This window comes from Pseudopedobacter beijingensis (assembly GCF_042678145.1).
Classification (GTDB): Bacteria; Bacteroidota; Bacteroidia; order Sphingobacteriales; family Sphingobacteriaceae; genus Pseudopedobacter; species Pseudopedobacter beijingensis.
Window position 1 is genome coordinate 1 of record NZ_JBHUDG010000014.1, and the last position, 57,671, is coordinate 57,671.

Sequence of the window (57,671 nt, forward strand, 5' to 3'; positions counted from 1 at the left end):
GCTGACTTCTCTTTATGGCTAAACTCGTAACCTAAGAGATATCCCTCGGTAAGGTAAATACCCTTCAATCTACACCTGCTGAATCTACATGTTTGAGCTTGGGGTTATCGTAGGACTTCGATGTGCTGTGCCATCTCATCCACTCAAACATGCCTCTTATCCAGTTTTTGTTCGTCAGGGCAGATCTTTGCAGTCTCGCTTACTTCAGTGCTTCGCTCACGCAAATCCACCTTGCGGCTTGCTAATTCTTCCAGGCGTGACCCCAGCGAATAAGGGACTTGCACCCTCTGGGCTGTTCTTCAACTTATTGAAAAACTTTTATTTATATTTACCATTCAAGGCGCACACACAGGCTTCAAGCTATAGCGGCTGAACTACTGTTTGCAATGCAGGTGCTTTCTACATATTTTAGTGCTAAGGCAGGTGACGTGGAAGTAATCCGCTACAGCTCAAAGCCCTAAACGTTATGTGATATTTTACGACAACAATTCGTCAAAAAAAGAAAGAATTAAAACTTAACAAACAATTGATAATGATTGACAAGAATATTCTTGCTACAAAAGTTATAGAATCAGGAGGAAAACTTTCTGTTAAAAGTGCTTTGAATCCGATTCTTTGGCTATGTGCTATTATTTCGATTCCAAGCTTAGTAATTGCAGTTTGGGGATTTAATGAACCTCCAACCTGGCTAATTGGATTAATTATTGGTCCTGTATTCATTGCTTTACTAGGTTTTTTATTTCTTCTATTTTTCGATAGAGATAAATTGCAATCTGAAGAATATCAGCTAAAAAAGCGTTCGTTGGAATTAATTCAGGAAAAGGGACAATCAGAACCCAATTTGATTGACACTCAATTTGATGATTTAGATTTAACAGAAAACAACGAATTTATACAAATAAAAGAAAACAAAAACAAGCAATGAGAAAGGCATATTTATTTGTTTATTCAAATGACTTAGGTACTAGAGAAAACGTAAAAAATGCTGTTGACTCTATTGAAGATATATTGTTATGGAGATATGATTTACCTAATACATTCTATATAATTTCTGAAAGTTCTGCAAATGAAATTTCGAAGCAAATACGGGAAAAATTAGGAGACAAAAGGTTTATTATTACTGAAATATCAACAAATAAGCAAGGATGGTTACCCAGAAAAAGTTGGGATTTAATTAATAATAAAAATAGAGAATAAAAAACATCACATAATAAGCGTTTGGCTCAATGGCCCCCATTTGGCGCAAGAATGAAGAAAGGATTAAAGCGGGCAAATGCTTCTTGTGCCATTTGAAACAATATCAACAGATGAGCAGGAATAGAGGCAATTAAAATAGATCCAATAGTATGTTAGGAGAAAGAACAAAGGCATAAGTAGCCATAGCACAGGCTTCATACTTGCACCAAACAAGGGAGATATATTCAAATAAATGGAAAAAATAACCGTACATAACAGCAAATTTGCACAAAAATGGCAAAACCAGGCAGGCCAAATAAATCAAATCCACGAGTTGACAACCTTTCATATGACATTCGAGACGGCAACAACGAAAATGTAAAAAAACTTTTATCTGAAGTTGGTATTGACGCATTGGATGGTTATCAAAGGACATCGTTAATTTGGACAGCATTTTATAATAATATGGTACTTTTAAAGTGGCTTATAGACAACGGTGCAAACATAAATCACCAAGACAGGAACGGGTTTTCGGCACTACATTTTGCAGTGAAAGAACAACGTTTTGACGCAATAGAAATATTGATAAAAAATAAAGCAGATCTCGAACTAAAGGACAGTAACGGAAACACACCGCTTATGGACGCTATCTTTAATTCAAAAGGTGACTACAAAATTGTTGCATTATTCATTGACTCTGGAGCAAATCCGGACAACGTAAATAATCACGAAATAACACCAAGACTTTTAGCAGAATCAATGGCAGGATTTGACTATAATTTACCGAAAGAAAAATGACAAGACAACTCGTTATCGACATTATTTTCAAGGATAGCTTGAGAAGCTGCAAACTATTACCGGACGGAGTCCTCTGTTTCATAAAAACATTTAAGTCATCCGTTGGAAGACCTTAAACGCGGAAGAAATGACTCAAGTAGAACTTGAAAATATAAAAAGAAAAAACATGAGCAAAATAATCTTTGATAGCGGAATTTCACTTGATGGTTTTTTCGCAGGCGACAATAGAAGTCCTAAAAACCCTATGGGTGGGGTTTCAGGACAAATTCATTCTTGGATGTTAAATCAAAAAGCATTTTGGGATTACTTAGGGTTTGATGGCGGTAAAGAAGACGGCCCTGATGGTAAATACATCAGAGAGACTATTAACAGGACTGGTGCCTTCATTATGGGAAAAAGAATGTTTGAAGAAGGAGAAGTCAGTTGGCCAAATGACCTATACAAAGCAGACGTTTATGTATTAACACACGAAATAAGAGAACCTTGGATTCAAGAAGGCACAACAACTTTTTACTTCATCAATGACGGAATTAAAAGTGCATTAGAGAAAGCAAGACAATCGGCACAAGGAAAAGACATAAGAATACAAGGTGGTGCAAACACAATCCAACAATTTTTGAATGCAGGTCTGGTAGACGAGTTTTTCATTCATATTGCTCCTGTTTTTTTAGGTAGTGGTATCCGTCTGTTTGACGGCATTGACAAAGACAAATATGATTTACAAATTGTCGAAGTCATACCATCAAACCTAACAACCCATTTAAGATATAAACTGACCAAAAAATAAAATAACAAACCACTATATGCTATTTACAACCTGTTGACTGAAATATAGGCTCAACAGTAATACTACTTACTAAATTGATTTCAAGGAACTCTAAACCCTGAGTTCCATCCAGAAACTACCCCGCTCCGATACAATATTTTAAACATTAGGCTTTCCTATTGTCAGAACCAAGGATTATATCAGGATTAGCAGAGTACATCGATTTTGGTTTTATAGAACAAAAGGTTCAGTGAAATCTTTCAATCTTTTAAATCAGTGGTTCAGACAAGTATAAGCAAAGCTTTGTCAATGTATATTTGCCATGCCAGCGGCTTCTTCCTATTACCGATCCGAATTTGCCAAGCACATTGCCAAGACTCCTTTTCTGTAAACTCCCATAACATTTATTTTTAGTTTAACAATGCGGACTCCTTCGGTGGTGTCCATTTAAACCAAACATAGCCCCTACTGCCCTGCAACTAAAATTTTGACCTCTTTTAGGCTGTTTTGGACTACTTTGACCTCTTTAGAGCTAATTAACTTCGGTTAATAATGGAAAATAAATATACAAATGCTGGCACAAGGAACTCATCTGGATAATATGAGATAAGGGCTTGCCTAAGTATTTCTATACTATGGCTATACTATTTGTATACTGTTTCTTTACTAAAACAGAGATAAATGCCTATACAATGGGTATAAAAAGAGTACAGGATAGGTATAGCAGGTGTATAGCAATAGTATTGCAATACTATCCCTCATATAAACAATAGNGTAGGTATACAAACAGTATAGGATAAGTATACAATAGGTAAAGGATGGGTAAACAATAAGTATAGAAAAAACAGGGTATTGATGGTAAAAAACACTCAATTCGCCCTATTTCATAGAAAAGTAAAGGGAGTATACTTGTTGTGATTTATTCTTTAACGTATTTTATCCTGTGAGATAAAACGAAATTTTAATATAATATCCTAAACACCCGCACACCACAACAACAATTATTCTATTTAAGAAGGTACAAAAGTTTGCAAAATACAACAGTACTTTTTGATGATTGATAAAAATTATATATTTAATAAATATGTCTGGGTTTATGAGACATACACAACCTGATGGGGTTATGTATGGGCAAGTATGTGAGACATATAAATAAGTTATGCGTCACTTTAAGAAACATCCAGCGTAAATGAACTACCAAACTTTTGAGCCACATACAGACTTGAAGTCAATCGTAAAGTACTATTGGACTTTGGAAGTTTCTGCCGACTATACACCAAAACGGCAACAAATTATTCCCGATGGTTGTATTGAAATGGCTTTTAACATTGGAGACGATATTAAACGGATTGTTTCAGAAAATGAATTTATCATACATCCTTGTGCAATGGTCTTAGGACAACGAACCAAGTCGTTTGACATTGAGCCAACAGGCTATGTAAACTCTTTTGCTATTTGCTTTTTCCCTTACGGCTTTGCCAACTTTATAGACACGCCAATAAAAAGCCTGACAGACAAAGAAACACCAATCGAATTCCTTTTTGGGAAAAGTACGGCTGACAACTTAGAACAAAAGATGAGACAAGCAACAGACACGAAAGAGAGGATTGAAGTCATTGAAAATTTTCTGCTGAGTAAACTAAATGAACAAAGAACAATCGAAAATATTGTAAAATCTACCATTGAAACACTCATTGAAACGAACGGAAATACTTCCATAAAGGGTATGTTGAATAACGATTTAGCAAAAAGAAGACAACTTGAGCGAACCTTTTCTAAACAAATTGGTCTTAGCCCAAAGCAGTTGGGAAAGGTAATCCGATTGCAAGCTGCGTTGAATTTGCTTTTAAACCAAGAAGAAGATAATTTAACGCATATTGCTTACGAAAGCGGTTATTATGACCAAGCCCATTTTATAAGGGACTTCAAGGAATTTATCGGAACAAACCCAAACGTCTTTTTGAAAAACGAAAAAATGGCTCTTTCAACTTTATTTTATAGCTGATTTCTGTTGTCGCATTTGTACAATTTTTCGGAGTTGATTAAAATTATTTTTGCCTGAAACTTAATCCTATGAAGAATGGCAATGAACAATATTCTAATATCAACACTGTTTTGGGGATTTTCCTTTACCTCTTGCATAAATCCCAACAAACAAACTCAAGAAACCTCTACAAAAGACACAATCACAAATTCAAAATCAGTCAATATGAACAGTTACATTTCAATGTTTGAAATCCCGGCAGCGGATATTACGAGAGCAATAAATTTTTATCAAACCCTATTAGACATTAAAATTGAAAAAATGGATATAGAGGAAATGAAAATGGGAATTTTGCCCTACGAGGGGCAAATGGTAACGGGAGTTATCATTCAAGCAGACGGATACAAACCTTCTGCCAATGGTGTTACAATATATTTGAACGCAGGAGACAACCTACAAACGACACTTGACAAAGTAGAGAACAATGGCGGAAAAATTCTTGTTCAAAAAACCGCCCATGCAGACGAGAGTGGTTTTTTCGCCATATTTCTTGATACCGAAGGAAACAAAATGGCTCTCAACTCACCAAACTAAAGAAGAAACATAGAAGAGCGAACGCATAACAAGGGTAACTGTTGCACAACTCCTATTTTTTTTAAAAAACACAAAATATAGCCCTCGTTTAAGCCTTTTTAAGCGAGGTTTCTTTTTTAGAAGTGCATCTTATCATAAAGTGGCTTATGGATGCTATCATCCAGCTTCTTGAAACGGCAGACCTTGCCACAACATTCTTCTCGCAATGGGCAATGCCTACAATCCTTTTCACTACTACGATAAATATGCTTGGAATAGCCCTTACTATCGGTTTTAGTCCCTTTAAACAGAAGGATTGCTCGATTCCCGCCCTCTTTATGACATTCATATTGATTAAGAACAGTATTATAACTAAAACCTGGTCTTTCGGGTTTATACTGATCAAAATTAGGGATCCAGGCATCTATGTTTTTGTCTTCCAGATATTGTAAAGCCTCATCGCTACTGTAACCTGCATCGGCAATAACTTCGTACAAAGCCATTTCATGATCTTGAAAATTACTAATTGTTTGGTCTAATATCTCATGTAGGATAGCGCTGTCCTTACTACCCGCTGTGCTCGCACAAGCTCCGGTGATGACATGATGGGAATCGTCTACAGATAATTGACCTGCATAGTTCAACTGACGGGGTTTTCCGGACTTGGTAGAAATTTTAGAATCGGGATCCGTGGGTGAATAATGCGTGTGGTTGCTCAGGTATTTGGGACGGATTTCCTCTCCCTCCTCATCTTTGCGCTGGCTTTTAGTATTGCCGGGCATATCTTTATAGACTTCCTGTTTCCATTCATGGTGACGCTCTACTAACTTTTTCCTTTCGCTCGTTACTTTATATTCGCTGTTTTCCTCCAGTTCGTCCACAAAGGCAGAGGCGTCTTCCAAAACCTCTTTTTCCAACAGGCTGTCCATGCTCGCATTGGCTTTGATAAAAGCTGAATCTACCGCCTGACGCTTACCACGAACCATTCCCTTTTCGAGACAAAGAGATAGAACTTTGCGGAAAAGACTCAAGAAAACAACTTCGCCATATAGTTTCCTCGTTCTGGAAATCGTAGAATGCCAAGGCAACTCCTCATTCAGATCATAACCTAAGAACAAGCGGACATCCAAACAATTGTTGCAATAACGTAGCAAGGCCCTATCGCTGTTGATATTGTTCAGGTAACCTACCAATAAAATCTTGAAAAACACGATAGGATCTATACTTTCCTGACCTTCTTTACCGTAATAGGTGGTTGTGGCTTTATAGAGAAAATTCAAGTTCAATTGATCGTTTATCTGTCGATAAAAATTATCCAATGGAACCAAACGATCTAAGCTTAATTCATAAAAAAGTTGGGGAGAAAAAACTTTGCAACCTTGCATACAGAAAGATACACTTTTTATGCTATTTTAGAGTTGTGCAACAGCCACAGGGGTTTTGCAAAAGAGCGGGCCGACAGTTATGTCCTCAACATTTTTTCATTAATTTAGCTGTGTGCAGAGGCTCAACTGAAGTGCATAAATTTCCCGCCACTTCGCAAAACCCCGAACCGTCACCTATAATTTAACGAACTCCGGATGAAACCATTACTGTTTTTTATTATTCTGCTTGTTACATCGACAAAAGTAAAGAGTCAAGCAACCAGGGACTTTACTTGCAATTCAATTCAAGAAAAAAACTTTATTTGACAGTGTAGTCAATTTAACGCCAGAATACAATCCCAAAGGATTTTTTTTGGTTAATAATGGTGTTTACGACTTTGTTATTGACGGCAAAAAATATTTCCAATCCATTTTGCTAAAGATAGAAAAAGACAAGTTTTACATTTCAAGGAATTGGGAGTCTGGAAAAGAAGAAGAAAAAATCATTGATACGCTAAGGTTTTCTGTCGACCAAAAAATACAAGTTAGGTTGGTTTCTATTAACAACGGTGTTGGCGGGATTCCGTTTCGGACTAAAACTGAAGATTATATTGTTTCAACCGTTTTAGCTGACCAATACTGCAAGTTGAAACACGTTAAGATTAACAGTAAAGAAAGTATTTATTTGGGACACTTTTATTTTACAGCTTATGGACTTAAGGAAATTAAGATGGTAAAAGGAAAACCTTACTTTGTTGAACCTAGAGGAGAATATCTAATGCGTAGAAATTAGATAAGAAAACTATAAAAGCCATAAAACCGACCTATGAGAGAATTTAGTCAAGAAGAAATTGTAAAATACTTCATTATAGCATATTACTTGTTTCTCTTGTCAGGTCGTGAAATAATGGATATAGAAACTCCTCATACCACTAACAGAAAATGTAAATCCTCAACTCTCCGGTAAATAGAATGACTAAAATAAATTTTCAGGTATTACTACCGAACGACCAGACGAACTTCGAACTTATTGCCGACTGGTATTTAAGCGAATGGCAAATTCCTAGGGACAAAACAATTCAACGACTGCAAACCATTACAGCAGATCCTTCGCAATTCCAAATTTTACTAACCCTTAACGGCTCTCCTGTTTCTACAGGTGGACTTTACGATTACGTTGGATTGCTTGACAAAGAACCGAGACTTAAAATCCACAAACATTGGTTAGCTCTTGTTTATACTATCCCAGACAAAAGACATCAAGGCTATGGGGCATTAATTTGTAAGCATATCCAGGATATATCAAAAAAATCAGGGATTGAAACAATCTATTTATTCACCGACACAGCAGAACAACTATACAAACGGCTTGGCTGGTCTGAAATGGAACGGATAAATATAGGCGAACGAAATGTGGTAATCATGAAAAAAGTCTTACTAAATGACAACAGAGAATAAAACACGATATCGGCTTTAAAGCAATTAAACATATCCATTTGCAAGGAAGACTTTATGTATATTAGCAAAGCTGAATATTTCCATTCTGGCAAGTTTGAGAACCAGAGATAAGGCTAAAGCCAGACTTGTGCTGTATTATTATACTAGCCCAAAGATTCCCCCGCCCTACCCTTTTTCAAATGACTTGAACCGGCAGAGCAATTCAACAAACCAAAACGAAATAACAAAAAAATGAAAACATTAGTACAAGTTTTAGCCAGTAGCCAATCCTTATTTTTTAATATAGCCAGAATATCCATTTTGATAGTAATGGTATGGATAGGCGGACTCAAAGCTTTTCAATATGAAGCAGATGGAATTGTTCCATTTGTAGCCAATAGTCCCTTAATGTCTTTTTTCTATGGAAAAGAAACACCTGAATATAAAGAATATAAAAATCCAGAAGGAAAAACTATTCAGAAAAACATTGATTGGCATCAACAAAACAGAACTTACACTTTTGCCTATGGTCTGGGGGTTGTAATCGTAATCATAGGGGTATTAACATTTTTAGGAATTTGGTTTCCTAAAACAGGATTATTAGGAGGGCTACTTACTTTTGTAATGTCATTAGTAACATTATCATTTTTAATAACCACTCCCGAAGTGTATGTTCCAAACCTGGGAGGAGATTTTCCTACGCCACAATATGGTTTTCCGTATTTATCAGGAGCAGGAAGATTAGTTCTGAAAGATGTTATAATGATGGCCACCGGATTAATCTGTGCTTCTGATTGTGCCAAAAGAATACTAAGAGCAAGTATGCATGAAAACTAGCAAAATAAGCGCTTTATAACGGTCCTGAAAGTTTTGTAGAAGTCATCACTTAATTGTATCATACAAGCTCAGGCATTCCTTTCTCAAAAAATCTGAGCCTGTAGAGTTATATTCTCTACCCGAAAATTCATTTTAAACAAGCAACTAAACCAAGATCTGTTTAAGTTTTTTTATTCATTTTTCATTTTGTTAGGATAACTAACTATATTTGATATAGCAATAATGCTAAATAACGATTAAACATTTTAAGCAAATGACAAAATCAGTTTTTTATCACGCAGGTTGCCCTGTTTGCGTAAGCGCAGAACAAGACATTATTAACCTTATTGGTGCAGACAATGTGGAAGTGGTTCATGTTGGTAAAACACGGGACAGAATTGAAGAAGCGGAAAAAGCAGGTGTACAATCTGTTCCCGCATTGGTTACACCAAATGGTAATGTACTACACATCAACTTTGGGGCATCTATGGCGGATGTAAAGGGTTAAAAATTTGCCCCATATTGTTAGGAATACTAACTTTATGGGACAATTTTCACCATTAAAATGATTAAAAGGTATTAGTTAATTTTTGTTTTGCGATGTTGTTGATTAACACAATACGCATATAAACCAATAAAATTACAAGGAAATGCAAGTAGCAGTTTGGGACACGTATGTAACAAAAAAAGACGGAACAATAATGCATTTTGACATTATTGCACCAACAGAAATAAGAGACGCTGCTGTAATTTATAATTACGGAAAGGAGTATCTTAAAACAAAAGGATTGGAAAACACCTCTCTGACATCAAAAGAGTGTCTGTTTTGTCACATTGAAACAGCAAAACCGCAGTGGGAAAAGGACATCAGGCAAAAAGGATATTTCATCTATGAAATGGAAAACTGTGAATGATGTTATCTAAAATTCAAACAATATGAAATCAGATTTTGACTTAGCGCATCAAAACCAAAGTACCGAAAGTAAAATAGTTGCGTCACTTGAACGGATAGCACAGGCCTTCCGTGTATTACTTTGGCAGGAAAGTAAGGAGTATTTGCTTACTCCAATTCAAGTTCAGGTATTGATTTTTTTACTTCACCATAGCGAAGTAAAAAGAAAAGTGAGCTATTTGGCTGATGAATTTAATATGACTAAAGCCACAATTAGCGACACCATTAAAACATTGGAACAAAAAAAGCTGATAAGCAAAGAATACGAACAACATGATACACGGAGTTATGTTATTAATCTAACAAAAAAGGGAAAAGACATCGCTCATAAAACATCGTTTTTTACTCAAGAAATACGAACGCCTATTGACAAATTACATCAAGACGATAAAGAAAGTTTGCTCTTGAGTTTACTTAATATTATACGGCATCTAAATAAGTCAGAAGTAATCACTATTCAAAGAATGTGTATGTCTTGTGCTTACTATCAAACATCAGACAAAACACAAAAACATTTCTGCAAATTACTGAATCAAGACTTACATGTTACAGATTTGCGAATTGACTGTCCTGAACACGAGTTGAAAACATAAATAAATTTCACATAATTGTACGCTCACTAAAGAACAGATAAATAGCAATCAACCTACACCTGTTGTTGTTATTTACCTTCATAATGGAAAGTTTCTTCCGGTCGACATAACGAAAAAGCCCTACAATATCAGTATAAAGAAATCGTAAGTATTACTCGTACAGACTTACACCATTTACATCTGTGGTTAATACAGCAGACATATAGTCAAAAAAAGGCCGCATAGCCAAAAAAGTACCTACCACTTCTTCTAAAAAGTTAGCTTGCAAAGCTTCTTTATTGGTAAAGGTGCGCATAACCAAAAATTGTTTCTTACGCAGTAAATCAATTGCCGGATGCTCTTTATCAAAGCCTTTTGGTGCGGTTTGCAACTCTTCTCCTTTTAATTCACCAAAGTATTGTTTAAACCTCTCGTGATTAACTATTCCTCTCAGTTCGCTGTCGTCCATCTCTATTTCTTTTCTGATACGCAACAAATCTTCTTTATTGGGTGCCCAGAAACCGCCGCCCACAAAACATTGTCCAGGCTCTATACTAAGGTAATATCCGCCTCTTAACAAAGGCTTTTGTCTACCTAAATGCAGTCCAAAGTAATTTTTATAGGGCGTTTTGTCTTTTGAAAACCGCACATCCCGGTATATTCTATGTACGTGAAACTTGTCTACATTATCATATTGCTGCATCGTATCATATATTTCTTTGAAGAAGGTTTTAATCTCCGCAAAAGTCTGATCGAAACGGGTTTTATTCTCTGTAAACCAAGGTTTATTATTGTTTTGACTGAGGTCTGTTAAAAAATCAAGATGTTTTTTACTTATTGTTTCCATACTTTTTTCTTTATCGGGCTTTTCTTTATTACTTTTTAGGAACAGTACTATCTGCTGTTGCACTATCTGTACAAAGGCTCATTACAAAAATAATAATAACTGCTTTTCAAATATGTTTCTGCTTATATGCACCCCAAAAGCCCTGATTGCAATATCTGCATAATCTGTGATTTCACGAGCAAATTATAATAATTTATAACGTGAGCAGGGTTATTTTCGCTATTTTATGACTCTTTTTTTCTTAGATATAATTTGATAGAAGAATATTTTAAATAATCTATCTTCGTATTTAGATTACGGAATATTCCATGAAGTTATTATTAAGGTTCTTCGGACTGCTGGACCTGGTTTCTTTCTTTTTGTTATACAACCAGGCTTCTGCACAAATTCTTTCTTTTACCACCAATACGGCCATTACTCCGGTAGAGTTTTTCTCCCGACTTTTGTTTGTCTGTGGCTGGCTTTCTATCATGGCATCTTCAATTTTGCTATTTATACCCAGAAAAGCTGGAATTATTGTTTATTATTGCCAAATACCGGTGAGGTTTATATATTTTATGTTTTCCTTTGGTTTTTTATCTTCATTAACCTACGTAACGGGTTGGGATCCATTGGTAAAGCTGTTATTTCCTGTTATTGTTTTTGGCGAGTTTCTAAGGATTTACTTTTCGTACAGAGCTTATTCTACAACAAATTAACAGGCAGGTTTTGATAAGGTTTCATGTGAAACACTTTGTTTTAATAATACATTAAAATCTCAGAAAGAGATTTTTGAGGTTATATTTTAGACACGATATATGAGTAATATCTTTTTTAAGGAAGAGCGAAGTTTTTTAGAGGGGCCCAGAGCCCGATGGAAAGAGCTTAAATATGTGGGCGGTGTAATGATGCAGTTTTTAAAGGGGTTTAGATCTATGCACTTTATAGGTCCATGTATTACGGTTTTTGGTTCGGCTCGTTTTGGCGAAGACCACCAATATTATATACAGGCCAGGGAAATATCCAAAACTCTGGCACAGAAAGGCTATGCTATTATGACAGGCGGCGGACCGGGTATAATGGAGGCGGCTAACCGTGGTGCAAAAGATGCAGATGGGCTTTCTTTGGGCTGTAATATTGTGCTCCCTCATGAGCAAAAGCACAATCCTTACCTTGACAAGTTTGTTACCCTGGGATATTTCTTTGTAAGGAAAGAGCTTTTAAGAAAATATTCGTTTGCTTTTGTTATCTGTCCGGGCGGCTTTGGTACTTTGGACGAGTTTTTTGAAACGGTTACTTTAATACAAACGGGAAAAATAGAGCGTTTTCCTATTGTGGTTCTGGATAGGGAATTCCACAAAAGTATTGAGGAACATATTGCTTTGATGGCAGAACAAAAAACGATTAGCCCTGAAGACATGAACCTGATATTGTTTACGGATTCTATAGACGAAGCGGTTGAACATATACATTCTTTTGCGAAACAGGACAAGAGCATTAAGCTTCAGCCTTCGCGCAAAACCAGCTGGGTATTGGGCGAGAAGAAACTGAAAAGGGCTTAGTTTTTAGAGAGCAGATCTGCTCTCTAAGCTTATGAATAAATAAGTATGTATTTTATTTTGATAAAAATAACAACTATTTAAGTCAAAGAAGAGGGTGTCCAAAAAGATATAAATCAACATTATTGTCATTTCGGCCTGAGGAGATATTTTTTTTCTTACAGAAATTTCTCTCGTTGGTAGAAATAACAAGAAGATTTTTTAGACAACCTCTTCTTATATAAGGTTTAGATACCAGAACACACTTCTTAAATAAAGCCCAAAGAAGAGAAATTCTTATTCAGCACATTTCCATTATCTACACTCAACCATTTATCTAATACGGTTGCATAAACTTGTCTGAAATCCACATTATATTTAAGGTCTCCATTATCCAGGTTTCGTAAATCGGGAGCCGCGTTAATAATTCCCTGCTGTTTTAAACTACCTCCAAACAGGAAAATATTATTGGCTGTGCCATGGTCTGTACCATCACTTGCATTCTGTTGCACGCGTCGTCCAAATTCAGAAAATGTCATAATCAGGGTATCATCAAAATTCCCTGCACTTTTAAGGTCTTTAATAAAGGCTTGTACAGATTCGCTGTATTGTTTCAGCAGTCGCCCTTGCTGCCCCACCTGGTTAACGTGGGTATCAAAACCACTTAACGACACATAGTAAACCCGGGTTGCCAGTCCCGAATTAATAAAACGGGCGACCGTTTTTAGCTGACCAGCAAAAGCATTATTGGGGTATTCTGATGTATTGTTATAGGTTTTTGATCTTTCCAGAATATACTTTGCTGATGACGATGTTTCTATCATTGTTTTATACAGGTATCCCAGATTATCTTCATCCAGCATTTCTTTGCTGTCGTTAATTACTTCTTTAAAAAAGGGTTCTCTGGTATTTCTGTAAAGTTGTTGCGGATCTTTTACGGCAATGCCTTTTATTTTATTGCCTTTCATGGCTAAAGACAACGTATCGTCTACTTCTATAGCGGCATAGGGGTGACTACACTCCTGACAATTAGAGTCAAGATACCTGCCTATCCAACCTGTTGAAAGGTACTGATCTGAGTCACTAGCGGTTTGCCAGATATCCATAGACCTGAAATGGGATCTGTCTGGATTGGGATAGCCTACGCTGTTGAGTATACCCATTACGCCATCATCATAAAGAGGGCGCAAAGCTTCCATATTGGGGTTAAGACCTTGCACATCGTTCAACTTTATTACCTGGTTAGGCGAAATGGCTATTGTTTTACGGCCTTTATAGTACTCGTCTAAGCCATAAGGGACTACTGTGTTTAAACCATCGTTACCACCTGATAACTGAATAACCACCAAGTTTTTATGTCCGCTTAGTTTTTCAAAGGCCAATGCTTCCAATGGCTTTAAAAATGAGGGGATCAAAAATGCCCCTGTTGCTAAGCTTGTCTGTCTGAAAAAATCTCTCCTTTTCATTTTAGTGGTTTTTGGTTAACAAATCTGGTATTCTGGTGTGCTTAATATTTGAACTACTTTGGTTTTCAGATCATTGGAATCTGAAATATTCTGTAAGATATTATCTTTTATTTCTGCCCGCAACAAAAATGCCGCAAGGTCTTTTTTATTGATATCTGAGGGTATTCCGGCTGTAAACTTATCCCAATCTATTGTTGCTTTTATCCGTTGGGCTACTTTTTTGCTTTCTTTTCTTGCCAGGGCAATCAGCGCTTCATCATCGGGGTCGGTTTTACCTTGTATTTCCAATATTCCGTTGTTAATAATGGTTGATGGCATTTTTAACCGCAGCATTAAGGAAGAGCTGTCTATCAGGTCTTTTCCCTGTGGCCACCCAGACACGTTAGGCGGATAAAACAACGTTTGCCCCAAGGCTTGTTGAAAGCGTAGCAAAACGGCTTTATTTTCATAGTTGATATAGAACTGCCTGTTTAATCCTGCTATAAACTCTATAGGTGTTTTTATCTTATTGCCTTTGTTTACATCGTCATAAAACCAACTGGAGGTAAACATAAACTTAAGTAAAGGTTTTATTTCATAGTTTTTCTTGTAGAAAAGATCAGCCATTTGTTGTATATGGCGTTCATTGGGTGTTTCGTTTACAAAGAAACGGTACATTTTTTTGGAGAGAAAATAAGCGGCTTCTTTACGGGCAAATATCATATCCATAATATCATCGCCATTAAAACTCCCTTCTTTTCCAAAAAACTTTTTCACACCATCGTCATGTACTTTGGGACGAAATTCAAACTCTCCTTCTTTATTATACATCCATCCGGTAAAAGCTCTTGCTGCTGCTTTTACATCGTTTTCGGTATAGTTTCCTACGCCTAAGGTAAAAAGCTCCATCAGTTCCCGGGCAAAGTTTTCATTGGGTTTTCCTTTGCGGTTTTGTTGATTATTCAGAAAAGAAAGCATGGCTCTTGACTGCGAGACTTCAATGGTTAGGGTTTTGAAATTTCCCAACGCATTCTTTCTTTGGATATTGTTAAGCTGCTGGATAGTATATGGTGCATTTTGCTGTCTGCATGCAAAATGTCCATGCAGAAAAAGAGTCATTTTCTCCCGTAAAAACGCTTCGTCTGTTGCCATTTTATTTAAAAAGGCAATATTGAGCTCACGGGTTTGCTCATTGGCCATTCGTTGACGTTCACGTCTTTCTTCGGCAGAAAGGGTTGAATATTGGGGCTGGTCTTTGGGTTTTTCTATAAAGTCTATGGGCTTATATTTGGATGAGTCATGGAATATTTTGTCTACAACTTTGTTCAATGACATTTTTTTTACTTGCTGTAATTCTTTATAATGAATACCAAAACCAGCTCTGGCATACAAATGTTTTACATTTTCAATATCTTTAGTGTTCATAATCCCGGTTTTCTCCTATGACTTATTGGTTTTCAGAAGGTTTAATTTACAAAAATATTTTTTGGTTTGTCTGTTACTAATAACGTTTATTTTTGCATAAATGATATTTGAACTGGATCATAATTTAATTTTTCCGCCTTTACATTTAGCTGAAGAGGATGGATTATTGGCTATTGGCGGCGACCTTTCTACCGCCCGACTGATCCTGGCTTATTCTAATGGGGTTTTCCCTTGGTTTTCTGATGATACTCCTATCCTTTGGTACGCTCCTCGTGAAAGATTTGTTTTGTTTCCGGAAAAACTAAAGGTAAGCAAAAGCATGAGGCAAATTCTCCGCTCCGGAAAATTCTCCATTACTTTTGATAAGGCTTTTACAGAAGTAATCAAAGCATGCGCACTTATAGAAAGGAAAGATCAGGATGGAACCTGGATTACACAGGATATGCAACAGGCTTATACCAAACTATATGAAGCTGGTTTTGCTCACTCTATTGAGGTATGGCAAGGACAAGTATTGGTTGGGGGACTGTATGGCGTGTATATTAATGGGGTGTTTTGCGGAGAATCTATGTTTTCGAAAGTAAGCAATGCTTCTAAAATTGCTTTAATCTGGTTAATTGAAAATCTGGAGATTAAGATGGTAGATTGTCAGATTCATTCTGAGCACCTTGCAAGCATGGGTGCCGAAATGGTAAGCATGGCGACTTATCTGGGTATTCTGAAAAACACAAAATCTTCTTTATAAAATAACCTTACAAAGTCTTGTTTTATAAAACTCTGTAAGGTTGTGAATAGGATTTGTTTATTGTTTTATCAATTTCTGAACGGACTGTTCTTTTCCTGACAAACGAATAAAGTAAATACCTGAAGACAGATTGGTTGTTTCTATACTGATATTCTGCTGATTTACAGTAATAGCGGTTGTACTGATTGTGCGTCCCTGAAGATCTGTTATTGTTCCTTGTGTATAAACACCTGCCGGAAAACTAACTGTTGCCGTTGTACTGGAACTAACCGGATTTGGAGACACTGTTACTGCTGCTGCCTGCATCTCAAAGTTTACGAATTTTACTCCATGGTCTGTAGCTATTCCATTTTTATCGTATTGGGTTAAGCGATAATAGTTAAGCCCGTTAACAGGTTTTTTATCATAAACCAGATAAGTCCCGGGACCTTTTGCTTCTTGTCTCTCTAAATAACTAAAATGGATACCATCAGCGCTTTTTTCTATAATAAAATGACTATTGTTGGTCTCGGTTGCCGTTTGCCAGTTTATCTGGACCAGACCTCCTTCTGTTTTAGCCACATAGGTTAATATGGTTACCGGAAGCGCTCCTCCGTCTGTTATAGTCCATCCTTTACCTCCTTCTGCTACTGGCTTTGTTAATAGGTCCCAATATTGCTGACTGGCTACATCATATTTTAATCCCACAGCCCCCAAAGTTATTCCTGTTGGTGTATTGGGGTTTTCCGCCCATCCTTTTAAAGTAAGGCCATAATTTTCGGCACTTAATCCGGAGTTGTTTAACATATCTGTTAAGTCTACATTATCTGCCAATGTCCAACTACCCAGATTTTGATTAAATGCTTTTGCTCCACTAAACATACGGGACATATTGGTTACCTTACTTACGTCCCAGTTACTGATATCCTGATTAAAGCTTTCTGCTCCTGTAAACATTACGGACATATCTGTTACATAGCTAACGTCCCAATGGCTAATGTCCTGATTAAAAAGTTTTGCTCCGCCAAACATAAAAGAAAGGTCAGTTATCTGGCTTAAATCCGGTGCTTCTGCTGGTAAAGAGGTTAAGTTTTCACAGGCTAAAAATGCCCCTTTCAAATTAGTCCATGTCACACCACCCCAGCTTTCTACCGCTATTAGTCCTGCCGCCTGCCCCGCATGTCCGTAGGTTTGAAAACCGGTAAATGTTCCACTCCCTGCTTTAATATAAAGACGATATATTCCTGTACCTGAAACAAAATCGTTCTGAAGTACCAGACTTTGGGAATTATTATTGACCTGATATGTCCCGGAATTTGTATTTTGTTCTTCCCCTACTTTCTCCCAGTAATACTCATAATTGCTTCCCTGTGTATTAAAAGAGACATAATAATTATCTGGTAATTTATCGGTATCCCAAATGGTAATAAATGCTCCGGTATGGTCTATGGTATTTAAAACACAGCTTGCATCAACCACATCGTCTGTTATTGTCCACCCTTTATTATTCTTTAATAAATCTCGGTAGGCTGTCGCATTACTAGCATACTTTAAGCCATTTACCGGCCAATACACATAGGTGACAGTATTAGGGTTTTCTGACAATGATTTTAACAGTTTACTATAGTTTGTACAGCTTAAACCAGCATATTCAAGCATAGAGTTATAAGATCCTCCTGCTTTAAACGGCCATTTACTTAAATCCTGATTAAAAGTTGTAGCTTCGGAAAACATCTTAGACATATTGGTTACACTTCCTACATTCCATCCAGATATATCCTGATTAAAGGTGCTGGCTTTAGAAAACATCCAGGACATATCTGTCACTTTCCCTGTTTTCCAATTTCCAATATTTTGATTAAAGGAGCTTGCGCCTGAAAACAAAGCACTCATATTGGTTACATTTTTAGTATCCCACCCCCCGATATTTTTATTAAAAGCAGTTGCTCCGCTAAACATACTGGACATATTATCTACCTTACTTACATCCCAACTACTGATATCCTGATTAAATGCGGTGGCTCTTGAGAATAATTGTGTCATATTGGTAATGTGCCCCACTTTCCAACCACCAATATTCTGATTAAAAGCAGCTGCCCCACTAAACATACTGGTTATATTAGTTACTTGGGAAATATCCCATTTGCCTACATTTTGGTTAAAGGCTTTTGCCTCGCTAAACATATAAGACATATTGGTTACACTAGAAATATCCCACTCACTAATATCTTGGTTAAAAGCTTCTGCCCCATTAAACAGACTGGACATGTTAGATACCTGACCTACTTTCCATTTGCTAATATCCCGATTAAATGCTTTGGCATAACCAAACATATTTTGCATGTTGGTAATGTTTTCTGTATTCCATGCTCTTATATCTCCATTAAATGCATTCGCCTGATAAAACATACTTTCGAGACTAGTGCCTCCAATTTTCCAGTTACTGAGATTTCCATTAAAGACTTTCGCACCATAAAATACCCTTGCCATTTGTGTTACCTTATCCAGTTGCCAGTTATTCAAGTCCTGATTAAAAGATTCTGCATCGGTAAACATCCCTGTAATATTGGTGACATTTTTCATGTCCCAGTTATTGATACTGCTATTGAATTTTTTAGCTCCGGAAAACATATACTGCATATCTTTAACCAAGCTCAGATCAGGTGCTATTTGCGGAAGCTTAACCAGGTTCTCGCATCCATAAAAAGTATAGCTCATATTGCTCCAACTTATATTTCCCCAGTCCTCTACTTCTAGCAATGCTTTTGCTGTCCCTGTTACGGGCGCCATATTTGAAAAATACATCCATTTAAAGGGCTTTTTGATATATAAGCGATATTGGCCCGTCCCTGCCGATATCTCGGGAATTTTTAAAGTGTAGCTCCCAGATGAAAGGGTGGTTTCTAAATAGACACCCGAGTTAACGGTAGATTCTTCTCCAACCTTTTCCCAATAATATGCATATTTTGAATCCTGCTCTGTATAAAGAGAGAAACTCTCTCCAGTACCCATTTTATTAGTATCCCAAATGGTAATGAAAGCACCTGTATGGTCTAGCATAAAACAGGAGTTATCTTTTGAGTCACCGTTCAAAATCCAGCCTTTCCCTCCTTGATTTGTTGGTTTCGTTAATATATCACGATATTGCTGTGCATCAACAGCATACTTTAACCCTGTTACTGCTCCCAGATTAACCGTATTTGGAAGGGTCGAATTTTGCGCCCATGCTTTTAGCGTTTTACTGTAATTAGAACAGCTTAATCCGGCTCCATCCAGCATTCCATCATAAGGAGATCCAAAAAATGCTGTTTTCAGCTTCCAGTCTCCCAGATACTGGTTAAAAGAAGTGGCTCCTTTAAACATATAGGTCATATAACCCACACTGGTTAAATCCCAACTACTTAAATCCTGATTAAAAGCGACCGCCTCATTGAACATAGTAAGCATACTGCCCACTTTGCTTACATTCCATTTACTAATATTCTGATTAAAAGCACTGGCTCTGCTAAACATACCAGACATATTGGTTACACTGCTTACGTTCCAATTACTTATGTTTCGATTAAAAGAACTAGCTCCGTTAAACATATCCTGCATAGTATTCACTTTACCTACGTTCCATCCGTCAATATTTCCATTAAAAGCGCTGGCACCATAAAACATATAACTCATGTCCGTAACATTTTTTATATCCCAGCCGACCATATCACAGTTGAAGTTTTTAGCACCATAAAACATATAACTCATACTGGTTACTGCGCTTGTATTGGGTGGAGACGCAGGAAATACAGTTAAGTTTTCACAAGACTGGAACATAGACGCCATACTTGCCCAATTGATATTTCCCCAGCTTTCTACCTTTGTCAATGCTATTGCTGTTTGGTATTTTCCCCCTAAGCCAAATGCATTAAAATACGGGCTCTTAGTTCCGGTTTTTATATACAATCTATAGATTCCGGATTTTGCTTTTACGGCTGTCAAATTAAGGTTCCCCGGAGAAGCGAAAGCGGCATAACTTGTCCCAGAATTTGTACCCGTTGCAACACCTGAAGCATTTATTTTCTCCCAATAATACTGGGCACTCCCTCCTAATAAAGCAGCCCAAAATGTCTGTCCTGCTTCCATTTTATCAGTATCCCATACCGTAATAAATGCCCCCGTATGGTCGGGTGCCGCTTTGCTTATAACGCCTGTAAACAAACATAAGCTGATAAGTAGTAGTTTTAATTTCATGATGTTTTTAATTGTTGAGCGAATTTGTGTTTAGGCCAATTTACGGTGGTAAACCTGCTTAGGTTTTGTTTTTAGGGAGGGAACTTGTCCGAAAAACAGTAATTCGGACAACTAAATTGAACCGAAAAACAGATATTATCAGCGGGTTAAATACGACAAAACATCAAAACTGGAATAATATCAGAAAAGAGGAAAAATATTCTAACAAAGTGAAACCAGAAGGCGAAAATGATTAGTATAGACCTCCTCGTGATCAGGAATTTTCAATAAAAAATAGCTGAATAACTAATTTGAGGGATTAAAAGATTACACTGAAACTTAGGCAACGGAGCATGGACTATAAACAATGAATGATAATAAACCAAGATTGTCCTTTTATATTACGGTTCCTTTTTCAATATACTCTACGGGAGTTGTACCTGTACTTTTTTTAAAGGCGGCATAGAAAGTACTTCGGGACGAAAAGCCTGCTTCTTCTGCCAGTGCTTCAATGGTCAGGTTTTTCCATTCTCCTTTTTCAATCTTATCTTTAACAAAAGCTATACGGTAGTTATTGATAAAATCATTAAACTTCAAATTATAGTGCTGTTTTAGCAGAGTTGTTAAGTGTCTTTGAGGGATGTTGATTTTAGCTGCCAGCAACGACACTGTTATTCCTTTTTCTTTAAAGTATTCCCGGGAGATTATCTTTTTTTCAAGCTTTTGGGTATAGTCTGCTATTTGTTCGGGGTTTAATTTTAGAGGATCCTCTTTCCTTTCATGGTGTATGGTTAAAATTCCTCCGTTAGCAGAAGACAGGCCTGTTTGCGTTTCTTTATCTTCGATAAAAGCTGTTCCATAAATCTGTTCGGGCTTAAAAAAGAAAAGTATACAAAAAATTAAAATACCTACACTAGCAAATAGGGGTAAAAAACCAACTCTTAATGCTTCGGCAGAAAACAGCAATGTTCTCACTAAAACAGTTATTGTACTTATAGTTAGGACTGAAAAGAAAGCGTTATAGGTAAATAGCCAGTATTTTTGTTTTTTATCTATAATCTCGTTCCTGAATTTGATCAGAAGCTGCGTTTGAAAAACAATATAGATAATCTGCTGTATAGCTCTGATGATATTATGTGTCCCATGGGTTAAAAAGGCATACTTGTATTGGAAGTTCCATTTGGGATCCTGCGCCACCAGGTCTACGATATACTGTCTTTCTTCAGGGCTTTTAAGCATGTAGGGAACCAGATCGATTATGGATAATGCCGCCGGAATAAAATGCAACCAATCGTATTTATGTAACTTCTTATTTTTTGAAAGCGACAACTTAATATACAAATAGCTACAGGGTGCAAATAAATAATACAGAGGGTTTCCTTTGTTGTATAAGTTTGGAAAATTACACACCTCTCCGCTAATCATCAGGTAAATCATTAAAGAATACCATGCTATTGCAGCAAGCACAATCCCTAACATGAGGTTTACCCAGAGCTTTCTTCGCAAATAATATAGCAGGATTAAAAATAATAATCCGTTGACGAAAAAAACGCCTAGTAATGAGATATGCTGTAATTGGGTCAAAACAAAATCTGTCAACTACAAAAATAATTGTTTCTGTGATAAAATAACGCTTTCGAATAAGGTATTTTATACCAAAACTAGGGTAATAGTCTTTTTGCCATCTTCCCTATAGTAAGCCCCTGCACAAGAATAGAGAACACAACCACAAAATAGGTTATAGATATAATCATCTGCTTGTAAGGGCCTTCATTAATGGATAATGCTAAAGCTATTGAAACGCCTCCTCTTAATCCTCCCCAAACTAATATTTTAATGGTAGCCATATCAAATTTTTCCTTAAAAGGGACTGTCCTGGCAGGAATATAAATGGATAAAAACCTGGCAAGTAATACCACAACGATCGTAATTACTCCCGCCACCCAGAAATCAAGAACGCTAGGGATAAGCAAAATTTCAAATCCGATTAAAAGGAACAATATGGCATTTAAAATTTCGTCTGTGAGGTCCCAAAACTTTTCGAGATAATCTTTGGTTAATGCACTCATGTGATCGGTATACTTCCCAAAAGTGCCCAAAACTAACCCCGCAGCCACCATAGTGAGGGGACTGGATATTCCTAAACTTCTTGCCAGCAGATGCCCACCCATAACAACAGACAGGGTTATCAGTACAGAAACTTTGTAATCATCAATTTTCTTTAACGCTCGGGCTGCCGCTATACCCAACAATACTCCTATTAAAATTCCGCCCACAGCTTCTCTTAGAAACAGCATAGAGATTCTTTCAAATGAAATCTCTGTCTCCGACCCATTTGCCAATTGTAAGATGACCACAAAAACCACTACTGCGACCCCATCATTAAAAAGAGATTCGCCTGCAACTTTTGTTTCCAGTGCTTTAGGTACTTTTGCTGCTTTCAAAGCTCCTAACACCGCTACCGGATCTGTTGGGGAAATTAATGCTCCAAATAACAAACAATAAATTAAAGGTAAATCGACAGAAAAATACGGAAGAATATAGTATAACAATGCCCCTACGGCAAAGGTTGATATAACTACACTCACCGTGGAAAAGACCATAACGGGCACTTTCTGTTCTTTCAGATCAGAAAAGTTAATGCTTACCCCACCCGCAAATAAAAGAAAGTTAAGCATAGCACCCATTAAAAGCTGCGTAAAGTCTAAATCTCTTAAAAGCTCCGAGAAATTATTAAGCAGGCTAGGATAAGTATTACCCAAAATAACCAATGCCACCGAGCTTAACATGGCAATAAGCATCACTCCTATTGAGGAAGGTAACTTAAGATACCTGATATTCAAATAAGAAAATATGGATGCCAGAACAATAAGAATTGACAAAGAATAATAAAGTTCCATAGATCTTGCTTTTATACTAAAACAACATAAAGTTGCAAAAAGTTCTGGTTTTTTAATTAGCTCTTTTTGCTGATCGTAAAAAAATATATCTTTATCAGCTATATTTTTGGTTATGAAAAACTTACTATTTACCCTACTTTTTATTACTTCTAATATTACGGCACAAGAAGTAGTTCAGCAGAAAACAATAAAAACAACAACAGGAAAAAGCTATGTAAGAACCATAACAACAACATCCAGTCCCGACCGATTTGAGTTTACAGAAGTTTATGAAGATGGCTTCTTAAGCAGAAAAGGTTATCTTTCTTCTTACAATCCATTCAAACAAGTCGGAGAAGAAGTTTCTTTTTATAGAAGTGGAAATATCAAACTCAAACAATATAAAAACGGAAAGGAATCCGTTGGTAAGCGGACAGCATATTATGACAATGGAACGATAAGAGAGGAAGGCGAGTATCTTAAACCTTCGAACAGTGAATTTCTTGATTATCCGGAGTATCTTGTTTCTCAAATTTCAGATTCTTTGGGCAATAATTTATTAGACAAATCTGGTTCAGGAAAAGTAAACCTAACTTTTGCCAACGGAGACATTTTACGAGGCGAATATAAAAACGGCAAAAAAGAGGGCGAGTTTTATGAGTTATACAAAGAAAAAGAAGAGACTTATATAGAAAACTATCTGGATGGCATTTTTATTTCCGGAGTTTTTACTGATAAAGCAGGCAAAAAAAACAGTTATGAAAAAAAAGCTGTCTTCCCTTCATTTAAAGGAGGAAATACAGCCTTTTATAGTTGGTTATCGTCTCAGCTCTCTTATCCTACCAATATGAGAAGACAGAATATACAGGGTAAAGTTTTGGTTTCTTTTTACATAGATAAAGACGGGAAACTGCAATCTCCAACGATAAGAAAAGGTATAGTAAATGGTGATGAACTTGAACAAGAGGCACTCAGGGTAATGGAAAAAAGCCCTAAGTGGAATCCGGGCCTTTTCAGAGGAAAAGCAGTTAGAGTCAATTATTCGGTTCCCATCATATTTAAACTTTAATAAAATAAAAGGTTTAAAAACGTGTAGAAAATCATTATTTATATTCCCCTTTAGTTGAGAGAGAAGCGTGTATCCTAAACAGGTCTGTTTTCGTCCTTAGTATATTTGGTTCTCTTTATTACTGGAATGTCTTGTTTATTATCAGTTGACCCGATATAAAAACTTAATGCTCATACTTTTGCTTGTTTTTACAAAAAGGAAGGAGTTGTCTGATCTGGGTTAGGATTTCTGAATCCTGAGGGCTTAGTGTATTTTTCTGGCTAAAAACCGTTATTTCACACCCTGTTTAAACGCTGTAAAGGCTGTTTTTAAATGCAGGTTTCTGGAGCATAGCTATAGTGTAGCTCCAACTAAGCTATAGTCGGGCTATAAGCAAAAAGACTTAGTGTATTTTCAGACATTGGGCTCTCAACCTAAAAGGCTCTAAGGTTTCTGTCTTTATTTAGGAAACTTCGAATGTTACGAATTTAAAATCCACCTTATTTGTAGATTCAGGAGAACCCTTCGGATTACTTTTAAAATGGAACCCTGCCTTCAAGTAGCTCTGAAATAAGCTCAGAGCATCTCCATAAAATTATTATAGCTATAAGACACTGAATCAAGTTCAGCATAACGGCCACCTCCTAAATAAATACACAAACTTTTTGCAAACAGCAAAATAAACATCGTACTTCGTAAGTCTAAAATCTAAGATCAATTGGCTAAAGTAAAATCAGCATATTTTTGTCAGAGTTGTGGGTACGAATCACCAAAATGGTTGGGAAAATGCCCTGCATGCCAGCAATGGAATACTTTTGTTGAGGAGATAACCGAGAAAAAAAGCTCTGGTGTGCCAGACTGGAAAAGTGATACTTCTTCTATTAAACCCAGGGTTAATAAGCCACAAAAAGTACAGGAAATAACCTATACAGAAGAACAAAGACTGATTACCCCGGACAAAGAACTGAACCGGGTTTTAGGCGGGGGAATTGTCAGCGGCTCCCTTATTTTAATTGGAGGAGAACCGGGCATCGGGAAATCAACCCTGATGCTACAGCTGGCACTTACACTCCCCAAAATAAAAGTATTATACGTTTCCGGAGAAGAAAGCGAGCAACAGATTAAATTACGAGCAGAACGGATTACACCACACCCTTTGTCAGAATGTTTTATTTTAACCGAGACTTCTACGCAGAATATATTTAAACAAATTGAGGTTCTAGAGCCCAATATTGTGGTGGTAGACTCTATTCAAACCTTACATTCTGCACATATCGAGTCTACACCCGGTAGCGTTTCGCAGGTAAGAGAATGTACAGCCGAACTGATGCGATTTGCTAAAGAATCTAATACTCCTGTTTTCTTAATCGGTCATATCACCAAAGACGGCATGATTGCCGGGCCTAAAATCTTGGAACACATGGTAGACACGGTACTGCAATTTGAAGGCGACCGCCATCACGTTTATCGTATTTTAAGGGCTATCAAAAACAGGTTCGGATCTTCTGCCGAACTGGGCATTTACGAAATGCAGGGAAACGGATTACGTGAAGTTTCCAATCCTTCAGAAATATTACTCTCTTTAAGAGAAGAAGCTTTAAGCGGGGTAACCGTATCTGCTACTATGGAAGGAATGCGGCCTATATTAATAGAAACACAGGCTTTGGTAAGCAACTCTCCCTACGGTACGCCCCAACGGTCTTCTACCGGTTTTGACACGAAGCGGATGAACATGTTGCTGGCCGTATTAGAAAAAAGATGTGGTTTTAAACTAGGAGCAAAAGACGTTTTTTTAAATATTGCCGGGGGCATAAGAATAGAAGATCCCAGTATAGATCTGGGCTTAATTGCCGCAATTATATCCTCTCATGAAGATATGCCTATTTCTCATAAAATTTGTTTCGCTGCCGAGGTCGGATTATCAGGAGAAATACGTGCTGTTACACGTATTGAGCAAAGAATTGCAGAAGCGGAGAAATTAGGCTTCGAACAGATCTTTATTTCCAAGTACAATAAAAAAGGGATAGATTTTGGCAAATACTCGATAAATATTCAACCCGTTTCTAAAGTAGAAGAGGTTTTTGAATTGCTATTTGGGTAAAGCAATATTTATACCTCAAAAAGATGGATGGTTAATCTTTAAGGAAAACCCCGTTAAGAATTAACCATCCAATACTAAAAGATTATTATGGTTCTAATTTAGATGTTCTTTCTATTTCGCCAAAAGTACCTCCAATATTGTTTCCCTGTGGGTCAACCAAAGATATTTTAACATTTAAATCACCAGCCGGAGCACCTTTTATCAAATAAGGAGTCCATGAGTCAACCGTGAAAGTAGTGTCTGCTGCCTGTACATTTACTTTATAGTCCTGTGGAGAAATTTTCAGGTTTTTGACATAAAAATCAAGCAACACATTATCTACATCAGCCCCTTTGTATTCTCCTTTAGGGCGACTGTAAAACAACATCGGCTCTGTTGGCTCCTCCAGTTTTACGTAGTTTCCGTTTTCATCAATCTTAAATTTCACAAGCACAGATGCATCGGGTGATTTTACAGATAGGTGATAAGAACGAGAAAGGAAGCATAAAAGCACATGCTCAGAATTCTTGGCTAAGGTAACCGTATTGGTAGGTTTATAAAGTGCTGCATAAGGCTTGTTGTCCATAATAAAATGGATGTGCTGCCCTTCCTTAGAGTTAGCACAATGTTCGGCATGGCCGTCTTCCGTCTGCTTGGTTAACTCGTAATTTTCAACTCCAAAATTAAAAGTAAGTCTCGTTGAGTCTCCTACAACCTCGGTTTTCACATCTCCCAGCGTTAGCTTTGCATTAGGAAAATCGTCAGATTCATTCAACGCTTCAATAGTTATTTTTTTTGTCGAGTCGGCGGTATTTTCTTCCGTATGCTTTGTGTTGTTGTTACAGGCGGCAAATGTGCCCATTACAAATACACCGGCAAACAAGAAAACCCCTTTAGTTAAATTTTTCATTGATTTTGTTTTAGAGATTATTGATGTTTGTAACAAAAGTACGCATTTTTATTTTTCTGATATTCTTAAGTCCCTTATAATGTGGATGAAAATACTTTTTAGAAAAATTCCTTTCACACAGATTGTATATAAGAACTGCTATCATCAAAATAAAACTGCTTATATCGTTATTCAGTATAAAACCATAAAAATTATGCCCATCTTTGTATAATATTTATGGGATTAATTACTCCAAAACAGAAATTGATTAAAAACCCAAAAGTTTTAAGATCAGATTTCAACAAAATACACCACTACAAATCAAGCTATTACACGTTTGTATCAACAATGTTGAAAACTAAATTCTTTTTTTTAAACATTAATATTATAATTTGAATGTAAATCTTTTCACAGAAAGATTGGTGGTCAAATTTTTTGTTGGGAAATACGTTCACATTTAGAGCAGACGAATATGGAAGAAGACGATTTTGAGTTTGAATTTTCTGAAGACCCGAAACAATCGGTTGAACGTTTTGAAGAGATGGTTCGCAATAAGGATCAGTACTTCTTTGATGCCCACGTTTTCGAAAATATCATTGATTATTACATTGAAAAAAACGATCCGGTAAAGGCTTTACAGGTTATAGATTATGCTGTAGCCCAGCACCCTTTTGTGGTTGCTTTTTTGTTAAAAGAGGCTCAGCTTTATCTGGTTACAAACAATTTACCTGCGGCCTTTGAGTCGTTGGAAAAGGCAGAACTGTTAGAGCCTTCTGAAGCGGACATTTTTGTATTAAGGGCCAGTATTTACGAAGTCTTAGAACGCCATGATGACGCCTTGGAATGCTTATTTAAGGCTCTGGAAATGGCAGACGAGGCAGATGAGATTTTAATGCAGATAGCCTACGCTTATCAGGGGATGGGTGATTATGAAGAAGCTATTTCTTATCTGAAACGCTGTCTGGAAAGTAATATGGAAAATCAGGACGCTTTATACGAACTGGCTTTTTGTTATGACGTTTTAGACAGACAGGAAGAAAGTATACAGTTTTACGAACAGTATATAGATAGCGACCCTTATTCTTTTGCCGCATGGTATAACCTGGGCAATGCTTACCATAAAATAGAACTTCACGAAAAAGCCATAGACGCTTATGACTATGCTATTCTGATTAAAGAAAACTTTTCATCGGCATATTTCAATAAGGGCAATTCTTTGGTACAGTTAGAAAAGTACGAAGAAGCCATTGAGGCCTATAAACAAACATTTGAGTTTGAACCACCTCATGCACAAACTTATTGTGCCATTGGAGAATGTTACGAAAAGCTCGAAAAAATGGACGAGGCTCGCTCCTATTACAAAAAATCTGTAAAACTGGATAGCGACCTTGCCGATGCATGGTACGGAATAGGTGTAACCCTTGATTTTGAAGGGCGCTACTTCGAATCGTTGCATTACTATAAAAAAGCACTAAAATTTGATAGCGAAAACCCGGATTACTGGTTTGCCATGGCAGACGCCTATTATAAGCTGAAAAAGTTGGACGAGTCTGAAAAAGCGTATGAAAAGGTAGTAGAACTTAATCCGCTGGACATTGAGGCCTGGTTAGACTTCTCTTCCGTTGCCTTTGAGCAGGAAAACCTTAAAAAATGTATAGAGATTATTGCCGAAGGCATAAAAAACAATCCCGAATCTGCAGAGCTATATTATCGCTTTGTAGCTTATTTGTTTGCCGATGGCCAATACAACGAAGCATTATTGCAGTTACAAAAAGCGCTGAATACAGATATAGACAAGCATTACCTGCTTTTCGAATACCTGCCCCAGCTCCAAAACAATAAAGTAATAGTAGACATTATCAATAGATTCCGCAGCTAAAACTTCTTAAAAAGAATCAAAATCAATGTTATGATTGAGTTTTGGTTTTTTTTTTGAACTTTTGCAAAAGTTATGAGTTTAAATTACATACTACAGGATATACCCGAGCGTACATTAAAACCAAGAACCAACGGTTTAACCATGGTGATGGACAAAGGCCTCAGCCTTCGTCAGGTAGAAGACTTCTTAGAAGTAGCGGGCATTCACACAGATATCGTAAAATTAGGATGGGCAACTTCATACGTTACACCAAACCTGAAAGAAAAGTTAAAACTTTATAAAGAGGCCGGCATTCCTGTATACTTTGGAGGAACGCTATTCGAAGCTTTTGTCATAAGAAATCAGTTTGATGATTACAGAAGAACTTTGGACACCTTTGGAATGGAATACGCAGAAGTTTCTGATGGTTCTATTGAAATACCTCACGAGGAAAAATGTGAGTTCATCAGTAAATTGAGCAAACAGGTAACTGTTATTTCCGAAGTAGGCTCTAAAGATGCTACCAAAATATTTGCGCCATACAAATGGATCAAATTAATGCAGGCAGAAATTGATGCCGGGTCATGGAAAGTAATTGCAGAAGCCAGAGAAGGTGGAAATGTGGGAATATACAGAGATTCAGGAGAAGTGAGACAAGGCCTGGTTGACGAAATACTAACCCAAATCCCTGAAGAAAAAATTATCTGGGAAGCGCCGCAAAAAGCACAACAAGTGTGGTTTATAGAGTTAATAGGCACAAATGTAAATCTTGGAAATATAGCTCCGGCAGAAGTTATCCCGTTAGAAACCATTAGATTGGGATTAAGGGGCGACACTTTTAACCATTTCCTGAATAAGAAATAAAATAAGCTTTAGCTTACGCAGTATCTGATGAAAGAGTTTGGATTAATAGGGTTTCCGTTAGGGCACTCGTTCTCTGAAAAATATTTTACAGAAAAGTTCGAAAAATTAGGTCTTAAAGACCATAGCTACAAACTATTCCCCATAGAACATATACCCGATGGTTTTCCAAAGCTGTTGCAGGACAACCCGGGTTTAAATGGAATAAACGTTACTATACCTCATAAAATAGAGGTTCTTGATTTTTTGGATGATATTGACGAAGCCGCCAAGGCCATTGGTGCAGTAAATTGTATAAAAATAACGATAACAGATGGTAAAAGGCATTTAAAAGGATACAATACCGACGTTTACGGTTTTGAAAACTCTTTAAAACCTATGTTAGAACCATTCCATAAACAAGCGCTTGTATTAGGGAATGGCGGGGCAGCCAAAGCTGTAAAATACGTACTTGAAAAATTAGGTATTCCATATAAATCAGTTTCCCGTACGCCCTCATCAGAGATGTTGTCTTACGCAGATCTGAACGAAAAAACACTTTCAGCATACCAGATTATCATCAATACCAGTCCAGTGGGTACCTATCCCAAAGCAGAAGAAGCTCCGGATTTACCGTATGAGTTTATAACAGACCAGCACCTGCTGTATGATCTGGTATATAATCCGGCAGAAACCGTATTTTTAGCCCATGGCAAAAGAAAAGGAGCCAAAACAAAAAATGGCTACGAAATGCTGGAATTACAAGCCGAAAAGTCCTGGGATATCTGGAATGAATAAATGCAATGATTTAAGAAACTAAACGTTAAAACTATCCGAATGAGAGCGTTTTTATATATACTTTGTTTTTGTTTGGGTTTAGTTTCTTGTACAAACGAAGGTTATGCTCCTAAGCCCAGAGGATATTTCCGTATAGAATTTCCTGAAAAAGAATACCAGCGGTTTAATAACCAAACACCTTATTCTTTTGATTATCCTTTATACGCCAAAATGTACCCGGATAGCTCAAGAGATGCCAAAAAAAACTGGTACAACCTTACATTTCCGGCATTTAATGCCCGTTTACATATCAGTTATTACGATGTAATATCCCGAAAAGAACTGGAGCAATTAACCGAAGACTCCAGAAAACTAGCATTTAAACATACAGTTAAAGCTACAGGAATAGACGAAGCGCTTATCAGAAACGATGAAAAGAAAATCTATGGCGTTTATTACACCATAGACGGCAATACCGCTTCATTACTGCAGTTTTACTTAACAGATAGTACCAAACATTACCTGAGAGGTGCATTGTATTTTAACGAAAAACCTAAATTTGATTCTATACAACCTGTAGCCGAGTTTATTAAAAAAGATATTGATAAACTCATAGCTTCATTTGAGTGGAAATAAAAACAACCTAAAACATGAAAAAAACGCTTTCTGTCTTGTTTTTCCTGCTAATCATCGGAAAAACAACTTTTTCACAAGGATTTTTTACTTACATAGATCTGTCTACCCATTTTTTTGAAACACTGAACGAAGGTAAGTTTGCAGATGCACAGGCTTTTTTTGATGCCAGTGCACAAGAAAAAGTAACGCCCCAGACATTGGAAAACATGTGGAAGCAGATTACGGCACAATTAGGTGCTTACGAGTCTATAAATGGTGCTCAAAACAAAAGCCAGAACGACCTTCAGTCTGTTATATTAGACTGCAAGTTCAAGCGTGACTCGCAACCTTTCCAATTTATATTCAATAAAGAGAATAAAATGGTTGGTTTCTTTATTGTTCCAAAAATGAACGTTCCGCAATACAAACCAGCGGCATACACAGACACAACATCATTCAAAGAATCGTTTATAACCATTAAATCAGGCGAATTTGATTTACCCGGCATGCTTACTTTACCCAAAAAAGGAGAAAAATTTCCGCTGGTAATATTTGTTCATGGCTCGGGCCCTTCAGATATGGATGAGACCGTGGGTCAGAATAAACCATTTAAAGATTTAGCCGCCGGTTTTGCGGGTAAGGGAATTGCCTCTATCAGGTATGTAAAAAGAACCATGTTGTATCCACAATCGTTTAATGATAAAGCTTATACTTTAAAAGAAGAAGTTACAGACGATCTGGAGCAGGTTATAACCTATGCACAGTCTCTACCAGAAATAGACCAGAGTAAAATATATATCTTTGGTCATAGTTTAGGCGGAATGATTGCACCTAAGGTAGCCGCTAAAAATACGGCTTTAAAAGGTATTATAATTGCCGCTGCGCCTGCCAGAACTTTTAACACAGTTTTTACTGAACAACTAGAGTATCTGAAATCCAAATCACAGGACACCAGTGCCGCTTCTAAAAAAGCTTTTGAAGATGCCATCAAAGAATCTAAGCAAGCATCGGCATTAAAGCCCAACACCCTAAAACCCGATTCACTTATTAACGGGCTGCCTGTTTCGTACCTGCTAGACATTAATTCGCTCAATCAGGTGGCTACGGCAAAGAAACTAAATACCAGAATAATGGTTATACAGGGAGGTAACGATTACCAATCTACTACCGCTGATTACCAGCTATGGAATACGGCTTTAAAAAACAAAAAGAACGTAACTTTAAAGCTTTACCCAATGCTGAATCATTTATTTAGTTTTGTAAACGAAAAGGGAACAGGAATGCAATACCAACAACCGGGAAATGTAGACGAGGTTGTGGTAAATGATGTTTCTGATTGGATTTTAGAGAATAAAGACAAATAATTGAAATTTATGGGCATGCAACTGAAGCAATTTGTAAACAATCCGTATAGCGAAAACACCTACATTCTATCTGACGAAACAGGAGAATGTGTGATTATAGACCCCGGAATGTACGATGCAAAAGAACAAAACCAGCTTGTTTCTTATATCAAAGACAATAATCTTAAGCCGGTGTTGCTGCTTAATACGCATTGCCATATAGACCACGTTTTAGGCAATAAATTTATTTACGATCAATTTGGTCTTAAACCTCGTTTTCATAAAGGCGAGCTTCCCTTATTACAAGCAGTTCCGTCTTATGCGCCACAACAAGGTTTTCATTACGAGCTATCTCCGGAACCGGAAGTATTTTTAGAAGAAAACGGAAAAATAAACTTCGGTAACAGTCAGCTCGATATTATTTTTGCTCCCGGTCACTCTCCTGCCCATGTTTGTTTCTATAATAAAGAGGCCAATATGCTTATAGGTGGCGATGTTTTATTTTATGGAAGCATTGGCCGTACAGATTTACCCGGTGGCAATTTCGAAACGCTTATCAATAGCATAAAAAACAATTTATTTGTATTGCCAGACCAAACAGAGGTTTTTCCAGGGCATGGTCCATCAACCACTATTGAGCATGAAAAACGGTATAATCCTTTTTTAAAGTCTTAATTTTAAACTTTTAAAAACAGTGAATCTTCCGTTATACATAGCAAAAAGATACCTTTTCTCAAAAAAATCAACCAATGCCATCAATATTATTTCGGGCATTTCTACTTTGGGTGTTTTTGTAGGAAGTGCGGCACTTATCATTATACTATCCGTTTATAATGGTTTCGAGTCGCTGGTATTATCTATGTACGACCAGTATTCACCAGATTTAAAGATAGAAGCCAGTCAGGGTAAATCTTTTGATCCAACCAGTCAGCAATTTAAAGAAGTACAAAAAATACCCGGTTTAATTTCTTATACCGAAGTATTACAGGAAAAGGCACTGATACGTTACGACAAATATCAGTTTATAGGCAAAGTTAAAGGTGTTAGCGACCAGTACCTTAAAAACTCCTTTTTAGACAGCGCTTTGGTACAGGGCGAATTTATACTTAAAGATGAGCACAACAATTATGCAGTAATAGGCTCTACTGTACAGTATATTCTGGGGGTAAACATCAATGACCAAATCAGGAAACTGGAAATCTATTCGCCTATAAAAGGGAAAAAAGCAGGGTTTTCTGCTGCTGACGAATTTTTATCTGAACAAATGCAACCCGTAGGTGTTTTTCAGGCACAGCAAGAAGATAACGATATGGTTATTGTTCCTCTGGAACTGGCCAGAACCTTAATTGGAGAAGAAAAAAACGTATCGGCCGTAGAGATTTTTCTGAAAGATCGTGAGCAAACAGATAAAATAAAACGAAAAATAGAAAAGTCGCTTGGTGATGAGTTTCTGGTAAAAGACCGCATGCAGCAAAATGCCCAGTTGTATAAAATTCTAAATTCAGAAAAATGGGCCATTTACCTTATCCTCAGTTTCGTTCTTATTATAGCCATTTTTAACATCATAGGCTCATTAACCATGCTGGTTATAGACAAACGCAAGGATATAGCCATTTTAAACAGCCTGGGAGCCTCGAAAAGACTAATCAATAGTATAATCCTGTCCGAAGGCCTGATGATCTCTCTGATAGGCTGTTTCTTTGGTTTAATAATTGGAACCCTGTTTTGTCTGTTGCAGCTTTATTTTGGAGTGGTACCTATGGGCGAAGGAAATATGCTGATTAATTACTACCCGGTAGAAATAAGACCTTTAGATTATTTACTGGTATTTTTCACTGTATTTACCATCTCTTTTATTGCGTCCTTTATCAGTTCCAGACTCAGCACCCAAAGATTTGAACAACTGAGAACAGACCTATAGTTTTTATACTTTTAATGCCTTTATTCCCTCCATTTTTTGTAAATTAGGAGTTAAATAATTTTGATGCAAAAAAGCAGAAAATAGCTGTTTTCAGAAGATTGAACCATGGTTGTTCATCTAAATTTATGCTTAAAAATGCATCTGCTCATTTAGAGAATTATACAGACCCAATAACATGTTTGCTTATTCCGGAGTCTGAGATTTCTTAAAGCTTTTTATTCGCTTAGCGTGTTTTACCCCTATTGCTTAGGGAAAGGACAAAAATGCATACCAATGAGCAATAAACCATTTTAATATTAAACAAATAGCCTGTAGTTGCGGCATAACATGCAGAATTTAAAAACAAGTAAAATCTCCCCTCCCTCTTTCACAGAAGCTTTACAATTTTGGTTTATTTTAGGTTGGATAAGCTTTGGCGGAACCACCGGCCACATCACCATTATGTATGATTATCTGGTTAAAAAAAAGCAGTGGATCAGCGAAAGTAAGTTTTATCATGCCTTAAACGCCTGTATGATTCTACCCGGGCCAGAAGCTCACCAGCTTTCCATATACATTGGCTGGAAACTACATGGTATAAAAGGCGGTGTTATATCGGGCATATTTTTCGTTCTCCCCTCCATGTTTATCCTTTTAGGATTAAGCATTGTATATTCAGTTTACGGAAATACACCCTTGTTACTGTCTTTATTTGAAGGTTTAAAACCCGCCGTTTTAGCAATTATCCTTTATGCAACCTGGAAAGTAGGCAAAAAAGCACTCCTTACTCCCGTTCATTATTTAATTTCGTTAAGCGCATTTGTATTATCGTATTTAGTACATGCTCCTATGCCCTGGATTATTCTTGGTGTAATTATTTTTGGTGCCTTGATGAGCTTAATCGCCCCAAAATATATCCACAATAAATCCGAGAATGCGGTAAAAAAAGACGTCGAAGAAAAATATTATATCCATTCAAACCAACCCTTAGAAAAGCCCTCTTCAGCAACCGTAATCAAACAGGCGGTTATATTTTTACTGCTGTGGCTACTGCCCTTTTTATACATAACCTATTTTTTAGCCGATCCGATTTTCTGGAAAAAATCATCTTTTTTATTCACCGAAGCCGCTTTACTCACCGTTGGCGGATCGTACACCGTAATTCCTTATGTAGCCAATCTGGTAACCAATAAACTCATGTGGTTGTCTAAAACCCAAATGATAGACGGATTTGCACTGGCAGAAACCACACCCGGTCCGTTGGTTATTGTTCTTTCCTATGTTGGTTTTATGGCGGCATTTAACCATTTTGACGGATCTATACTGATGGGAACCATTGGGCTGGTAGTTGCCAGTTATTTTACCTTTCTGCCTAATTTTATGCTTATTTTTATGGGAGCGCCTCTTATAGAAGGAGCTCAAAAATATGCTCCATTACAAATTATTTTATCTCTTATAACAGCAACAGTTGTTGGTGTAATTGTTAACCTGGCCTTTTATTTAGGCGAAGAAATCTTATTTACCAAACACCACGTTTCTTTTGCTACTGTAAACTGGACTTCTTTATTATGGGTATTGTTTTCGCTCTTCCTCTTAAAGAAATACAATATTAATATGCTTTATTTGGTATTAATAAGTTTAGTATACGGATTGTTGTTATATTTTGCCCATTTTTAGTAAAACGGATAAATACCATTGGTAAACAATATCTTATCATTTAAATAATCTAAATATTGGAATTGAACCGCTTAATTCAGATTTTTATAGGTTAAAGCATATTGCCTAAAATGATATACGAAGATTTTATCCAAAAGATAGACGACTTTATCCGAAAGTATTACCTCAATAAAATGCTCAGGGGAAGCATTTTCCTATTTGTGGCAGTACTCGCTTCGTTTCTTATTTTGGTAATTGCCGAATATTATGGTTACTTCTCCCCGCTCCTAAAAACCATATTATTCTACATATTTTTAATATCGCAATTATTGCTAGCCTATTTTATGGTAATTAAACCATTGTTAGGTTATCTAAAATTAGGGAAAACATTAAATTATAATCAGGCAGCGGATATTATTGGCAAACATTTTCCGGAGATAGGCGACAAGCTAACCAATACATTGCAGTTAAAAAACAGCCCCAACCACCAACAAACTCAATTAATACAGGCTGCTATTAACCAGAAAATAAGCCAGATGCAGCCCATACCGTTTGTATCTGCCATAAAAATTAACGAAAACAAGAAATATATACCTTATGCTCTTTTCCCCTTAGGGATTATTATTATTCTGGCTTTCTGGGCGCCATCCATATTAAAAGATGGAACCGAAAGAATTATAAACCATAGCAAGGTCTATCAGAAAAAAGCACCTTTTAGTTTTCATATCCAAAATAAAACATTAAAAGCCGTTGAAGGAGAAGACTTTCTGTTAAACCTTAAATTAAAAGGGGAAAAAATACCACAGGAAATTTATCTGGAAACCAACAAAAGCTCCTTTAAGCTTAAAAAAAACGATATCCTTCATTTTTCCTATCTTTTTAAAAACCTGCAGGAAAGCCAGTTCTTCAGGTTCAGGGCCGGAGAATTTTATTCGGAAAACTACGAGCTTAAAGTCAGCAAAAAACCGCTGATTACAAAAGCATGGGCACAATTGAGTTATCCTAAATACCTGAATAAACCAAATGAAACTATTGATAACATAGGAGATTTTACCGTACCGGAAGGCACACAAATAACCTGGCATTTTAATACCGTAAACACCAAACAGCTATTTTTTACATTAGATGGCAAAACCCTTTTACTTAACAGCCCCGACCATAAAAGTTTCAAAATTGTAAGTACCCTAAAAGAAAGCACTCCATATTCTGTAAAAACAAACGAGGCCAAAGATTCTCTCACCTATCAGATCAATATTATCAAAGATGCCTATCCTCAAATAGAGATAGAAGAAAAAATAGATTCTGCCAATGCCCGCGTGATCTATTTTTTAGGAAAAATAAGTGATGATTATGGCCTTAACCAGCTCAGCTTCCATTATACATTAAAAAATCAGAATGGGCTCAAGCATTATAAAGTTCCCATTAAGTTTAGTGGAAACACGCATAGCAATTTCATGTATTTCTGGTCTGCTAATGCCCTAAAAATACAGGACGGAGACGAAATTGAATACCATTTTGAAATTAGTGACAACGATGGCGTAAATGGCCCAAAAACAACAAAATCTACGGAAAAAATCTATCGTTTATCTACCACAGAAGAAAACTTTACCAAGGTAAACGAGAGTAGCGAAGCCGTAAAAAGCAAGCTTCAAAATGCCGTAAAACAATCAAAAAAGCTACAAGAAGATGCCCGCAAGCTTAATCAGGAATTGCTGAACAATAAAAACTTTGACTACGAGCAACAAAAACAAGTTAAAGAATTACTGGAAAAACAGGAAAAGCTGGAAAAACTGCTCAAAGAAATTAGCGAAGAGAACAAGAAAAACATGCTGGAAAGAAGCCAGATAGAAAAAGATAAGGAGCTGCTGGAAAAACAAAAGCAAATACAAGAGCTTTTTGATAATGTACTGGACGAAAAAACAAAGGAACTGCTAAAAAACCTGCAAAAATTACTGGACGAGAAAAACAAAGACACCCCTCAGCCAGATAATATGAAACAATTGCAGAATAACCATAAGTCTATGGAAAAAGAGCTGGACAGAATATTGGAGTTATATAAAAAATTAGAGGCAGAACAAAAACTGAATGAAAGCATTCAGAAATTAGAAGAACTGGCTCAAAAACAAGAACAAAACAGCAAAGAAAACAATACACCAAAACAAAACGAGATTAATAAAAGCTTTAACGACATTAAGAAAGACCTTAAAGAAGCTAAAGAAAAAAACGAGGGCTTAGAACACCCCGATAATTTCGATTTTAAAGAAGATTTACAAAAAAACATAGAAAAAGATATACAAAACGCCGCCGAAGAACTGAAGCAGCAGCAAAAAGATAAAGCATCCAAAACGCAGAAAGACGCTGCACAAAAGATGAAAGAGCTGGCCAACAGCCTTAAAGCCATGCAACAGGAATCTGCAGAGCAACAATTAGATATAGATATAAAAACGTTAAGGCAAATTTTACAGAATCTTTTAAAAATATCCTTTGACCAGGAAAAGGTGCTTTTAGGCGTTAAAAACACCAATCCGAACGATCCAAAATTTAATGATCTGGGAAAGAAACAACGGGAAATTAAAGATAACTTTAAAATAGTGGAAGATAGCCTCTACAATTTGAGTAAGAAAGTACCACAAATATCCACAGCAGTAAATAAAGAAGTGGGTCTGATAAACAACAACATAGCTGAAGCATTAGAAAATATTCCGGATAGAAATATTATGCAAATAAACCGTAACCAGCAGTATGCCATGACTTCCGTAAACAACCTTGCACTGATGCTGAGTGAAGCCATGCAACAAATGCAGAATGCTATGAAAAATGCAAAATCCGGAGGAAAAGGAAAACCAAAACCGGGGCTGTCTGAACTTACAAAAATGCAGGAAAAGCTAAACCAGAATATGCAACAAGCCAAAGAGCAAATGCAAAAAAACGGAGCAGAAAAAGGGAAATCAGGCGAAAGTGGTATGAGTCAGCAATTTTCTGAGATGGCTAAACAACAACAAATGATTAGACAAACTTTGAAAGAGCTGAATGAAAGGATGAACAAAGACGGAAGCGGGAAACTGGGCAATCTGGAAAAAATAATGAAAGAAATGGAACAAACAGAGACAGAACTCGTAAACAAACGTATAACTCAAGAGTCTTTAAAAAGGCAGGAAGATATCAAGATAAAATTACTTGAAGCAGAGAAAGCAGAAAGGGAAAGAGAACAAGATTCTGAGAGAGATAGCAAAACTGGTAAAGATTTTGCACCAAATTATAACTTGATATTAGAAGAGTTTAATAAGAAAAAAAACAAAGACTCTGAATTGCTTAAAACCGTACCGCCGGGGCTAAATGATTTTTATAAGCACAAAAGCAATCAGTATCTGGAAAAGATAAAACTTGAAGAATAAATAATATGAGCGATTTAAAACAAATAGTAGATAAAGGGCTTTATTCTCTTCAACTTCCATCTACCGGTGCAAGCATTGCAACCGTAGAGAATTTTATTGATAATCTGGTTTCCAAACTCAATATAGGAGCCGATGTTTATGCCAATCTGATGACTTGTGTAAACGAAGCCGTATCCAATGCCATAGTTCACGGAAACAAAGAAAATCCGACAAAAATAGTCTATATCAATATAGAGAATATAAACAACAGAAGATTAGTTTTCTCAATAGCAGACGAAGGAGATGGATTTAATTTTAATAACCTGAAAGATCCAACTGCACCAGAAAATATAGAAAAACTAAGCGGCAGAGGTATTTTTATTATGAAAAAACTGGCCGATCAATGTGTTTTTAATACTTATGGCAACGAGGTAGAATTACATTTTAAATTATAATTTGCGTTCTTTTGCAGCAAAGAAGCATCAATGAAAAAACTACCCATTAATTTTTTTCAGGAAGAAGTTAATTACAAATTAGCAGATATTAATAAAGTCCGTTCTTGGATAAATGAAACTATTGAAGCAGAAAAGCACCAATTGGGCGAGCTAAACTTCATTTTGTGTACAGACGAATATTTATTAAAAATAAACCAGGAATACTTAGATCACGATACCTATACAGACATTATAACCTTTGATAATTCGGAAGAGGAAGGTTGGATTTATGGAGATATTTTTATCAGCATAGAACGGATAAAGGAAAATGCAAAAAGCTTTGGCGTAAAAACCGCAGACGAATTGCATAGAGTAATTATCCATGGAACCTTACATCTTTTAGGTTACCCAGATAAAAGTAAATCCGAAAAACAATTAATGACCCAGAAAGAAGATTTTTATTTAGGGAGAAGAGCGTTTTAGCCTCTTTTTTTAGTTTAATAACTAAAGTGCTATAAATAGAATATAAATGTTTTCTGAATGATTGAAAGATTTAACAGAAAACATTACAAACATCTTTTACATGCTTTTCAGATGGTGCAACATTAAAAAACCGCCCAATCCAATGGAAACAAAAGGATATCCTTTTTGGGAAGACATTAAATAATTATATCCTATTTTGCCATTTAGAAAACTTAAATATTCTACATAAACACATGGGCTTATACGAAATTGGTTACCCCTATCTTTATTAAAATCAAACAGGTAACCGGCCTGCATATTGGCAGAAATTAGAAAATTCTTATGCTTATTATCAGAAATAAACTGTACAAATGTGATCTGAGGAGATAGCCCAGAGGGCTGTAATGGGTTTTTACTCGTATAATCTGCCCCAATTGTAAAATCGTATTTTTTATCAGATTTAAAAATAACCGGAATATTAACCCCTGCCTGAAACATTGTCCGCTTGTCTTGTTTAATGCCTAAACTCAGTACCTGTGAGAAAGCAGGAAACCAGACCATTATACCTGCTACCATTAATAATAAACGAATGTACCTTATATTCATCGCATTTGCTTTTCTCAGGATATTGATCACCCGCAGATTAAAACCAAGGTCAGGTAAATTTATTAAAAAATAACATCAATAGCTCACAGACTTAATTTACTGATATTGAATAATCTGCACCATACCCTTATAATTTAATGGATTTAAACTGTAACTCCCAGATTCAAAGAAATTAGATTTAAGTCATATAAAAGGTTTATTTTTTTGAAATCTAATAAAACTTATGCTCCTGTTTGGTCTCGCTTTTATGGTTAAAACTAACATAGCCAGAATTTAAGGAGGAAGTAGAATTCTGTTCCTGGGGAAAAGGCATACAAGTTCTCATTTTTTCCAAGATGAATCCGTATTTTCTCCAAGGTGAGTCCATGTTTTTGTACAAAAACATGGACTTTTAATGGATTCTTATAGTTAACAGTATTTACAAATAGAGAACTTGGTTTATATCTTTCCTTAAGCTGTCTGCCTTTAAGTGTGAAGTAGTTTAATTTAAAAGTTGAGATTAGATCCTTAATTTTTTAGGTGATAACAAAAGAATGCAGGTAAAAAGCCCAGATAATTATACGGCTATGCCATTTAAACTAAGGTTTAAAAAAACTGTGCTGGTTAAATAGAGTGGGTTATTTCAATTTTTCGTTGTTAGTATATTCTTAGCACAACGTTTTCTCTAGAAATTAATCTTAATCCTGCGCTAACTTTAATTGGGAGGTAGCAGTCTATTTTATAAAAAAGAACAAACTGTATCAACAATTAAAATTTCTTACAATTTGTTTTGATACAGTTTGTTTTTGGATTACTTCTTATCCCATAGGTACTTCTATGATTAAAAACTTTGAGTCTTTTAAAGCTTTTATATCAAACGATCTATCTCCCGTTAACCCAATTGCATCTCTTTTATCTAAAATCTCTCCAGCAAGCTCTAACTGGCCTTCAAGCAAAAACACATAAATCCCATTATTTTCGTTATGCAATTTGTAAGAATCGCTGTAAGATTCATCAAAATTAGCCAAAGAGAATCTGGCATCCTGATTAATCCATACCGCCTCGGTATCTGCTTTATCCGGAGATACTACCGTTAAAAAATGGTTATGCTTTTTAGCTTCGTCAAAAGTTTTTTGTTCGTACCTGGGTTCAATATCCTGTACTTTAGGAAATACCCAAATCTGTAAAAATTTAACTGCCTCGCTATCGCTTCCATTAAATTCAGAATGCTGTACTCCTGTCCCGGCACTCATAATCTGTACATCTCCGGTTTTAATTTCTTTTTTATTTCCCATACTATCCTGATGTACTAATACACCCGATAAAGGGATAGAGACTATTTCCATGTTGGCATGCGGGTGTGTCCCAAACCCTTTGGAAGCTGCCACATAATCATCATTTAAAACTCTCAATAACCCAAAGCCCATTCTTTCAGGATTGTAATACTGTCCAAAGCTAAAGCTATGATGACTATCTAACCATCCAAAGTTGGCCGCTCCTCGTGTATTTGCTCTATGAATTATCTTTTTCATATCTGTCTGTTTTATATTATATGTTTAAACACACAATTTTTATTCCAAAAGATAAATACTGGTTATTAGGCTATTAAATACTTGACAATGGTAATCAATAAAGACAATATGTCATATTAAATGTTTAAACATATAAATTCACTGACATTTATTCCTTGATAAAATCATCTGAAAATAATAATTAAAAATGTTTAGCTAGAGATGTATTTAATACAAAAAAGCAAATGCGTACTTTTGTAAACTAAATTTAGGATAATTGGGTTTAAATGCAATCATATTAGGTTCAAGTGGGTTAGTAGGTGGCCATCTGTTGGATTTGCTGTTACAAAGTAAAAAATACAGTCATGTCAAGGTCTTTGTAAGACGACCTTTAGATAAAAAGCATCAGAAATTGGAGCAGATAGTAACAGATTTTAGTGATATGAAAAAACTGGAAAAGCTCATGACAGCCGATGTCCTTTTTTCTTGTTTGGGAAGTACTAAAAAAAAGACCCCAGATAAAAAAGATTATATATTTGTAGATAAGACCATTCCTGAAACATTTATAGAAATGGCTGCAGTAAAAGGCTTACAACAACTCCACCTTGTATCTGCAATAGGTGCAGATTCAAATTCAACCATATTCTATAATCAGTTAAAAGGCGAATTGGAAGATATAGTAAAACAGAAACAGATTCCTTCTATCCATATCTATCAACCTTCTTTGATAATGGGAAACAGAAATGAATTTAGATTGGGAGAACGCATAGCCTCTGCCCTATTTAAACTATTAAATCCACTGATGGCAGGCTCTTTAAAAAAATACAGAAGTATAGCAGCTTCTACTATCGCACAGGCCATGTACCAGGTTTCATTAAACAACAGAAACGGAATTTATACATATACTACAGAAAAAATAAAGGAACTAGCGTGAGTATTATATCAGCAGAACAACTAGGCCATGCCTATAATGATAATTGGCTTTTCAAAAATTTAACGTTTGGCATACAGCAAGGCCAACGTGTGGCTTTGGTGGGCATAAATGGAGCAGGAAAGTCTACCCTATTAAAATTACTGGCAGAACGTTTTAAACCCAGCGAAGGAAAAGTAGTAAAAGCAAAGGATATCCGTTTTGGATATCTTGAGCAGGATCCAAAATTTGATGGTTCTACCACTATAAGCGATTATGTATTTAGTGCAGATAACAGACAACAACAGGTTATTAGAGAATACGAAGAATTACTGGAACAATCTAATCCAGATATAGAACTGATTAATAAGCTTACAGAAGAAATAAGCAATCTGGAAGCCTGGGAATACGAACACCAAATTAAAACCATTCTGGGTAGGCTGGGTATTTCTAATCTGGAAAAAGAGATTACTACCCTATCAGGTGGACAAAAGAAACGTCTTAGTTTAGCTAAATTATTAATAGACGACCCTGAAGTTTATATTCTAGATGAGCCTACAAACCATTTAGATATTGATACCATAGAATGGCTGGAGAGCTTTTTAACTACCGGAGGAAAGACCATATTGATGGTAACCCACGACAGGTATTTTCTCGATAATATTTGTAATGAGATTATAGAACTTGACGGTGGAAAGGTATTTAGTTATAAAGGTAAATATGCCTACTATCTGGAGAAAAAAGCAGAACGCGAAGCTATAGATGAAGCTACCTTAGCTAAAAACAAAAACCTGTTAAAAAAGGAATTGGAATGGATGCGTAGAATGCCTCAGGCACGTGGAACTAAATCTAAAGCCAGAAAGGATGCTTTTTACGATCTAGAAGAAAAAACAAAAGGTATATCATCTAAAGACTCTGTTTCTTTAGATGTAAAAATGAGCAGGCAAGGAAATAAGATATTAGAGATAGATAATATTTCAAAACACTTTACAGATCAGTCTGTCATCAACAACTTCTCTTATGTCTTTAAAAAGGGTGATAAGATAGGCTTAACCGGGAAAAACGGAACGGGTAAATCTACTTTCCTAAATATTATAACAGGAGAACTCAACCCTGACGAAGGAAAAGTAGACAAGGGAGAAACAACGGTATTTGGTTATTATCACCAAAGTGGCTTAAAATTCGATGAAGACGAAAGAGTGATAGATGTTGTTAAAAATATAGCGGAGTATATTACCCTTTCTGATGGAAGTACCATTAGTGCGTCACAGTTACTCACGCTATTTTTGTTTCCACCTAAAAAGCAGCATGGTTTTGTAAGCTTATTAAGCGGAGGAGAAAAAAAACGGTTACACTTAATGAAGGTTCTTATTAAGAACCCTAATTTTCTGATACTGGATGAACCTACCAATGACCTGGATATTGATACTTTAAATGTGCTGGAAGAATTTCTGGAAAATTTCCCTGGTGTATTAATCTTAGTATCACACGACAGGTATTTAGTGGATAAGCTTACCGATCAGCTTTTTATTATGGAAGGAAACGGGGAAATTAAAATATTCAATGGAAACTACAGTTCTTACCGTATTGAACAGGAAGAGCTTAAAACCAAAGAAAAGTCTATAGTAAAGACAGAAAACAAACCTACTCCCCTACCAACAAAAGAAAAGAGTAAATTAAGCTATAAAGAAAAGCTTGAATTTGATAAACTTAGTGCAGATATAGAAACCCTAGAAATAGAAATAAAAAAACTAGAAACTGCATTAGCTAATGAATCCAGCGACATAGATAAGATCAATCAAATAATAGAGCAATTGGAAGAAAATAAAGAATCTCTGGAAGAAATGAGTTTTAGATGGCTGGAATTATCGGAAAACGCTTAATGTTCCACGTGAAACATACAGTAATATTTCACACTTAACTTATTTAATAGTTTTTAACATAAAATCGAAATGTTCCACGTGGAACATATATATACAAAATGTTTAATAAATACGATATAATAGTTGTAGGTGCCGGACATGCAGGATGCGAAGCTGCTACTTCTGCAGCAAACTTAGGCTCTAAAGTTTTATTGATTACCATGAATATGGGAACAATAGCACAAATGAGCTGTAATCCGGCAATGGGTGGTGTTGCAAAGGGACAAATATTAAGAGAGGTAGATGCACTGGGTGGTAAATCTGGTATTATATCTGATACTTCTACTATTCAATTCAGAATGCTAAACAGATCTAAAGGTCCGGCAATGTGGTCTCCAAGAACACAAAATGACAGAATGAGATTTGCCGAACAATGGAGAATGATGTTAGAGTCTACTCCTAATCTGGATATCTGGCAAGATATGGCTAATGGATTAATAGTAAAAGGAGACCGAATTTGCGGAGTTAGAACTTCATTAGGTGTAGAAATAGAAGCTAAAGCTGTTGTATTAACTAACGGTACTTTTTTAAATGGCGTAATCCATATTGGAGAAAAAAGAATGGGTGGTGGCCGTACAGGAGAAAAATCGGCAACGGGAATAACTGAAAATCTGGTGGAATTAGGTTTCGAATCAGGTCGGATGAAAACAGGTACCCCTCCCCGCATAGATGGTCGTTCGCTAAATTATTCTTTAATGGAAGAACAATGGGGAGATGAACAAACCGGAAAGTTTTCTTTTACAGATACTCAAACAACATTAAAACAAAGATGTTGCTGGATAACCTATACTAACCAGGAAGTACATGAAACCTTAAAAGAAGGTTTTGAAAAATCGCCTATGTTTACTGGTCGTATCAAAGGTTTAGGTCCCAGATATTGTCCATCTATAGAAGATAAAATAAACAGATTTGCTGAACGCGAAAGACACCAGATATTTGTAGAACCGGAGGGGGAACATACAGTAGAAATGTATATCAATGGTTTCTCTACCTCCCTACCCGAAGATATTCAATACAAAGCCATCAGACTAATTCCCGGATTTGAAAACGTTAGATTATACAGACCTGGCTATGCCATAGAATACGATTATTTTCCACCACAACAATTGGATCTTACTTTGGAAACGCTGAAAATAAAAAATCTATTTTTTGCAGGACAAATAAATGGAACTACGGGCTATGAGGAAGCAGCTGCTCAGGGTTTTGTTGCGGGTGTAAATGCGCATCAGAAAATAAACGATAAACATGAGCTGATACTAAAACGCAGCGAATCTTATATAGGTGTTTTAATAGATGATCTGGTAACTAAAGGAACGGAAGAACCTTACAGAATGTTTACTTCAAGAGCAGAGCACAGGTTACTTTTAAGACAAGATAATGCGGACGAAAGGTTATCTCCTATTGGTCATCAACTGGGATTGATAAGTGACGAGCGTATGCAAAAAGTTACGGATAAGATTAATAATGCCGAAGCTATTATAGAAAAAACTAAGGATATAAAAATAAGTGCCGATCAGGCTAATTCTTTTCTGGAAGAATTTGGAACTAGTGCTTTAACACATGGAACTAAATTACATAATCTTTTAACCCGGCCACAGATAGATATGGATAAATTGCGAAAAATGTCATCGCAATTTAACGACTATCTCCACCAGTTTGATAATGAAACTATAGAACAGGCAGAAATAAAAATCAAATACGAAAGTTATTTTGAGAAAGAGTATGAGATAGTAGAAAAGATGAAAAAGATGGAAGATAAAGAAATCAATCCAAATTTTGATTACAATTCGCTAACTTCATTATCTAAAGAATCCAGAGAAAAACTGATGAAAATAAAACCAAGAACTTTGGGACAGGCATCCAGAATTTCGGGCGTAAAACCATCAGATATTACAGTTTTAATGGTACATATGTCAAAATAAACATAAATAACTGATTATCAGTATTTTAAATAAAATTAAATTAATAATATACAAGCGATTATTTTAGACTTTTTGAGATAATACTCATAAAAATATAAAAATCGCTTATAAAGCTTAAAAATGGGCTTAAATAAGAAATCAACCTTTTTAGTATATTTTACTGCATTTATAAGTGCACTAACTTTAATAAATGGCTGTGCAAGTATGCAACAACCGGAAGGTGGTCCGAGGGATACTATTGCACCTTCTGTTATTAAAGAAATTCCAGAGAATTACACGCGGAATTTTAATAATAAAAAAATACTGATTGAACTTGACGAATATTTCAAGCTTAATAACGAGTATACAGAAATTAGTATATCTCCTACCCCTGAAGTAAATCCTTTTTATAAAATTAAAAAGAAAACCCTTGAAATAGAACTTAAGGACAGCCTTGAAAAAAACACCACTTATACCATAAATTTTGGTAACGCCATAGCGGATGTGAATGAGGGCAATAAATTAAAAAATTATAGCTACGTATTTTCTACCGGACCCGAAATAGATTCGCTACAAATATCCGGCAAGGTGGTAAACTATCTGGACAATAAACCTATTTTAGATGCTACGGTATTTATAATTCCGGTTTCCAGAGATAGCATATTTGGAAAGAAAAGGGCCTCTATTTATACAGCTACAGATTCATCGGGTAATTTTCGGTTAAAAAACCTAAAGGAAGAAAATTACAGATTGTATGCCTTAAAAGAGGAAAATGGAGGAGATAGGGTTTATAACAATGCCAAAGAAATGATTGGTTTTGTTAGTGATGATATTAAATTAAATAAAGATACTTCTGAAATACTGATCAAGCTTTTTAAACAATATCCGGAAGAATACAGAAACGTAGACCGGAAAATAGAGAATGATGGACGTATTACTATTATTTATAATAGACCGTTAGAAAAACCTGCATTCAAAATTATAGAACCGGAGATTAAGGACCCCATATTTAACTATTCTTTGAATGGGGATACCACTACCCTTTGGGTTAAAAAAATGGAATTTGACAGTTTAAAAATTGTTACTAATTCTGGAAATAAAATATTAGATACACTTACTTTAAAACGTAGTAAAAGAGATACTTATACCAGAAATATAACATTTAATACAAATCTGGTAGCTAATAAGATAAAACCGGGAACAGATCTGACTCTTACTTTTAACGTTCCCATAGAAAATATAGATAAAAACCTGATAGCTATTACCCAGGATTCTACCCGAATACCTAATTATTTATTACAGGCTGCAGATAAAAATAACCGGGTATTTAAGATTGTGTATCCGTGGAAAGTAAAAAAAATGTATGCTATAGAGATAAAGGATGAAGCTATTACAGATATCTATGGTACTAAAAACAAGGCTCTTAAAGGTGGTTTTGAGTTAGATGAAGTAGAAAACTACGGAAACCTGAGCTTGAATATGGTGAAGTCTGATACGGCTAAAAACTATATTGTACAGTTATTGGACGAAAAGCAAAATGTACTGAAAGAAAATCCTATTACCAAAAACGAAATCATCAATTATCCGATGATGCCTAATGGTAAATATATAGTTAGAGTGGTTTATGATGCCAATAATAACGGAATTTTTGATAGTGGAAATGTATTCAAGAAAATACAGCCTGAAAAAATATGGCTTTATGATAAGGAAATAGTCATCAGACCAAATTGGGACAGAGAAGAAAAGATCACTATCCCAAAAGATTTTGATTAACTATCTGAACCAATCAGAATACATAATATAATTATGAGGTAAACGATTTAAAAGCTCCTTCTGTTCATCAGTAAGGGGCTTAATTTTTTTTGCAGGCATACCTGCATATAAAAATCCGCTCTCGCAGACTGTATTTTCAAGAACTACTGCTCCTGCAGCAATAATAACATACTCTTCTACCACAGCATTATCCATTACAATAGCTCCCATTCCTACCAGTACCTTATCTTTTAGTATACAACCATGTACTAAAGCATTATGACCAATGTTTACATCGTTACCAATAGTAGTAGCTGCTTTCTGGTAAGTAGCATGTATAACTACACCATCCTGAATATTGGTTCTATCTCCTATTTTAATGGAGTTTACATCGCCCCTGACTACAGCATTAAACCATACCGAACAGTTTTCTCCCAAGATTACATCGCCAACAATAGTTGCATTGGGCGCTATAAAACAACTTTGTGGAATTTGCGGATTCACACCTTTTACAGGTAAAATAACAGGCATATATAAAACTTAATTAATTATAAAATAGTATCGTTTAGCTGATCAGAATGGTCTGGATAATCTGTTGTATAATGTAATCCCCTACTTTCTTTACGTTCCATAGCCGATTTAATAACAATATAAGCTACCTGAATAAGATTTCTTAATTCGCAAAGTTTAACGGATATTTTGGTTTTCTTGTAAAAATCTTCGGTTTCATCATACAATAGTCTTAATCTGCGCATGGCTCTTTCTAAACGAAAATCAGATCGGACAATGCCCACGTAATCACTCATCATTTTTTGCATCTCCCTCACATTATGTGTTACCAATATATCTTCATTAGAAAGCTTGGTATTGGTATCATTCCAATCTGGAACATTATCCGGAGCAGAAAATTCGTTTAGTCTGTTTTTGGAATCTAAATAAATTCTGTGAGCATAAACCAAAGCTTCCAGTAAAGAATTGGAAGCTAATCTATTGGCACCATGTAATCCTGTAGAAGAAACCTCTCCGCAAGCATATAATGCATTAATAGAAGAACGGCCAAATTCGTCAACCATCACTCCTCCGCACATATAATGACAGGCTGGAGTAACCGGAACCATATCCTTGGTCATATCAATACCAATAGATAAACATTTGGCATAAATATTAGGGAAATGAGAAAGTATTTCTTCTTTTTTACGATGCCTCACATCCAGATAAACAAAATCTTCACCAGATTTTTTCATTTCGGCATCTATTGCCCTGGCTACAATATCGCGGGGTGCTAAAGAACCCCGGTTATCATACTCGTACATAAATTCTTCTCCATTCCTTCTTTTTAAAACGCCTCCAAAGCCACGTACAGCTTCAGAAATCAAAAACGATGGATATTCGCCAGGATTATATAATGCAGTAGGATGAAACTGTATAAACTCCATATTCCTTACTTTAGCTTTAGCTCTGTAGGCCATTGCTATACCATCGCCAGTAGCTATGGTAGGATTTGTAGTAGAACTATATATATGACCTGCACCACCTGCAGCCAAAACGGTTATTTTGGACAGAATTTTCTCTACCTTTCCGGTCTTTGTATCTAATGCATAAATTCCATAGCATTGGATATTGTCAGAATTTCTGTTAACAAATTGGCCTAAATGATGCTGCGTAATTAAATCAACAGCAAAATAATGGGTAAGAACCTCAATATTAGGATTTTGATGTATTTCTGATAATAATGCCCTTTCAATTTCAAAACCAGTGATATCTTTATAATGTAACACTCTATGTTCTGAATGTCCGCCTTCTTTTGCCAAATCATAAACACCTGCATTATTTTTATCAAAGTTGGTTCCGTAAGCAATAATTTCGGCAATTCTATCGGGGCCTTCTTCCACAACTCTTTCCACAGCTCCTTTATCACACAATCCATCTCCGGCTATTAACGTGTCATTTATATGCTTTTCAAAAGAATCCCCAACTTTATCCACAACTACAGCAACACCTCCCTGAGCATACTTAGTGTTAGATTCGTCTTCATTAGACTTTGTAACTATAAGAACCTTACCATGTTTTGCAGCCTTAAGGGCAAAACTTAACCCAGCTATGCCCGAACCAATAACTAAGTAATCCACATTTTTCATAAAAACAAATCAGTTTTTTCTAATTTTTAAATATAGGTGTTGAAAACGGTAATAAATATGTTAATTCTATGTAAGTAATAAATGAAAAGTATATTAAAATGTTAATAACCCTGTGAATTTGTATAAAACAAATAAAATTATTGATTCGTTTACCAACATATTCCCTACTTTATCAACGTTTCAAAAATACTTATTAATAAACAGAATAATTAAATGAAATTTTCCTTGATTTCTATATCTAACTGTAAAAGAGTTGAATAAATGTCTAAAAATGTTAATAACTTGTTAATTATTGAATAAAAACATCAAAAACAAAAATAAATTCTAAAAAATATACACGTTACTAACACTATAATAAACCATAAGTTCTTTTTTAAATAAAATATTGTTTGTTATTGAAAAGTTGAAAACGGATAATTTTTAAATTTCCTACCTTTGGGATTGTAAAATGAATGCACTTGAAGAGATAAACTTGAAAGGGTTTGTAGATGAGTATATAGACCCAACTTTAGATCTGTTTGATGAGATTGAAAAGTTAAAAAAAGAAAAAAATGCAGTAATTCTTGCGCATTATTATCAAGATCCTGATATTCAGGATATTGCTGATTATATTGGTGATAGCTTAGGGCTGTCTCAGCAAGCTGCCAAAACGGATGCAAGTGTAATTGTTTTTGCCGGTGTACATTTTATGGCAGAAACAGCTAAAATATTATCTCCAGATAAAAAAGTATTGCTTCCGGATGTTAAAGCAGGTTGTTCTTTGTCTGACAGCTGCCCTCCGCATTTGTTTAGAAAATTTAAGGAGAAATACCCTGACCATATTGTGATAACTTATGTAAACTGTACTGCAGAGCTGAAAGCTTTGAGTGATATTGTTTGTACATCAAGCAATGCGGTACAGATTGTAGAAAGTTTACCAAAAGATCAGAAAATAATCTTTGGACCGGATAGAAATCTGGGAGCTTATGTGATGAAGAAAACGGGCAGAGATATGGTTTTGTGGAATGGTGCCTGTATGGTACACGAGATTTTTTCGCAGGAAAAGATTACTAAACTGAAAGAACGCCACCCTAATGCTAAATTTATTGCTCATCCTGAGTGTGAGGATGCGATATTAAAAATGGCAGATTATATAGGTTCTACTACCGGCTTATTAAATTATACGGTTAAAAGTGATGCCCAGGAATTTATTGTAGCTACAGAAACTGGTATTATCCATCAAATGGAGAAAGAAAATCCTGGAAAAACATTTATTCCAGCTCCACCAAATAATTCGTGTGCTTGTAATGATTGCCCTCACATGAAGCGTAACACATTGGAAAAGTTATACTTATGTTTAAAAAATGAGCTTCCGGAAGTTGATGTTCCACGTGAAATAATAGAAAGAGCTAGATTACCTATTGAGAGGATGCTGGATATTTCGGCTAAACTGGGATTGTAATTTATCAATTTGATTCATAAAATAGATGTTCGAAAACACGCAAACAACAGATATCAATAATTTAGGAGAATTTGGTTTAATAGATCATCTCACTAAAAATATCAAATTAACACATGAATCTACCCTAAAAGGAGTTGGAGATGATGCTGCCGTTTTAAATTTTAAAAGCAAAAAAACGTTGGTTTCTACCGATATGCTTTTAGAAGGTGTACATTTTGATTTGGCATTTACTCCACTTAAGCATTTGGGATACAAAGCTATACAGGTTAATTTGAGTGATATTTATGCGATGAATGGAATAGCCTCTCATGTGACTGTGTCTTTAGGTTTTTCGAGTAAATTCTCGGTAGAAGCTGTAGAAGAGCTTTATGCGGGTATGCTGTTAGCCTGCCATAAATATAATATAGATTTAATTGGTGGCGATACCTGTTCTTCTAAACAGGGTTTGGTTATTAGTGTAACCAGTATAGGCTATGCCGATGAAAAGGATGTTGTTTATAGAAATGGTGCTGAAGAAGGAGATTTACTTTGTGTTTCTGGCGATTTAGGAGGTGCTTATTTGGGACTCCAGCTCTTGGAAAGGGAAAAGCAAGTTTTCTTAGCAAATCCGAATATACAACCTGATTTAGAGGGAAAAGATTATATTATAGAAAGACAATTAAAACCGGAAGCCCGATTGGATATTGTTGATCTTCTGAAAAAGATGAAGATAAAGCCTACTTCTATGATTGATGTTTCTGATGGGTTAGCTTCTGAAATTTTACATCTTACCAGACAATCCGGAAAAGGATGTAAAGTTTATGAAGAGAAGATTCCCTTAGATCCGCAAACTATAGAAATGGCCAGGGAATTTGGATTGGATCCTACTGTATGTGCTTTAAGCGGTGGCGAAGATTACGAATTACTTTTTACTATTAAACAAGCAGATTACGACAGGTTAAAACACGATGTAGATATTTCTGTAATAGGTTATATCACAGAAGAAAGTGCCGGAAACTATTTAATTTCTAAATCTGGTAATGCCCATGAATTAAAAGCCCAGGGATGGAATGCTTTTAAGGAGAAGTAGATATTTGAGGTTGTATAAATAGTATCTTATTATTTTGATTGCAGTCAGTCGAGGGATCTCTTTCAGAAGTACTTAGGGAAGAGATTTCTCTTAGCTGTACTATTATTTTGATAACGTCCCCTTTTTACGTAAAAAAGATGCTGAAATAAATTCAGCATGACTGGTCTGTCGTTTTCGTCATCCTGATGGGTAGGAAGGATCTCATCCTACATTATTGCTTTTTGTCACCCTGAGCAGAGTCGAAGGGTCATACGCAGAGGCTTCGACTGAGTTTATCCTGAGCCCGACGAAGGGCTCAGCCTGACAAAAAGCCGTGATGCCCTGGGGAACTGAACTAATGCAAATTCTTAACTTGAAAGTTCAGAATGACTATACGCTTAGTAGAAACCAATTTATCTTATTCTTTTTCAGGAACAAAACTGAGGTTACTTAATCTATTGATATCAAAAATTTCGTTTGATATTTCTAATAAGCCTTCTGTATTAATATTGTTTATTTTAGAGAATACTTCATCTAAAGAATCAATATAATCAAAATCTACCAGGCTTTTGGCCATAGAGATTAAGACAGCCATCCGGTTTTCCTCGCTCAAAGCAATTTGTCCAATAAACCTTTTCTTAGCTTGCTCCAGTTGTAATAAACCTAATTTTTGGTCTCTTAGTTTTTTTAATTCTTTATGGATTAGTTTGATAGCTTTATTGGCTTTTTCGGCATCAGTACCAAAATAGATAGAAAAAATACCAGTATCAGAAAGTGGAATGTAATTAGATTCTATGGTGTAGGCTATGCCTCTTTTTTCTCTTATTTCAAGATTAAGTCTCGAACTCATGAAACTTCCTCCCAATAAATTATTCAGTAAAGAAAGTCCATACTTTCTAGCATCATAAAAAGAATATGCTGTACCACCCATAATAAGATGGGTTTGGTTGATAGGTTTAGCTAGCTCTATATTGAAGTGCTGATTTTGAATGGGCTTTATCCTTTGTTTTTTATGGGTGTTTTCTGGGATGTGGTTTAAATATTTCTCTGCTTTTTTGAGTATTCTCGAAAACTTATAATTACCACAAACGGCTAAAACTATTTCAGAAGTATTATAGTTTTTTTCTAAAAAATCCAGGACATCTTTCTTATTAAACTTGAGTACAGATTCTCTGGTTCCCAGAATATTTTCTCCTAAAGTATGTCCTTTGAACAGAATATTTTCAAATTCGTCGGCAATAGCTTCTTCCGGTTGGTCTTCGTAACTTAAAATTTCGTCTATAATAACCCCTTTTTCCTTTTCGATTTCATTTTCAGGAAATACGGAATTAAAAGCAATATCAGCTAAAAGATCTATTGTTCTTTCCAGATATTCATTTAAAAAAGAACTATGTAAGCAAGTATATTCTTTAGTGGTATAAGCATTTAAATCTGCACCAACAATTTCTAACCTGTTTAATATTTGGTTAGTATTTCTTGTCTTAGTGCCTTTAAATAAAAGATGCTCAATAAAATGTGCTAATCCCGGTTCGCCTGGTTTTTCATCGCGAGAACCTGTGTTTATTAATAAACAACAATGAGAAATAGGGGAATTGGCATATTTGAATAATAATCTGATGCCATTTTTTAAAGTGTAAACTTCGTGATCCATGTGCTGTTTACAAAGATAGTGAATAAAACCCTATTCCTATTTTGTAGCGTATCGTTACATTTTATTAGCTTTGGTTTTTGGCCATAACATTTCTATTTATGACTGTTTTTCAAAAAATAAACAGCTTCCTGAAAGACAATTTGAGACGGAGGAAATTGCGATCTCTCATTTTTAATTCGGATACCAAAGCAGGAAGAAAGTTTGATATTATCTTGCTTACGCTTATCCTATCCAGTGTGATTTTAGTCATATTGGAAAGTATGCCGGAAATAGGGTCTTACCATCCGGATTTGTTTTATGTTATAGACTGGATGTTTACCATTCTGTTTTCCATAGAGTATCTACTAAGAGTATATTCAGCAGAGAAAAGGCATAAGTATATTTTTAGTTCCTGGGGAATTATAGATTTACTTTCTATTTTACCAACCTATCTGAGCTTAATTGTTTTCAGTTACCACTATCTTTTGGTAATAAGGATTTTACGGTTATTAAGAGTTTTCAGAATTTTAAGATTGTTTAATTTTACAAGAGAAGGACAAGTATTATTAGGGGCATTAAAAAGAAGTATGTATAAAATACTGGTATTTATTAGTTTCCTGCTCATATTTGTTATTCTTATAGGTACGCTTATGTACGTTATAGAACACGGTAATCCAGGTTTTAACAGTATACCGGCTAGTATATATTGGGCAATAGTCACTGTTACAACTGTAGGTTTTGGCGATATTGTTCCTATAACTTATATGGGCAAGTTTTTAGCTTCTATGATTATGCTTAGCGGTTATGCTATTATAGCGGTGCCTACAGGTATTGTAACTGTAGAATTAGCCAGATCTAAAAGAAGTGCTTTGCAATGCAGAAACTGTAAATATTCGGTAGAAAGTTTTCATAATTATTGCAGCAATTGCGGAACAGCTGTACATGTAGTAGAAAAATAATGGATTTAACAGTAAATGATAAGGTTTTTGAACCTTTTATAGATTATAAGACTATTGAAAATAGAATTAAACTTTTGGCAATACAGATTAATAAAGATTATGAAGGGAAAACACCACTTTTTGTAGGTATATTAAATGGAAGCTTTATGTTTCTTGCAGATTTAATGAAAGAAGTAAGCATACCTTGTGAAATTTCTTTCATGAAAGTTTCTTCTTACGAAGCGATGTCCAGTACAGGTAATATAAAAGAACATCTTTCTTTAACTATGGATATTGAAAACAGGGATATTGTTTTGGTAGAAGATATTATAGAATCTGGAAATACTTTAAAATACCTGATAGAGTCTCTGGAAAAAAGAAAACCAAAATCTATTAAAGTAGCTTCTCTGCTATTTAAAACAAAAGAACTTAAACATACCATTGCCGAAATAGAATATATTGGGTTCGAAATTGCCAGTGATTTTGTAGTGGGTTACGGATTGGATTATGATGGCTTGGGGAGAAATACCAAGAATATTTACAAGTTAAAAAACTGATTTTATACAGCCTGTCATTTTTAATCTTGATGACAAGCTGTATACTCAAATAAAAATAAGATTTTCTATCTTCGCACTTACATAAAAAACATTAAAACAGATGCATAGAACTCATACTTGTGGCGAATTAACCATAGCCGATTTAGGAAAAGAAGTTACATTGAGTGGTTGGGTACAAAAATCGCGTGATTTAGGCGGGATGACTTTTATTGATGTACGTGACAGATATGGTATTACGCAACTGGTTTTTAATGCAGATGATAATGAAGAACTCAGAACAAAAGCAAGAGAGCTGGGCAGAGAATATGTGATTAAGGTTAATGGAACTGTTATAGAAAGAAGCAGCAAAAACCTTAAAATACCAACCGGAGAAATAGAAATAAAAGTTGCTGATTTAGAAATTCTGAATGTGGCAAAACTACCACCTTTTATGATAGAGGATGAAACAGATGGTGGTGACGATTTAAGAATGAAATACCGTTACCTGGATTTGAGAAGAAATCCGGTAAGAAATAACCTGATTTTACGTCATAAAATGGCTCAGGAAATCAGAAAATATTTAGATTCGAAAGGGT

The 57,671-nt window shown here is 35.7% G+C and carries 50 protein-coding genes (1 of these 50 running past the window's edge); 37 read left to right on the forward strand and 13 right to left on the reverse strand.

What is annotated here, in order from left to right:
• Positions 1-532: 532 nt before the first annotated feature.
• From ACFSAH_RS09270 to ACFSAH_RS09295, 6 genes are all read left to right on the forward strand, one after another.
• A complete protein-coding gene (locus tag ACFSAH_RS09270) occupies positions 533-925 on the forward strand; it encodes a hypothetical protein (RefSeq protein ID WP_379662446.1) in 393 nt (130 codons plus the stop codon).
• On the forward strand, positions 922-1,197 hold the full coding sequence (locus tag ACFSAH_RS09275) for a hypothetical protein (RefSeq protein ID WP_379662447.1): 276 nt from the start codon (positions 922-924) through the stop codon (positions 1,195-1,197). The genes ACFSAH_RS09270 and ACFSAH_RS09275 overlap by 4 nt, the downstream gene beginning before the upstream one ends.
• Positions 1,198-1,470: 273 nt before the next feature.
• The gene (locus ACFSAH_RS09280; protein WP_379662448.1) at positions 1,471-1,974 is read left to right on the forward strand and encodes an ankyrin repeat domain-containing protein; all 504 of its coding nucleotides are present in this window, start codon (positions 1,471-1,473) and stop codon (positions 1,972-1,974) included.
• Between the two features lie 127 nt (positions 1,975-2,101).
• Complete coding sequence (locus ACFSAH_RS09285) at positions 2,102-2,761, forward strand: dihydrofolate reductase family protein (protein ID WP_379662449.1); 660 nt, start codon at positions 2,102-2,104, stop codon at positions 2,759-2,761.
• A 1,168-nt stretch (positions 2,762-3,929) separates the two neighbouring features.
• On the forward strand, positions 3,930-4,745 hold the full coding sequence (locus ACFSAH_RS09290; RefSeq protein WP_379662450.1) for an AraC family transcriptional regulator: 816 nt from the start codon (positions 3,930-3,932) through the stop codon (positions 4,743-4,745).
• A 75-nt stretch (positions 4,746-4,820) separates the two neighbouring features.
• Positions 4,821-5,318, forward strand: coding sequence for a VOC family protein (locus ACFSAH_RS09295; RefSeq protein ID WP_379662451.1), 498 nt, complete (start codon positions 4,821-4,823; stop codon positions 5,316-5,318).
• A 116-nt stretch (positions 5,319-5,434) separates the two neighbouring features.
• Here ACFSAH_RS09295 and ACFSAH_RS09300 read toward each other — a convergent pair whose 3' ends face one another.
• Positions 5,435-6,682, reverse strand: a complete 1,248-nt coding sequence (locus ACFSAH_RS09300) for a transposase (protein WP_379662452.1) — start codon at positions 6,680-6,682, stop codon at positions 5,435-5,437.
• Positions 6,683-7,094: 412 nt separating this feature from the next.
• Here ACFSAH_RS09300 and ACFSAH_RS09305 point away from each other — a divergent pair, with 412 nt between their 5' ends.
• The 6 genes from ACFSAH_RS09305 (at position 7,095) to ACFSAH_RS09330 (ending at position 10,459) form a co-directional block, all read left to right on the forward strand.
• The gene (locus ACFSAH_RS09305) at positions 7,095-7,454 is read left to right on the forward strand and encodes a hypothetical protein (protein ID WP_379662453.1); all 360 of its coding nucleotides are present in this window, start codon (positions 7,095-7,097) and stop codon (positions 7,452-7,454) included.
• Between the two features lie 179 nt (positions 7,455-7,633).
• A complete protein-coding gene (locus tag ACFSAH_RS09310) occupies positions 7,634-8,119 on the forward strand; it encodes a GNAT family N-acetyltransferase (RefSeq protein ID WP_379662454.1) in 486 nt (161 codons plus the stop codon).
• 231 nt (positions 8,120-8,350) lie between these two features.
• Positions 8,351-8,935 (forward strand): DUF417 family protein, encoded by a 585-nt coding sequence (locus ACFSAH_RS09315; RefSeq protein ID WP_379662455.1) that lies wholly within the window; start codon positions 8,351-8,353, stop codon positions 8,933-8,935.
• A gap of 253 nt (positions 8,936-9,188) precedes the next feature.
• On the forward strand, positions 9,189-9,422 hold the full coding sequence (locus ACFSAH_RS09320) for a thioredoxin domain-containing protein (RefSeq protein ID WP_379662456.1): 234 nt from the start codon (positions 9,189-9,191) through the stop codon (positions 9,420-9,422).
• A gap of 142 nt (positions 9,423-9,564) precedes the next feature.
• Entirely contained in the window at positions 9,565-9,828 is a 264-nt protein-coding gene (locus ACFSAH_RS09325; RefSeq protein WP_379662457.1) for a DUF2024 family protein, read from the forward strand.
• Positions 9,829-9,850: 22 nt separating this feature from the next.
• A complete protein-coding gene (locus ACFSAH_RS09330) occupies positions 9,851-10,459 on the forward strand; it encodes a MarR family winged helix-turn-helix transcriptional regulator (RefSeq protein ID WP_379662458.1) in 609 nt (202 codons plus the stop codon).
• Between the two features lie 151 nt (positions 10,460-10,610).
• On the opposite strand, the gene ACFSAH_RS09335 is transcribed toward ACFSAH_RS09330, so the two are convergent.
• The gene (locus tag ACFSAH_RS09335) at positions 10,611-11,285 is read right to left on the reverse strand and encodes a DUF2461 domain-containing protein (RefSeq protein WP_379662459.1); all 675 of its coding nucleotides are present in this window, start codon (positions 11,283-11,285) and stop codon (positions 10,611-10,613) included.
• A gap of 308 nt (positions 11,286-11,593) precedes the next feature.
• On the opposite strand from ACFSAH_RS09335, the gene ACFSAH_RS09340 reads away from it, so the two are divergent.
• Both ACFSAH_RS09340 and ACFSAH_RS09345 read left to right on the forward strand, forming a co-directional pair.
• Positions 11,594-11,983 (forward strand): hypothetical protein, encoded by a 390-nt coding sequence (locus ACFSAH_RS09340; RefSeq protein ID WP_379662460.1) that lies wholly within the window; start codon positions 11,594-11,596, stop codon positions 11,981-11,983.
• Positions 11,984-12,082: 99 nt separating this feature from the next.
• Positions 12,083-12,826, forward strand: coding sequence for an LOG family protein (locus tag ACFSAH_RS09345; RefSeq protein ID WP_379662461.1), 744 nt, complete (start codon positions 12,083-12,085; stop codon positions 12,824-12,826).
• A 245-nt stretch (positions 12,827-13,071) separates the two neighbouring features.
• On the opposite strand, the gene ACFSAH_RS09350 is transcribed toward ACFSAH_RS09345, so the two are convergent.
• Together ACFSAH_RS09350 and ACFSAH_RS09355 are read right to left on the reverse strand one after the other, a co-directional pair.
• Positions 13,072-14,268: a DUF1501 domain-containing protein gene (locus ACFSAH_RS09350; RefSeq protein ID WP_379662462.1), complete on the reverse strand. Its 1,197-nt coding sequence runs from the start codon at positions 14,266-14,268 to the stop codon at positions 13,072-13,074.
• A gap of 15 nt (positions 14,269-14,283) precedes the next feature.
• Positions 14,284-15,672, reverse strand: a complete 1,389-nt coding sequence (locus tag ACFSAH_RS09355) for a DUF1800 domain-containing protein (RefSeq protein WP_379662463.1) — start codon at positions 15,670-15,672, stop codon at positions 14,284-14,286.
• Between the two features lie 100 nt (positions 15,673-15,772).
• Between ACFSAH_RS09355 and aat the strand changes: the two genes are divergently transcribed.
• On the forward strand, positions 15,773-16,417 hold the full coding sequence (aat, locus tag ACFSAH_RS09360) for a leucyl/phenylalanyl-tRNA--protein transferase (protein ID WP_379662464.1): 645 nt from the start codon (positions 15,773-15,775) through the stop codon (positions 16,415-16,417).
• Between the two features lie 57 nt (positions 16,418-16,474).
• Here aat and ACFSAH_RS09365 read toward each other — a convergent pair whose 3' ends face one another.
• The 3 genes from ACFSAH_RS09365 to ACFSAH_RS09375 all read right to left on the reverse strand — a co-directional run bounded on the left by ACFSAH_RS09365 (position 16,475) and on the right by ACFSAH_RS09375 (position 23,508).
• Positions 16,475-20,629: a BspA family leucine-rich repeat surface protein gene (locus ACFSAH_RS09365; protein WP_379662465.1), complete on the reverse strand. Its 4,155-nt coding sequence runs from the start codon at positions 20,627-20,629 to the stop codon at positions 16,475-16,477.
• 375 nt (positions 20,630-21,004) lie between these two features.
• Positions 21,005-22,114: a helix-turn-helix domain-containing protein gene (locus tag ACFSAH_RS09370; RefSeq protein ID WP_379662466.1), complete on the reverse strand. Its 1,110-nt coding sequence runs from the start codon at positions 22,112-22,114 to the stop codon at positions 21,005-21,007.
• A 155-nt stretch (positions 22,115-22,269) separates the two neighbouring features.
• Positions 22,270-23,508: a cation:proton antiporter gene (locus ACFSAH_RS09375; RefSeq protein ID WP_379662467.1), complete on the reverse strand. Its 1,239-nt coding sequence runs from the start codon at positions 23,506-23,508 to the stop codon at positions 22,270-22,272.
• Positions 23,509-23,620: 112 nt separating this feature from the next.
• Between ACFSAH_RS09375 and ACFSAH_RS09380 the strand changes: the two genes are divergently transcribed.
• A complete protein-coding gene (locus ACFSAH_RS09380) occupies positions 23,621-24,556 on the forward strand; it encodes an energy transducer TonB (protein WP_379662468.1) in 936 nt (311 codons plus the stop codon).
• 697 nt (positions 24,557-25,253) lie between these two features.
• Positions 25,254-26,636, forward strand: a complete 1,383-nt coding sequence (gene radA / locus ACFSAH_RS09385) for a DNA repair protein RadA (RefSeq protein ID WP_379662469.1) — start codon at positions 25,254-25,256, stop codon at positions 26,634-26,636.
• 85 nt (positions 26,637-26,721) lie between these two features.
• Here radA and ACFSAH_RS09390 read toward each other — a convergent pair whose 3' ends face one another.
• The gene (locus tag ACFSAH_RS09390; RefSeq protein WP_379662470.1) at positions 26,722-27,525 is read right to left on the reverse strand and encodes a hypothetical protein; all 804 of its coding nucleotides are present in this window, start codon (positions 27,523-27,525) and stop codon (positions 26,722-26,724) included.
• Between the two features lie 451 nt (positions 27,526-27,976).
• Here ACFSAH_RS09390 and ACFSAH_RS09395 point away from each other — a divergent pair, with 451 nt between their 5' ends.
• From ACFSAH_RS09395 to ybeY, 11 genes are all read left to right on the forward strand, one after another.
• Positions 27,977-29,383 (forward strand): tetratricopeptide repeat protein, encoded by a 1,407-nt coding sequence (locus ACFSAH_RS09395; protein ID WP_379662471.1) that lies wholly within the window; start codon positions 27,977-27,979, stop codon positions 29,381-29,383.
• A gap of 72 nt (positions 29,384-29,455) precedes the next feature.
• Positions 29,456-30,226 (forward strand): phosphosulfolactate synthase, encoded by a 771-nt coding sequence (locus tag ACFSAH_RS09400; protein ID WP_379662472.1) that lies wholly within the window; start codon positions 29,456-29,458, stop codon positions 30,224-30,226.
• Positions 30,227-30,253: 27 nt separating this feature from the next.
• Positions 30,254-31,000 carry a shikimate dehydrogenase family protein gene (locus ACFSAH_RS09405; RefSeq protein ID WP_379662473.1) on the forward strand — a complete coding sequence of 249 codons (747 nt, stop codon included), beginning with the start codon at positions 30,254-30,256 and terminating at the stop codon, positions 30,998-31,000.
• Between the two features lie 39 nt (positions 31,001-31,039).
• Positions 31,040-31,615, forward strand: coding sequence for a gliding motility lipoprotein GldD (gene gldD, locus ACFSAH_RS09410; protein ID WP_379662474.1), 576 nt, complete (start codon positions 31,040-31,042; stop codon positions 31,613-31,615).
• A gap of 14 nt (positions 31,616-31,629) precedes the next feature.
• On the forward strand, positions 31,630-32,958 hold the full coding sequence (locus tag ACFSAH_RS09415; RefSeq protein ID WP_379662475.1) for an alpha/beta hydrolase: 1,329 nt from the start codon (positions 31,630-31,632) through the stop codon (positions 32,956-32,958).
• Positions 32,959-32,973: 15 nt separating this feature from the next.
• A complete protein-coding gene (locus ACFSAH_RS09420; protein ID WP_379662476.1) occupies positions 32,974-33,612 on the forward strand; it encodes an MBL fold metallo-hydrolase in 639 nt (212 codons plus the stop codon).
• Between the two features lie 19 nt (positions 33,613-33,631).
• Positions 33,632-34,858, forward strand: a complete 1,227-nt coding sequence (locus tag ACFSAH_RS09425; protein WP_379662477.1) for an FtsX-like permease family protein — start codon at positions 33,632-33,634, stop codon at positions 34,856-34,858.
• A gap of 327 nt (positions 34,859-35,185) precedes the next feature.
• On the forward strand, positions 35,186-36,514 hold the full coding sequence (gene chrA / locus ACFSAH_RS09430) for a chromate efflux transporter (protein ID WP_379662478.1): 1,329 nt from the start codon (positions 35,186-35,188) through the stop codon (positions 36,512-36,514).
• Positions 36,515-36,624: 110 nt separating this feature from the next.
• On the forward strand, positions 36,625-39,888 hold the full coding sequence (locus tag ACFSAH_RS09435) for a DUF4175 family protein (RefSeq protein ID WP_379662479.1): 3,264 nt from the start codon (positions 36,625-36,627) through the stop codon (positions 39,886-39,888).
• Positions 39,889-39,893: 5 nt separating this feature from the next.
• A complete protein-coding gene (locus ACFSAH_RS09440; RefSeq protein ID WP_379662480.1) occupies positions 39,894-40,322 on the forward strand; it encodes an ATP-binding protein in 429 nt (142 codons plus the stop codon).
• A 30-nt stretch (positions 40,323-40,352) separates the two neighbouring features.
• The gene (gene ybeY, locus ACFSAH_RS09445; RefSeq protein WP_379662481.1) at positions 40,353-40,784 is read left to right on the forward strand and encodes an rRNA maturation RNase YbeY; all 432 of its coding nucleotides are present in this window, start codon (positions 40,353-40,355) and stop codon (positions 40,782-40,784) included.
• Positions 40,785-40,880: 96 nt separating this feature from the next.
• Here ybeY and ACFSAH_RS09450 read toward each other — a convergent pair whose 3' ends face one another.
• Complete coding sequence (locus ACFSAH_RS09450) at positions 40,881-41,369, reverse strand: hypothetical protein (protein ID WP_379662482.1); 489 nt, start codon at positions 41,367-41,369, stop codon at positions 40,881-40,883.
• Between the two features lie 797 nt (positions 41,370-42,166).
• Positions 42,167-42,880 carry a pirin family protein gene (locus tag ACFSAH_RS09455; protein WP_379662483.1) on the reverse strand — a complete coding sequence of 238 codons (714 nt, stop codon included), beginning with the start codon at positions 42,878-42,880 and terminating at the stop codon, positions 42,167-42,169.
• A gap of 256 nt (positions 42,881-43,136) precedes the next feature.
• On the opposite strand from ACFSAH_RS09455, the gene ACFSAH_RS09460 reads away from it, so the two are divergent.
• From ACFSAH_RS09460 to ACFSAH_RS09475, 4 genes are all read left to right on the forward strand, one after another.
• Positions 43,137-43,793 (forward strand): NAD(P)H-binding protein, encoded by a 657-nt coding sequence (locus tag ACFSAH_RS09460; protein WP_379662484.1) that lies wholly within the window; start codon positions 43,137-43,139, stop codon positions 43,791-43,793.
• Complete coding sequence (locus ACFSAH_RS09465) at positions 43,790-45,652, forward strand: ABC-F family ATP-binding cassette domain-containing protein (RefSeq protein WP_379662485.1); 1,863 nt, start codon at positions 43,790-43,792, stop codon at positions 45,650-45,652. Before ACFSAH_RS09460 ends, ACFSAH_RS09465 begins: the two co-directional genes overlap by 4 nt.
• A 98-nt stretch (positions 45,653-45,750) precedes the next feature.
• Positions 45,751-47,613, forward strand: a complete 1,863-nt coding sequence (gene mnmG / locus ACFSAH_RS09470; protein WP_379662486.1) for a tRNA uridine-5-carboxymethylaminomethyl(34) synthesis enzyme MnmG — start codon at positions 45,751-45,753, stop codon at positions 47,611-47,613.
• Positions 47,614-47,733: 120 nt separating this feature from the next.
• Entirely contained in the window at positions 47,734-49,365 is a 1,632-nt protein-coding gene (locus ACFSAH_RS09475) for an Ig-like domain-containing domain (protein ID WP_379662487.1), read from the forward strand.
• Here ACFSAH_RS09475 and ACFSAH_RS09480 read toward each other — a convergent pair whose 3' ends face one another.
• Both ACFSAH_RS09480 and nadB read right to left on the reverse strand, forming a co-directional pair.
• A complete protein-coding gene (locus tag ACFSAH_RS09480; RefSeq protein WP_379662488.1) occupies positions 49,366-49,875 on the reverse strand; it encodes a gamma carbonic anhydrase family protein in 510 nt (169 codons plus the stop codon).
• Between the two features lie 17 nt (positions 49,876-49,892).
• On the reverse strand, positions 49,893-51,482 hold the full coding sequence (gene nadB, locus ACFSAH_RS09485; protein WP_379662489.1) for an L-aspartate oxidase: 1,590 nt from the start codon (positions 51,480-51,482) through the stop codon (positions 49,893-49,895).
• A gap of 448 nt (positions 51,483-51,930) precedes the next feature.
• Here nadB and nadA point away from each other — a divergent pair, with 448 nt between their 5' ends.
• Both nadA and thiL read left to right on the forward strand, forming a co-directional pair.
• Positions 51,931-52,923 (forward strand): quinolinate synthase NadA, encoded by a 993-nt coding sequence (gene nadA, locus ACFSAH_RS09490; protein ID WP_379662490.1) that lies wholly within the window; start codon positions 51,931-51,933, stop codon positions 52,921-52,923.
• Positions 52,924-52,948: 25 nt separating this feature from the next.
• Positions 52,949-53,992, forward strand: a complete 1,044-nt coding sequence (gene thiL / locus ACFSAH_RS09495) for a thiamine-phosphate kinase (RefSeq protein WP_379662491.1) — start codon at positions 52,949-52,951, stop codon at positions 53,990-53,992.
• Between the two features lie 397 nt (positions 53,993-54,389).
• On the opposite strand, the gene ACFSAH_RS09500 is transcribed toward thiL, so the two are convergent.
• Entirely contained in the window at positions 54,390-55,622 is a 1,233-nt protein-coding gene (locus ACFSAH_RS09500) for a M16 family metallopeptidase (RefSeq protein ID WP_379662492.1), read from the reverse strand.
• 98 nt (positions 55,623-55,720) lie between these two features.
• On the opposite strand from ACFSAH_RS09500, the gene ACFSAH_RS09505 reads away from it, so the two are divergent.
• The 3 genes from ACFSAH_RS09505 to aspS form a co-directional block, all read left to right on the forward strand.
• Positions 55,721-56,560: an ion transporter gene (locus ACFSAH_RS09505; protein ID WP_379662493.1), complete on the forward strand. Its 840-nt coding sequence runs from the start codon at positions 55,721-55,723 to the stop codon at positions 56,558-56,560.
• A complete protein-coding gene (hpt, locus tag ACFSAH_RS09510; RefSeq protein WP_379662494.1) occupies positions 56,560-57,096 on the forward strand; it encodes a hypoxanthine phosphoribosyltransferase in 537 nt (178 codons plus the stop codon). The genes ACFSAH_RS09505 and hpt overlap by 1 nt, the downstream gene beginning before the upstream one ends.
• Before the next feature lie 100 nt (positions 57,097-57,196).
• On the forward strand, positions 57,197-57,671 hold the 5' portion of the coding sequence (gene aspS / locus ACFSAH_RS09515) for an aspartate--tRNA ligase (RefSeq protein ID WP_379662495.1). It continues 1,274 nt past the right edge of the window; 475 of the gene's 1,749 nt are visible here — the first part of the coding sequence; its start codon is at positions 57,197-57,199; its stop codon lies off the right edge, out of view.

Excerpts from the sequence above, each read along its gene's own strand:
- ACFSAH_RS09405 (WP_379662473.1), top strand. The coding sequence starts at position 30,254 with ATGAAAGAGTTTGGATTAATAGGGTTTCCGTTAGGGCACTCGTTCTCT.
- ybeY (WP_379662481.1), top strand. The coding sequence starts at position 40,353 with ATGAAAAAACTACCCATTAATTTTTTTCAGGAAGAAGTTAATTACAAA.
- ACFSAH_RS09340 (WP_379662460.1), top strand. The coding sequence starts at position 11,594 with ATGAAGTTATTATTAAGGTTCTTCGGACTGCTGGACCTGGTTTCTTTC.
- ACFSAH_RS09375 (WP_379662467.1), bottom strand. The coding sequence starts at position 23,508 with ATGGAACTTTATTATTCTTTGTCAATTCTTATTGTTCTGGCATCCATA.
- ACFSAH_RS09420 (WP_379662476.1), top strand. The coding sequence starts at position 32,974 with ATGCAACTGAAGCAATTTGTAAACAATCCGTATAGCGAAAACACCTAC.
- mnmG (WP_379662486.1), top strand. The coding sequence starts at position 45,751 with ATGTTTAATAAATACGATATAATAGTTGTAGGTGCCGGACATGCAGGA.
- ACFSAH_RS09300 (WP_379662452.1), bottom strand. The coding sequence starts at position 6,682 with ATGCAAGGTTGCAAAGTTTTTTCTCCCCAACTTTTTTATGAATTAAGC.
- ACFSAH_RS09505 (WP_379662493.1), top strand. The coding sequence starts at position 55,721 with ATGACTGTTTTTCAAAAAATAAACAGCTTCCTGAAAGACAATTTGAGA.
- ACFSAH_RS09310 (WP_379662454.1), top strand. The coding sequence starts at position 7,634 with ATGACTAAAATAAATTTTCAGGTATTACTACCGAACGACCAGACGAAC.
- ACFSAH_RS09345 (WP_379662461.1), top strand. The coding sequence starts at position 12,083 with ATGAGTAATATCTTTTTTAAGGAAGAGCGAAGTTTTTTAGAGGGGCCC.
- aat (WP_379662464.1), top strand. The coding sequence starts at position 15,773 with ATGATATTTGAACTGGATCATAATTTAATTTTTCCGCCTTTACATTTA.
- ACFSAH_RS09480 (WP_379662488.1), bottom strand. The coding sequence starts at position 49,875 with ATGCCTGTTATTTTACCTGTAAAAGGTGTGAATCCGCAAATTCCACAA.
- ACFSAH_RS09320 (WP_379662456.1), top strand. The coding sequence starts at position 9,189 with ATGACAAAATCAGTTTTTTATCACGCAGGTTGCCCTGTTTGCGTAAGC.
- ACFSAH_RS09295 (WP_379662451.1), top strand. The coding sequence starts at position 4,821 with ATGGCAATGAACAATATTCTAATATCAACACTGTTTTGGGGATTTTCC.
- ACFSAH_RS09450 (WP_379662482.1), bottom strand. The coding sequence starts at position 41,369 with ATGAATATAAGGTACATTCGTTTATTATTAATGGTAGCAGGTATAATG.
- ACFSAH_RS09380 (WP_379662468.1), top strand. The coding sequence starts at position 23,621 with ATGAAAAACTTACTATTTACCCTACTTTTTATTACTTCTAATATTACG.
- ACFSAH_RS09365 (WP_379662465.1), bottom strand. The coding sequence starts at position 20,629 with ATGAAATTAAAACTACTACTTATCAGCTTATGTTTGTTTACAGGCGTT.
- ACFSAH_RS09440 (WP_379662480.1), top strand. The coding sequence starts at position 39,894 with ATGAGCGATTTAAAACAAATAGTAGATAAAGGGCTTTATTCTCTTCAA.
- ACFSAH_RS09290 (WP_379662450.1), top strand. The coding sequence starts at position 3,930 with ATGAACTACCAAACTTTTGAGCCACATACAGACTTGAAGTCAATCGTA.
- ACFSAH_RS09285 (WP_379662449.1), top strand. The coding sequence starts at position 2,102 with ATGACTCAAGTAGAACTTGAAAATATAAAAAGAAAAAACATGAGCAAA.
- ACFSAH_RS09335 (WP_379662459.1), bottom strand. The coding sequence starts at position 11,285 with ATGGAAACAATAAGTAAAAAACATCTTGATTTTTTAACAGACCTCAGT.
- ACFSAH_RS09330 (WP_379662458.1), top strand. The coding sequence starts at position 9,851 with ATGAAATCAGATTTTGACTTAGCGCATCAAAACCAAAGTACCGAAAGT.
- ACFSAH_RS09270 (WP_379662446.1), top strand. The coding sequence starts at position 533 with ATGATTGACAAGAATATTCTTGCTACAAAAGTTATAGAATCAGGAGGA.
- nadA (WP_379662490.1), top strand. The coding sequence starts at position 51,931 with ATGAATGCACTTGAAGAGATAAACTTGAAAGGGTTTGTAGATGAGTAT.
- gldD (WP_379662474.1), top strand. The coding sequence starts at position 31,040 with ATGAGAGCGTTTTTATATATACTTTGTTTTTGTTTGGGTTTAGTTTCT.
- ACFSAH_RS09435 (WP_379662479.1), top strand. The coding sequence starts at position 36,625 with ATGATATACGAAGATTTTATCCAAAAGATAGACGACTTTATCCGAAAG.
- ACFSAH_RS09390 (WP_379662470.1), bottom strand. The coding sequence starts at position 27,525 with ATGAAAAATTTAACTAAAGGGGTTTTCTTGTTTGCCGGTGTATTTGTA.
- ACFSAH_RS09355 (WP_379662463.1), bottom strand. The coding sequence starts at position 15,672 with ATGAACACTAAAGATATTGAAAATGTAAAACATTTGTATGCCAGAGCT.
- ACFSAH_RS09275 (WP_379662447.1), top strand. The coding sequence starts at position 922 with ATGAGAAAGGCATATTTATTTGTTTATTCAAATGACTTAGGTACTAGA.
- ACFSAH_RS09455 (WP_379662483.1), bottom strand. The coding sequence starts at position 42,880 with ATGAAAAAGATAATTCATAGAGCAAATACACGAGGAGCGGCCAACTTT.
- ACFSAH_RS09415 (WP_379662475.1), top strand. The coding sequence starts at position 31,630 with ATGAAAAAAACGCTTTCTGTCTTGTTTTTCCTGCTAATCATCGGAAAA.
- ACFSAH_RS09315 (WP_379662455.1), top strand. The coding sequence starts at position 8,351 with ATGAAAACATTAGTACAAGTTTTAGCCAGTAGCCAATCCTTATTTTTT.
- nadB (WP_379662489.1), bottom strand. The coding sequence starts at position 51,482 with ATGAAAAATGTGGATTACTTAGTTATTGGTTCGGGCATAGCTGGGTTA.
- ACFSAH_RS09400 (WP_379662472.1), top strand. The coding sequence starts at position 29,456 with ATGAGTTTAAATTACATACTACAGGATATACCCGAGCGTACATTAAAA.
- ACFSAH_RS09350 (WP_379662462.1), bottom strand. The coding sequence starts at position 14,268 with ATGAAAAGGAGAGATTTTTTCAGACAGACAAGCTTAGCAACAGGGGCA.
- hpt (WP_379662494.1), top strand. The coding sequence starts at position 56,560 with ATGGATTTAACAGTAAATGATAAGGTTTTTGAACCTTTTATAGATTAT.
- ACFSAH_RS09280 (WP_379662448.1), top strand. The coding sequence starts at position 1,471 with ATGGCAAAACCAGGCAGGCCAAATAAATCAAATCCACGAGTTGACAAC.
- ACFSAH_RS09500 (WP_379662492.1), bottom strand. The coding sequence starts at position 55,622 with ATGGATCACGAAGTTTACACTTTAAAAAATGGCATCAGATTATTATTC.
- chrA (WP_379662478.1), top strand. The coding sequence starts at position 35,186 with ATGCAGAATTTAAAAACAAGTAAAATCTCCCCTCCCTCTTTCACAGAA.
- ACFSAH_RS09395 (WP_379662471.1), top strand. The coding sequence starts at position 27,977 with ATGGAAGAAGACGATTTTGAGTTTGAATTTTCTGAAGACCCGAAACAA.
- ACFSAH_RS09325 (WP_379662457.1), top strand. The coding sequence starts at position 9,565 with ATGCAAGTAGCAGTTTGGGACACGTATGTAACAAAAAAAGACGGAACA.
- ACFSAH_RS09475 (WP_379662487.1), top strand. The coding sequence starts at position 47,734 with ATGGGCTTAAATAAGAAATCAACCTTTTTAGTATATTTTACTGCATTT.
- thiL (WP_379662491.1), top strand. The coding sequence starts at position 52,949 with ATGTTCGAAAACACGCAAACAACAGATATCAATAATTTAGGAGAATTT.